Source organism: Arthrobacter sp. 8AJ (genome assembly GCF_902506025.1).
Taxonomy (GTDB): domain Bacteria; phylum Actinomycetota; class Actinomycetes; order Actinomycetales; family Micrococcaceae; genus Arthrobacter.
This window is the reverse complement of record NZ_LR733289.1, coordinates 397,048-454,412: the sequence shown is the minus strand read 5'-3', so window position 1 is coordinate 454,412 and position 57,365 is coordinate 397,048. Positions and strand designations below refer to the sequence as shown.

48 protein-coding genes and 4 pseudogenes (2 of these 52 only partly in view) are annotated in these 57,365 nt (G+C 59.6%); 21 read left to right on the top strand and 31 right to left on the bottom strand.

Annotated elements, in window-relative coordinates; genetic code table 11:
* The 3 genes from istB to BACI349Y_RS02095 all read left to right on the top strand — a co-directional run.
* Nucleotides 1-517: the 3' portion of an IS21-like element helper ATPase IstB gene (gene istB / locus BACI349Y_RS02105; protein WP_159630027.1), read on the top strand. 302 nt of this gene lie to the left of the window's left edge; only the last 517 of its 819 coding nucleotides appear in the window; its start codon lies beyond the left edge, outside the window; the stop codon is at nucleotides 515-517.
* Between the two features lie 251 nt (nucleotides 518-768).
* Nucleotides 769-1,338 (top strand): RNA polymerase sigma factor, encoded by a 570-nt coding sequence (locus BACI349Y_RS02100; RefSeq protein ID WP_159630025.1) that lies wholly within the window; start codon nucleotides 769-771, stop codon nucleotides 1,336-1,338.
* Complete coding sequence (locus BACI349Y_RS02095; RefSeq protein ID WP_159630023.1) at nucleotides 1,335-2,159, top strand: hypothetical protein; 825 nt, start codon at nucleotides 1,335-1,337, stop codon at nucleotides 2,157-2,159. Before BACI349Y_RS02100 ends, BACI349Y_RS02095 begins: the two co-directional genes overlap by 4 nt.
* Before the next feature lie 317 nt (nucleotides 2,160-2,476).
* Here the strand turns inward: BACI349Y_RS02095 and nboR are convergent, their stop codons facing one another.
* The 10 genes from nboR to kdhC all read right to left on the bottom strand — a co-directional run bounded on the left by nboR (nucleotide 2,477) and on the right by kdhC (nucleotide 13,309).
* Nucleotides 2,477-3,076, bottom strand: coding sequence for a nicotine blue oxidoreductase (gene nboR / locus BACI349Y_RS02090; protein ID WP_159630021.1), 600 nt, complete (start codon nucleotides 3,074-3,076; stop codon nucleotides 2,477-2,479).
* 387 nt (nucleotides 3,077-3,463) lie between these two features.
* A complete protein-coding gene (locus BACI349Y_RS02085) occupies nucleotides 3,464-4,597 on the bottom strand; it encodes an XdhC family protein (RefSeq protein ID WP_159630019.1) in 1,134 nt (377 codons plus the stop codon).
* Entirely contained in the window at nucleotides 4,590-5,618 is a 1,029-nt protein-coding gene (locus BACI349Y_RS02080; protein ID WP_159630017.1) for a vWA domain-containing protein, read from the bottom strand. Before BACI349Y_RS02080 ends, BACI349Y_RS02085 begins: the two co-directional genes overlap by 8 nt.
* Nucleotides 5,619-5,698: 80 nt before the next feature.
* Entirely contained in the window at nucleotides 5,699-6,592 is an 894-nt protein-coding gene (locus BACI349Y_RS02075; protein ID WP_159630015.1) for an AAA family ATPase, read from the bottom strand.
* A gap of 197 nt (nucleotides 6,593-6,789) precedes the next feature.
* Nucleotides 6,790-7,614, bottom strand: a complete 825-nt coding sequence (locus BACI349Y_RS02070) for a carbon-nitrogen family hydrolase (RefSeq protein ID WP_236560688.1) — start codon at nucleotides 7,612-7,614, stop codon at nucleotides 6,790-6,792.
* Nucleotides 7,615-7,675: 61 nt separating this feature from the next.
* Nucleotides 7,676-8,389, bottom strand: a complete 714-nt coding sequence (locus BACI349Y_RS02065) for an SRPBCC family protein (protein ID WP_159630013.1) — start codon at nucleotides 8,387-8,389, stop codon at nucleotides 7,676-7,678.
* A gap of 12 nt (nucleotides 8,390-8,401) precedes the next feature.
* Nucleotides 8,402-9,595: an FAD binding domain-containing protein gene (locus tag BACI349Y_RS02060; RefSeq protein WP_159630011.1), complete on the bottom strand. Its 1,194-nt coding sequence runs from the start codon at nucleotides 9,593-9,595 to the stop codon at nucleotides 8,402-8,404.
* On the bottom strand, nucleotides 9,592-10,524 hold the full coding sequence (locus BACI349Y_RS02055; protein ID WP_159630009.1) for a cyclase family protein: 933 nt from the start codon (nucleotides 10,522-10,524) through the stop codon (nucleotides 9,592-9,594). Before BACI349Y_RS02055 ends, BACI349Y_RS02060 begins: the two co-directional genes overlap by 4 nt.
* On the bottom strand, nucleotides 10,524-10,829 hold the full coding sequence (locus tag BACI349Y_RS02050) for a Dabb family protein (RefSeq protein WP_159630007.1): 306 nt from the start codon (nucleotides 10,827-10,829) through the stop codon (nucleotides 10,524-10,526). The genes BACI349Y_RS02055 and BACI349Y_RS02050 overlap by 1 nt, the downstream gene beginning before the upstream one ends.
* A 95-nt stretch (nucleotides 10,830-10,924) precedes the next feature.
* Nucleotides 10,925-13,309, bottom strand: a complete 2,385-nt coding sequence (gene kdhC / locus BACI349Y_RS02045) for a 6-hydroxypseudooxynicotine dehydrogenase complex subunit gamma (RefSeq protein WP_159630005.1) — start codon at nucleotides 13,307-13,309, stop codon at nucleotides 10,925-10,927.
* A 167-nt stretch (nucleotides 13,310-13,476) separates the two neighbouring features.
* Between kdhC and BACI349Y_RS02040 the strand changes: the two genes are divergently transcribed.
* Both BACI349Y_RS02040 and BACI349Y_RS02035 read left to right on the top strand, forming a co-directional pair.
* Nucleotides 13,477-14,580, top strand: coding sequence for a 2,6-dihydropseudooxynicotine hydrolase (locus tag BACI349Y_RS02040; RefSeq protein ID WP_159630003.1), 1,104 nt, complete (start codon nucleotides 13,477-13,479; stop codon nucleotides 14,578-14,580).
* Nucleotides 14,573-14,923: a cupin domain-containing protein gene (locus BACI349Y_RS02035; protein ID WP_159630001.1), complete on the top strand. Its 351-nt coding sequence runs from the start codon at nucleotides 14,573-14,575 to the stop codon at nucleotides 14,921-14,923. Before BACI349Y_RS02040 ends, BACI349Y_RS02035 begins: the two co-directional genes overlap by 8 nt.
* A 38-nt stretch (nucleotides 14,924-14,961) precedes the next feature.
* Here BACI349Y_RS02035 and BACI349Y_RS02030 read toward each other — a convergent pair whose 3' ends face one another.
* Nucleotides 14,962-16,188, bottom strand: a complete 1,227-nt coding sequence (locus BACI349Y_RS02030; protein WP_159629999.1) for a PucR family transcriptional regulator — start codon at nucleotides 16,186-16,188, stop codon at nucleotides 14,962-14,964.
* A gap of 59 nt (nucleotides 16,189-16,247) precedes the next feature.
* On the opposite strand from BACI349Y_RS02030, the gene BACI349Y_RS02025 reads away from it, so the two are divergent.
* The 3 genes from BACI349Y_RS02025 to kdhB all read left to right on the top strand — a co-directional run bounded on the left by BACI349Y_RS02025 (nucleotide 16,248) and on the right by kdhB (nucleotide 18,951).
* A complete protein-coding gene (locus BACI349Y_RS02025; protein WP_159629997.1) occupies nucleotides 16,248-17,432 on the top strand; it encodes a PucR family transcriptional regulator in 1,185 nt (394 codons plus the stop codon).
* Nucleotides 17,433-17,578: 146 nt separating this feature from the next.
* Entirely contained in the window at nucleotides 17,579-18,469 is an 891-nt protein-coding gene (kdhA, locus tag BACI349Y_RS02020) for a 6-hydroxypseudooxynicotine dehydrogenase complex subunit alpha (protein ID WP_159629995.1), read from the top strand.
* Complete coding sequence (kdhB, locus tag BACI349Y_RS02015; protein ID WP_159629993.1) at nucleotides 18,469-18,951, top strand: 6-hydroxypseudooxynicotine dehydrogenase complex subunit beta; 483 nt, start codon at nucleotides 18,469-18,471, stop codon at nucleotides 18,949-18,951. The genes kdhA and kdhB overlap by 1 nt, the downstream gene beginning before the upstream one ends.
* Nucleotides 18,952-19,616: 665 nt before the next feature.
* Here the strand turns inward: kdhB and BACI349Y_RS02010 are convergent.
* Together BACI349Y_RS02010 and istA are read right to left on the bottom strand one after the other, a co-directional pair.
* Nucleotides 19,617-20,326, bottom strand: a pseudogene (locus BACI349Y_RS02010) (ATP-binding protein).
* A gap of 74 nt (nucleotides 20,327-20,400) precedes the next feature.
* Entirely contained in the window at nucleotides 20,401-21,933 is a 1,533-nt protein-coding gene (gene istA / locus BACI349Y_RS02005) for an IS21 family transposase (protein WP_223993174.1), read from the bottom strand.
* A gap of 549 nt (nucleotides 21,934-22,482) precedes the next feature.
* On the opposite strand from istA, the gene BACI349Y_RS20485 reads away from it, so the two are divergent.
* Nucleotides 22,483-22,677, top strand: coding sequence for a helix-turn-helix domain-containing protein (locus tag BACI349Y_RS20485; RefSeq protein WP_159629991.1), 195 nt, complete (start codon nucleotides 22,483-22,485; stop codon nucleotides 22,675-22,677).
* Nucleotides 22,678-23,053: 376 nt separating this feature from the next.
* On the opposite strand, the gene BACI349Y_RS01995 is transcribed toward BACI349Y_RS20485, so the two are convergent.
* From BACI349Y_RS01995 to ndhA, 5 genes are all read right to left on the bottom strand, one after another.
* Entirely contained in the window at nucleotides 23,054-23,428 is a 375-nt protein-coding gene (locus BACI349Y_RS01995) for a DUF948 domain-containing protein (protein WP_159629989.1), read from the bottom strand.
* Between the two features lie 452 nt (nucleotides 23,429-23,880).
* Complete coding sequence (locus tag BACI349Y_RS01990) at nucleotides 23,881-25,158, bottom strand: (S)-6-hydroxynicotine oxidase (RefSeq protein WP_159629987.1); 1,278 nt, start codon at nucleotides 25,156-25,158, stop codon at nucleotides 23,881-23,883.
* A gap of 71 nt (nucleotides 25,159-25,229) precedes the next feature.
* Nucleotides 25,230-27,680: a 2,6-dihydroxypyridine 3-hydroxylase subunit NdhC gene (ndhC, locus tag BACI349Y_RS01985; protein WP_159629985.1), complete on the bottom strand. Its 2,451-nt coding sequence runs from the start codon at nucleotides 27,678-27,680 to the stop codon at nucleotides 25,230-25,232.
* Nucleotide 27,681: 1 nt separating this feature from the next.
* On the bottom strand, nucleotides 27,682-28,173 hold the full coding sequence (ndhB, locus tag BACI349Y_RS01980; RefSeq protein ID WP_328699835.1) for a 2,6-dihydroxypyridine 3-hydroxylase subunit NdhB: 492 nt from the start codon (nucleotides 28,171-28,173) through the stop codon (nucleotides 27,682-27,684).
* Nucleotides 28,170-29,021 carry a 2,6-dihydroxypyridine 3-hydroxylase subunit NdhA gene (gene ndhA, locus BACI349Y_RS01975; RefSeq protein ID WP_159629983.1) on the bottom strand — a complete coding sequence of 284 codons (852 nt, stop codon included), beginning with the start codon at nucleotides 29,019-29,021 and terminating at the stop codon, nucleotides 28,170-28,172. The genes ndhB and ndhA overlap by 4 nt, the downstream gene beginning before the upstream one ends.
* Nucleotides 29,022-29,812: 791 nt before the next feature.
* Here ndhA and BACI349Y_RS01970 point away from each other — a divergent pair.
* Nucleotides 29,813-30,916: an IS110 family transposase gene (locus tag BACI349Y_RS01970; protein WP_159629981.1), complete on the top strand. Its 1,104-nt coding sequence runs from the start codon at nucleotides 29,813-29,815 to the stop codon at nucleotides 30,914-30,916.
* Nucleotides 30,917-31,340: 424 nt separating this feature from the next.
* A pseudogene (locus BACI349Y_RS01965) lies at nucleotides 31,341-32,120 on the top strand (helix-turn-helix domain-containing protein); the annotation flags it as partial.
* 140 nt (nucleotides 32,121-32,260) lie between these two features.
* Here the strand turns inward: BACI349Y_RS01965 and BACI349Y_RS01960 are convergent.
* Complete coding sequence (locus tag BACI349Y_RS01960; protein ID WP_159629977.1) at nucleotides 32,261-32,527, bottom strand: MoaD/ThiS family protein; 267 nt, start codon at nucleotides 32,525-32,527, stop codon at nucleotides 32,261-32,263.
* Nucleotides 32,528-32,533: 6 nt separating this feature from the next.
* Nucleotides 32,534-33,679 (bottom strand): GTP 3',8-cyclase MoaA, encoded by a 1,146-nt coding sequence (moaA, locus tag BACI349Y_RS01955; protein ID WP_201302373.1) that lies wholly within the window; start codon nucleotides 33,677-33,679, stop codon nucleotides 32,534-32,536.
* A 272-nt stretch (nucleotides 33,680-33,951) separates the two neighbouring features.
* Between moaA and BACI349Y_RS01950 the strand changes: the two genes are divergently transcribed.
* The 6 genes from BACI349Y_RS01950 to BACI349Y_RS01925 are packed head-to-tail and all read left to right on the top strand — an operon-like array spanning nucleotide 33,952 to nucleotide 39,059.
* Nucleotides 33,952-35,241, top strand: a complete 1,290-nt coding sequence (locus BACI349Y_RS01950) for a molybdopterin molybdotransferase MoeA (protein ID WP_159629975.1) — start codon at nucleotides 33,952-33,954, stop codon at nucleotides 35,239-35,241.
* Nucleotides 35,229-35,738 carry a cyclic pyranopterin monophosphate synthase MoaC gene (moaC, locus tag BACI349Y_RS01945; RefSeq protein WP_159629973.1) on the top strand — a complete coding sequence of 170 codons (510 nt, stop codon included), beginning with the start codon at nucleotides 35,229-35,231 and terminating at the stop codon, nucleotides 35,736-35,738. The genes BACI349Y_RS01950 and moaC overlap by 13 nt, the downstream gene beginning before the upstream one ends.
* A 59-nt stretch (nucleotides 35,739-35,797) precedes the next feature.
* A complete protein-coding gene (locus BACI349Y_RS01940; protein WP_159629971.1) occupies nucleotides 35,798-36,319 on the top strand; it encodes a molybdenum cofactor biosynthesis protein MoaE in 522 nt (173 codons plus the stop codon).
* A gap of 52 nt (nucleotides 36,320-36,371) precedes the next feature.
* Nucleotides 36,372-37,175 (top strand): molybdate ABC transporter substrate-binding protein, encoded by an 804-nt coding sequence (modA, locus tag BACI349Y_RS01935; protein ID WP_159629969.1) that lies wholly within the window; start codon nucleotides 36,372-36,374, stop codon nucleotides 37,173-37,175.
* The gene (locus BACI349Y_RS01930; RefSeq protein WP_159629967.1) at nucleotides 37,150-38,013 is read left to right on the top strand and encodes an ABC transporter permease; all 864 of its coding nucleotides are present in this window, start codon (nucleotides 37,150-37,152) and stop codon (nucleotides 38,011-38,013) included. The genes modA and BACI349Y_RS01930 overlap by 26 nt, the downstream gene beginning before the upstream one ends.
* A complete protein-coding gene (locus tag BACI349Y_RS01925) occupies nucleotides 38,010-39,059 on the top strand; it encodes a sulfate/molybdate ABC transporter ATP-binding protein (RefSeq protein ID WP_159629965.1) in 1,050 nt (349 codons plus the stop codon). Before BACI349Y_RS01930 ends, BACI349Y_RS01925 begins: the two co-directional genes overlap by 4 nt.
* Nucleotides 39,060-40,471: 1,412 nt before the next feature.
* Here BACI349Y_RS01925 and BACI349Y_RS01920 read toward each other — a convergent pair.
* On the bottom strand, nucleotides 40,472-42,268 hold the full coding sequence (locus tag BACI349Y_RS01920; RefSeq protein ID WP_159629963.1) for a glycoside hydrolase family 3 protein: 1,797 nt from the start codon (nucleotides 42,266-42,268) through the stop codon (nucleotides 40,472-40,474).
* A gap of 12 nt (nucleotides 42,269-42,280) precedes the next feature.
* Entirely contained in the window at nucleotides 42,281-43,555 is a 1,275-nt protein-coding gene (locus BACI349Y_RS01915) for an MFS transporter (RefSeq protein WP_159629961.1), read from the bottom strand.
* A 141-nt stretch (nucleotides 43,556-43,696) separates the two neighbouring features.
* Here BACI349Y_RS01915 and BACI349Y_RS20480 point away from each other — a divergent pair.
* Nucleotides 43,697-43,789, top strand: a pseudogene (locus BACI349Y_RS20480) (LacI family DNA-binding transcriptional regulator); the annotation flags it as partial.
* 30 nt (nucleotides 43,790-43,819) lie between these two features.
* Nucleotides 43,820-44,755 (top strand): LacI family DNA-binding transcriptional regulator, encoded by a 936-nt coding sequence (locus tag BACI349Y_RS01910; RefSeq protein WP_440746200.1) that lies wholly within the window; start codon nucleotides 43,820-43,822, stop codon nucleotides 44,753-44,755.
* A gap of 311 nt (nucleotides 44,756-45,066) precedes the next feature.
* Here BACI349Y_RS01910 and BACI349Y_RS01905 read toward each other — a convergent pair whose 3' ends face one another.
* The 4 genes from BACI349Y_RS01905 to BACI349Y_RS01890 form a co-directional block, all read right to left on the bottom strand.
* The gene (locus BACI349Y_RS01905) at nucleotides 45,067-45,372 is read right to left on the bottom strand and encodes an antibiotic biosynthesis monooxygenase family protein (protein WP_159629957.1); all 306 of its coding nucleotides are present in this window, start codon (nucleotides 45,370-45,372) and stop codon (nucleotides 45,067-45,069) included.
* Nucleotides 45,373-45,792: 420 nt separating this feature from the next.
* Entirely contained in the window at nucleotides 45,793-47,190 is a 1,398-nt protein-coding gene (locus BACI349Y_RS01900; RefSeq protein WP_159629955.1) for an FAD-binding oxidoreductase, read from the bottom strand.
* Between the two features lie 203 nt (nucleotides 47,191-47,393).
* Nucleotides 47,394-48,224, bottom strand: a complete 831-nt coding sequence (locus tag BACI349Y_RS01895) for a hypothetical protein (protein ID WP_159629953.1) — start codon at nucleotides 48,222-48,224, stop codon at nucleotides 47,394-47,396.
* A gap of 183 nt (nucleotides 48,225-48,407) precedes the next feature.
* A complete protein-coding gene (locus BACI349Y_RS01890) occupies nucleotides 48,408-49,898 on the bottom strand; it encodes an APC family permease (RefSeq protein WP_159629951.1) in 1,491 nt (496 codons plus the stop codon).
* 562 nt (nucleotides 49,899-50,460) lie between these two features.
* On the opposite strand from BACI349Y_RS01890, the pseudogene BACI349Y_RS01885 reads away from it, so the two are divergent.
* A pseudogene (locus tag BACI349Y_RS01885) lies at nucleotides 50,461-51,651 on the top strand (IS110 family transposase); the annotation flags it as partial.
* Nucleotides 51,652-51,935: 284 nt separating this feature from the next.
* On the opposite strand, the gene BACI349Y_RS01880 reads toward BACI349Y_RS01885, so the two are convergent.
* A complete protein-coding gene (locus BACI349Y_RS01880; protein WP_159629949.1) occupies nucleotides 51,936-53,021 on the bottom strand; it encodes an LLM class flavin-dependent oxidoreductase in 1,086 nt (361 codons plus the stop codon).
* 173 nt (nucleotides 53,022-53,194) lie between these two features.
* Here BACI349Y_RS01880 and BACI349Y_RS01875 point away from each other — a divergent pair, with 173 nt between their 5' ends.
* Nucleotides 53,195-54,169: an alpha/beta fold hydrolase gene (locus tag BACI349Y_RS01875; RefSeq protein WP_159629947.1), complete on the top strand. Its 975-nt coding sequence runs from the start codon at nucleotides 53,195-53,197 to the stop codon at nucleotides 54,167-54,169.
* A 1-nt stretch (nucleotide 54,170) separates the two neighbouring features.
* Here BACI349Y_RS01875 and BACI349Y_RS01870 read toward each other — a convergent pair whose 3' ends face one another.
* From BACI349Y_RS01870 to tcuA, 4 genes are all read right to left on the bottom strand, one after another.
* Nucleotides 54,171-54,605 carry a hypothetical protein gene (locus BACI349Y_RS01870; protein WP_328699834.1) on the bottom strand — a complete coding sequence of 145 codons (435 nt, stop codon included), beginning with the start codon at nucleotides 54,603-54,605 and terminating at the stop codon, nucleotides 54,171-54,173.
* Nucleotides 54,606-54,696: 91 nt separating this feature from the next.
* Entirely contained in the window at nucleotides 54,697-55,611 is a 915-nt protein-coding gene (locus BACI349Y_RS01865) for an intradiol ring-cleavage dioxygenase (protein WP_159629945.1), read from the bottom strand.
* Nucleotides 55,612-55,942: 331 nt separating this feature from the next.
* A complete protein-coding gene (locus BACI349Y_RS01860; protein WP_159629943.1) occupies nucleotides 55,943-56,578 on the bottom strand; it encodes a GntR family transcriptional regulator in 636 nt (211 codons plus the stop codon).
* Between the two features lie 41 nt (nucleotides 56,579-56,619).
* Nucleotides 56,620-57,365, bottom strand: partial view of an FAD-dependent tricarballylate dehydrogenase TcuA gene (gene tcuA / locus BACI349Y_RS01855; RefSeq protein WP_159629941.1) — the 3' portion only. The gene runs 718 nt beyond the window's last position; the window shows 746 of its 1,464 coding nt (coding positions 719-1,464); its start codon lies off the right edge, out of view; the stop codon is at nucleotides 56,620-56,622.

The following is a 57,365-nucleotide window of genomic DNA, read 5'->3' as shown; positions in this document are numbered from 1 at the left end:
AAACCCGAACATCAACCCTGCCACCATCCATACTCTGGCCACCGGGGAATGGATCCGCAAAGGACAACCCCTCTGCCTGATCGGGGACTCTGGGACCGGCAAATCCCACCTGCTCATCGGACTCGGCACCGCCGCCGCTGAGAACGGCTACCGAGTCAAATACACCCTCGCCACCCGGCTCGTGAACGAACTCGTCGAAGCCGCCGACGAGAAGGTCCTGGCCAAGACCATCGCCCGGTACGGCCGGGTGGACCTGCTCTGCATCGACGAGCTGGGTTACATGGAACTGGACCGCCGAGGCGCCGAACTCCTCTTCCAGGTCCTCACCGAGCGAGAGGAGAAAAATTCCATTGCGATCGCCTCCAACGAATCATTTTCCGGCTGGACCAAAACCTTCACCGATCCACGTCTCTGCGCCGCCATCGTGGACCGGCTGACCTTCAACGGAACCATCATCGAAACCGGAACCGACTCCTACCGCCTCGCCCACACCCTCAACCAACAAACAGCGAGCTAAATCGCTGGACCCATGCCGGCTGCCCGGTTGCCGGTGCCTCCGCTCTCTTGGTGGCCAGCCTAGAGTACAAGTGCCCCCCGAGGGATCCTCTACTGCGGCGCCCGCGCCGATCTAGCTGTGTCTAAAGCAGTCCTGTTATTTGTTGCCGGAGCTGTAACGGCAGCCAGCCTGCGATCTCGACTGATGAGGGCTGCCAAAATTGATTCATCATCGGGCGACACACTTAAGTAGGTGGCGGACAGGTACAGGGTATGAGCTATTTTTCGAGGGCCCCTGATAGGGCGGACGCTTTCCGGTCGCTATACGAATCCTCATACACCGACCTTTTGCGGTTCGTTCAGCGGCGTGCGGAACCGGCAAGTGCGGAAGACGTGGTCGCGGAGGCGTTTCTCGTCGTCTGGAAACGCTTCTCTGATGCACCAGCGGATGAAAGTGATGCCCGAGCGTGGCTTTTCGGAATCACGCGGAATCTCCTCCTGAATGCTCACCGTGGAGAACAAAGACGTCAAGCGCTAGGTGTTCGGCTGGCTGAAACAACAACTGACTTCTTCAGCGGTTCTCATGCCGATTTAGTTGGCGATCGTATCGATCTGAGCCGCGCGTGGCAGCTTCTTTCGGAAGTTCATCAGGAAGCCCTGGGACTCGCCGTGTTTGAGAACCTTGCCGCCCCACAGGCAGCCAAAGTCCTGGGAATCTCACCAGTGGCTTTCCGTCTGCGATTGACCCGCGCCAGACGAGCCTTGCGGCTCCTCCTTGACCACCTCCCTCATCATGCTTCCGAGACTCCGGCGGCATCACCTGAAAAGGCAGCAACGCTATGAAAAATAATGACCAGCGAATCGACACGCTCCTGCGTTCCATGGACGTAGCAGAACAAAGCTCACCGCCGGATCCTACTCGGGCGGAAGCGGACCTGAACCGCATACTCAGCTCTCAACCAGTCGTTTCCTCCAACAGCACCATGCAATTTAGTCAAGAGCTGAATAAACCCAAGACCCACCGCCGCCGACGCGCGCTTACTCTTGCAGGCCTGGCTGCTGCAGTCACAGCCGGATTTGTCATCATGCCGGCGCTCTCAGGCGGTGACCCGGCCTTCGCGACGTGGACGGCAGCACCCGGGACACTTATTGGCTCAGAACGTGACAACGCTGTCTCAGACTGCCGTCACTCGAAACAAGATGTAGGTGGAGGCATGTACTCAGCCGAACTTTCCGCAGCGGAGGTAGCCATCGCCGAGCGGCGTGGCGCCTGGGTCACGGTCGTCCTCAGCGGAACTGATGGCTTTGAAGCAACATGCACCACCGACGCCACAGCAGCCTGGTTCCGCAAAGGGATGATCGGTTCCATCGGCAAACCAACTAATGTCACCGACCTCCCAGCCCGAGGCATCGCTGCTACTCAACTCGGAACCGGAACAATCGCGGACAACCCCATCTCGATCGCGTCAGGTCGCGTCGGAACTGATGTCAGAGGCCTCTCATACACCAAAGCCGACAAGGAAGAAGTGATCGCAACCGTAGCCAAAGGCCAATTCGCTTTTTGGCTACCTGGAAACGAGCTGCAGAACGCCACTGATCAAGGCGTACCCGTTCACGTGACCTATAGCGATGGCTCCAGCGCCATCCAGGTCCTCAACTTTTGAACGCCTGGTGAAATAGGCGTCCGTCCGGCATACCCCACACCCAAACGGGCCTTCCTGCGTCCGATTGTCGATCGGTCAGCGGATTGATTCCGAAGCGGACCTTTGGTACATGAAGGACCCCTGACCGTAGGGCACCCGCGGGACCAGGCAACTACAGTTTCCTCAGTGGGGCCAGGAATAACCGTCACGCTGGGGCCAAAAAAGGTTGACATAGTCAAGCGGTAGTAATGCCACGCAAGAACTTCCTTACTTCACCGACTCAGGCGTGCTCTCCCAACGCCAAAGTACCTACCGAACATGGGTTGCAGCACCTTGACCTACAACAGGCGATTCATCTGCTCTATGGTGTCGATGTCCTCGCCAGTGGATTCATCACTGCAATCGACAAGGTCTACGAGCCACGGTTTCCGCTGCAAGAAAACCCGAGCCCCCGCATCCCCGCTAACAGTGCTAGCCACCGCTGACCTGAGTTGCGCATCGATCACCATGGGGTGACCCCTACGGAGCACTCCATCGTTTTCCATGGCGCGATACGCAGCCGAAGTAATGCGCCTCGGCCGATGGGAGAGGAGTAACCGATGAACAATGGCGACGGTAAGCCCTGGCTGATCTACCAGAGCTACGAGGAGGTGGTTATTTGGATGTGCTTCGGCATCACCGGCAAGGTAGGAACTTCCCATACCTGAGGACCAGTGGGAGTTCACCACCACCCGATACGGTTCAAGGTCTGCTTCGGCGCTAACCGCTTGTGCATCCGCTCCAAGAACAACCACAACCTCCTGACATCCGCCGGCACGCAGCGTGTGAGCGGCTGCCTCAACCAGAGTGCGGCCGCGGTACGGCAGGAGTGCCTTAGGACCACGCCCAAGACGTGTTCCGGCGCCGGCTGCCAGCAATAAGCCCGTTACCCGCGCCAAATCCCTGTCCTCCTGCGGGGGGTTCCTATGCGCCGCATGAAAAAACTGTCAGGTCCCATTGCCTGGTGCGATTCTGACGCAGCCTATAGTCAGTGCAAAGGATTAGCTTTCTCTCCCCCAGCCCTTCTAAGCGGATCCAGATAATCCCAAGGGAAGGAGCACTCGTTTCCACGACGCCGGAGTAGCGTGACGTGTAATCTTCAATTACCTGGATCCGGTCGCCCTCCCCTAGCATTTCCAAATCAAGTAGCTGGCCTTCGTCAAGTCTGCTGGGTGTGCGGTCTTCCGCTGACTTTGAAACCACCACGGCCTTGGTTGCCACCAACGCCTGCCACTGTCGGGTGTCTTCAAAAGGTTGCGTAGCCGACTCTTTTAGGTGCGGCATGGCTAGGCCGGGTCCGAGTGCACAGCGCCAGCCGAATCGCGCAGAGGGCGGCCAGTCCCTTGCCACCGTTTCGCAATTATTTCTGCCACAACTGACACTGCTGTTTCCTCCGGTGTCCGACCGCCGAGATCAAGTCCGATCGGACTATGAAGCTCGGCAATCTGCTTCTCCATTACTCCAGCCTCCAAGAGGCGGTTGAGTCGGTCCTCATGTGTCTTTCGAGAACCCATGGCACCTATGTAGGAGGGCCTGTATTCTTCTTCCAGCCGCAAAGCGATATCCAGGACAGGGACGTCGAACTTGTGATCATGGGTGAGAACACAAATGACCGTTCGGTTGTCCACCTTTCCCGCCGAAACTTGTTCCTGAAGGTAAACGTGAGGCCACGCTACGATCACCTCGTCAGCTCCAGGAAAACGGGCGGCGGTCGCAAATACTGGGCGGGCATCGCAGACGGTCACATGAAATCCGACCATTGACCCGGCCCGCGCGACTGCGGCGGCAAAATCGATGGCTCCAAAAATGATCATTCTGGGCTTCGGCTGATAGGAAGAAACAAAGACCTTCGCGCCCGTTTCCATGCGTTCTCCTCGGGGACCGTAGGTGAGCACCTTGGATTCGCCGGAAGCCAGCAGGCCCCTTGCATCGTCAGCCACTGCATGGTCCAGCATATTGCTGCCAAGGCTGCCTACAGCGTGGGTCGGCCAAACCGCCAGCCGCTTTCCCAGTATTTCAGGCTGGTCATGTTCGACGACGGTCGCTGTGGCAACAGGGTTACCGTTCTGGACGTCCTGGACGATCGTCCTGATTTCTGGGTAACTTTCCTTGGTGACTCGTTCAACGAAGACGTCGATTATTCCGCCGCAGGTTAGTCCAACCGCTACAGCGTCATCGTCGCTATAACCAAAGCGTTGCAGAACAGGGGTACCGTCTTCGATGACATCCTGCGCGATTTGGTAAACAGCTCCTTCAACGCAGCCCCCGGAAACTGAGCCGACGGCTTCCCCAGCGGTGCTTACAGCCATCGCAGCGCCCGCCGGCCGCGGGGCAGATTTAGACGTGCTGACGACGGTGGCGAGGGCGAAGGTTTCTCCGCGCCTCGTCCACTCTGCCACTGCTTCAATAACGTCACGCATTTGCTATCCGATCTGCTAGGTCCCTGAAAGCAGCCATGGTGTGGCCCGCGACCAGGGCATCGATGTGCGGGAGAACGGCCTTAATGCCGCTTTGTATAGGTTCATATCCAGATTTTCCCCGGTGGGGGTTGGACCAGATAACACGATGGGCCAGGCGATGGAGACGGGATACCTGATGCGCAAGATCTCTGGTATCCCCACGTTCCCAGCCATCACTTGCGATCACAACTACAGACCCTCTGAGCATTGCGTGTTGTCCCCAGAGGGCGATGAAGGCCTCTAGGGCTTCGCCCAGCCGGGTGCCTCCAGACCAATCCGGCACAGCGAATCCTGCGTCCAACAGCGCCACTTCCGGATCCGGGTGCTGCAACGCCGCCGTCACCCTGGTCAGGCGTGTGCCAATGGAAAATACTTCTGTGGTGTCGGCGTTGGTGGCTAAAAGCCGATTACCGAAGCGAAGAAAACTATCAGCGTAGGCTTCCATGGATCCCGAAACATCCACAATCAAGACAACTCGGCGGGGCTTTTTCGTTCGGAAGCGATACTGCAGTTGGCCTGGTTCGCCGCCTCTTTTTAGGTGGTCTCGGACAGTGTGTGCCGGATCAATGCGCTTGTGGCGATGGGTCCGCTTGTAACGAGCCCTTCTTAGCGGTGCTTTAATAGGCAGAGCAGCAAAGGCCTCTACAAGGTACCTCTTTTCCTCCGCCGACATGAGGGCCACATCTCTGTGTTGCAGGGATTCATCCCTGCTAGCCAGTGCAATCTGTTGCTCAAGTTCCGGCTGAGGGCTGTCGCCGCCTGCTGCGTCGGGCAGGCTTGCTTCCTGTCTCTCCGAAAGGGGCACAGGTACCGGAGGCTCGGATGAAAACCACAAGCGGAACGCCCGGTCGTAAGTCTCAAAGTCCGACCTGCTCTTACACAACGTAGCGCGTCCGGCCCAAAAAACCTCGTTGCGACGCTGGAGATCCAGAACGTTTAGGGCCTCAAGGTAAAGGCCGACCTGTTCTGCCCCTACGGTCATCCCCTCATGTCTAAGCGCTCCTACGAAGCCATAGAAAATTTTCAACCCTACTTGTGAGTGCATCGCCAACACCATTCACGTTAGGTAGGAAAGATGGTTCTCAAGGTGCTCAGGATCAGCTCCCTGTCGTCTTGGTCTTTGCAGAGGGCGCCAATAGTTAAGCCTGCACTGTCGGCGTCGATGTCCTGCCCGCCAAGGCGGTTCAAAGCCTGGGCCCAGTCGAGCGCCTCGGCTACCCCAGGGGAACGCCTCAAGCGTCCCTCGTTGCGCAAGGACTGAACCACGTCGACCACCTGCTGCGCCAGCTTCTCGTCCATGCCGGGCAGCCGGGTCCTGATAATTTCCAGTTCGCGGGCCGGCTCTGGATGGTCGATCCAATGGAAGTAGCATCGCCGTTTCAGAGCCTCGTGTAACTCGCGAGTCCGGTTGGAGGTCAGGATTACGATGGGTGGAACAGTAGCGGTGATAGTGCCCAACTCGGGTATGGATATTTGGTTTGACGCGAGCACTTCCAGGAGGAAGGCTTCAAATTCGTCGTCCGCCCGGTCAACTTCGTCGATGAGAAGAACGGCCGGCCCCCCCTGCAGGGCCCGAAGAATTGGTCGTGGCAGCAGGAACCGTTCGGTGTATAGGGACTGCTCTAGTTCCTCCGCACTCGTTGCCGAATTTGCTGCTTCCAGTGATCGCAAGTACAGAATCTGACGTGAAAAATCCCAGTCGTAGAGCGCCTGGGTCGATTCGATGCCCTCGTAACACTGCAGTCGGATCAACGGGATCCCCAGCATCTTAGCTAAAGCTTCAGCCAAGGAGGTTTTGCCCGTGCCGGGAGCACCTTCAACAAGCAACGGCTTATTCATGGCAACAGATAGAAAGACGGTGGTGGAGAGACCCTCGTCAGCCAAGTAGTTGACTGCCTTAAGCCGCGCCGCCATCTCACCGGGGCTTTCCGGTTTGGTCACATTGTCGTTACTCATTGTTTCGCCTTGCTAGTCGGTTTTAGAGGTCGTGGAGTGCGGCTTATGGCGATGTGAATTTATGCAGACACTGCATACAAGCAGTCGACGAGGGTCCACCGTCGTACTCAAACGTAAGAACAGCCGGTTCCGGGATGCCCCGCCCTATCGACAAGGCAGAACACCCCGAAGCCGGACCGCTCGAAGTGGCCCCCTTGCTATTCCTGCAGGTTGCTCACGACCATAGTCTTACCCTTAGCAACCCAGATATCTGCCCGCCGGTCGTTAAGCACCGGGAAAGAAGTGCGCAGATCGTTCAACGAATCGAAATCGAGACGCGCCTTGAGAACGGTTTCCTCTTTCTCTGCCTGCGCCAAGATATTTCCGTTGCCGTCCACGATCTGACTGTGACCACCCAACTCCACCTTCTGGTCAGATCCTGTCATGTTGCACTGGACGACAAAGGTCTGATTCTCGATTGCCCGCGCGCGCCCCAGGGTCTGCCAGTGCTGAACTCGCGAAAGTGGCCAGCAGGCCGGTACCACATTTAGCGCCGCACCCTCCGCTGCGATATGCCGATACAGCTCAGGAAAACGAAGATCGTAGCATGTGCTAAGCCCAGTGATGGCCGTCGCGCGTTCCGTCTGCAGCTCCACGATCACGGGCTCGTCTCCCGCTGCTATCAGCTTTGGCTCTCCGTCGGAAAATCCAAATCGATGGATCTTTTTATAGGTGGCACGGATGGATCCTGCAGGGTCAAAAAGAACCGATGTATTCCACATGTCAGAAGCGGCACTGCTTTGCTCCGTCACCATGAAAGAGCCGGCATGCAGCCAGGCCTTTTTTTCCCTGGCCATTTTGGACAAGAAGGTGAACACCTCACTGTGCAGCGAGATCGCGTTCGTTCGCCAGCTGTCGTAGGAGAACCCGCCATGAAGCCAGAGTTCAGGCAGAACGATCAGGTCCGCTTTGTCGATGCCAGAAATCAAGTCCTGCGTACGCGAAATCCTGTCCTCGAGGAGCTCTGTCGAATCAAAGCTCACCTGAACAGCTGAGACGTCAAGCTGCCCGCTATTTGGGACCAATCCACGAACATTCATCGATTCAGGACTTTCGGTTGCTTCCGGCCGCAACACCTGCCGAGAAGACTGCAATCAGTGCAGCAACGACAGAAATAATTGCAGGGAGCCATTTTCCTACTTCGGGAACCTCGACCTGAGTGCCAGTGCCCTTTTTAGCGGCGCGGGTTTCCTTCGCCAGCTTAATGAGGTCCAGAGCTTCTTCGGGTTCCGCCTGACCAGGCTGCTTTAGTTCCCTTCCTGCGGCTCCGTCAGCTTTTGAGAGCTCTGTCGATGCTTCGCTCCGGGACTCGCTTCCTGAAGTCATCTCCACAGCCAACCTTTGAGCGAAGACTCCAAGGATGGCCGTAGCCGCCTCGTTGATCACACCTCGCCCGAACTGAGCGATTTTTCCAGTCATGTCCAGCTCCGTCTGAACAATGACGGTTGCGCCATTGGCCTCAGGCTCAAGCCGTGCGGTGATGGTCGCGGACATGTTCCCTTGCCCACGAGCATCCTTGGCACGAGCTTGGATTACTGCGCGCCGTCCCTTTTCATCGACCTCAATGAAACGGGCAACGCCAACATACTCGGCCGTAATCGGGCCGACCTTGATCTTCGCCTTGCCCTCGTACTCATCACCGTCAACGCTGGTGATGGAAGCGCCGGGAAGCATAGGCGCGATTCGCTGCAGGTCCAGCAGGACGGGCCACGCCTCGTCCGGCGGGACAGGCACGGTGAAAGTGTTAGTCATCTCCATGATCGGTTTTCCTTAAAAGTTCTTGACTACGGATGGTTCATCCACTGCGGGGAGCCCAAATGCGAAGTCGGGGTTTCCAGGCTCAAAGCTACCCCCGTGCTGTAGACGGGACGCCATTCTTTTCACTTTCTGGAGATAGGCGTTCCCCTGCTGCAGTTGCCTGGTTTCCCACCTCTGCAGGGATTCCTGCAGATTGTCGTTCTCCGTAAAGACTTCTGCAAGAGTACGTGCGTCGTCACAGGCTTTAGCTCCACCCGCAGCAGCGTGAGGCCTTGGGGTCACCGCCGCGTCTCCAATCAACAGAACACGGCCATGAACCATGCGCTCGACAGTGGCATCTGCAACAACAGTCACAAATGGGGATGAAGCTTTGAGTACGAGGTCCCTGAAAGGCGCGAAGAGACGCTCACCCTTGCTATGGAACTGACGCAGATTGTGCGGATTCAGTGAGTTGTTGTGGACAGACGTTGGGAGCCTGATGCCGCGAACGTCCGTCATGAGTTCGTCGAGGTCAGCTCCTTCAGGGACGTTCCAATACCACTGAAAATTCAAACGCGGCGACTCTGAGTTTTCCCGGCCCGGAATGGGGTAAGCGATGAGGTGACCATCATTCAGAAGCCCATACGTGAACTTGTCGTTAAAGTAGTTCCACACATCGTCGGAAACTTCGCCCGGCTGGAGCACCCCTCGCCAGGTGACGTATCCTGCGTACTTCGGTTCAATGCCCAGCAGGCGTTTGCGAACTACTGATGCTCCGCCGTCAGCGGCGATCAACCAGTTCGCCTCGGCCTGGGTACCGTCTGAAAAGCGCAACTGTACGGCGTCGGAATCCTGGTTGAGACCGACGAGGCACTTACTGGTGTGGTAACGCTCCGGCCCAAACAGTTCGTAAAGCGCTCCGTATATCGAGTCGTAGCTAGTGAAGCGCCAGTCTGCAGGAACGGACCCGAAGCTTTCTCCAGTCAGTGCGTCGACATATTCCATGGATGACGACGGAACACTGATCGAGTCCAGCTCGACACCCTGCTCCAGCAAGTAACGAACAAGCTCCGGCTGGACGACAATGCCAGTGCCGAAGCCCGAGAGGGGCTGGGGCGACCGTTCATAGACATCGACCTCAACGCCCGCATCTCGAAGCATCAGCGCTGCCGTTAGCCCAGATATCGAACCTCCAACTACCGCAATACGTTCGGTTGTCGGGCTCATGCGTCCTTCCTTAATGCCATGGCGAGCGGACGCATTGGGGCGCCGCTCGCTCCCCGAAGACGGATAGGAGCAGCGATCAGGCAAAATTCCTTTACTCCATCCGCTGCCAGTTCCTCCAGGTTCAACAGTTCCACCATGGGCACACCTGCTTCCGCAAGGAAGTGGGTATGCCCGGGAAGCCAGTTGTCTTCATGCTCCGACGGGCCTACCTCCACGCATTCCTGGTCAGCACCAATTGCAGAAATGTTTTGGCTTGTAAGCCAGCGGGCAGCATCCAAGCTCAGTCCCGGAGGGTTTCCAAGAGTCTTAGTTCCATCCGGCCAATGACGCATACGTCCGGTACGAACCAAGGGAACATCCCCTCTCTGCAATACGAGGCCCGCTTTTTCCAGTGCCTCTTCAATATCTGCAGTGGTGATGGCGTAGGAATCAGGCAGGCACTCTACGTTCTTTAGGCCAGCAATATCCAGCAACACGCCGCGGGTGATGATTGGGGGAATCGTCTCCGCTCCACCCTTGGTCCAGGTCCGACTGCCCAAATTCTCTTCCGGTTTGTACCCGTTATAGATCTGTCCGTCGACGCCGAAGTGGTTCAGCGAATCGATGTGAGTCCCGGTGTGGGTATACATGAATACAACATCTCCGGAGTAGCACACGTGCCTGTTGACAGCCTCGCCGACACCGTTGAGGTTATCCACCACCGTGCCCTGAGGGGTGTGGCTCATGAAGATTTGGTAGCTGGGATCGCCAGCTCCCTGAAAGCTGGGCATCCCTACGAAATAGTCAACGCTGAGGTCATAAACCCGCGAGGGGTCCGCCCGCTGAAGAACGTCTGCCCGAACAGACTCGTCGAGGAGGTTTAATGCTCCCCTCTCGTCGTCGGGGCCCCAAGGGCTAATCCCTACCTTCACGTCAGCAGTCTGGCTCATCAGAACGCCTCAACTTCGTAGTCCACTACAGCCCTGTCCGCGAACATCGGCATAAGTGTCGCAACTACCTCAAGGTGAAAGGGATCGGTGGAGTACTTGTCCAGATCAGCCCAGCTTGCAAAATCAGAAATCAGGACACCATCCCACGGCGCACCGTTATCGCCAGGGTCGCCCGAATGAGTGCCGATCTCCCAGCCTTGAATGAAACCCAGACGCGGCGGAAGGGTGTTGAGAATTTCAACAATCTCCTCCTGGTTGCTTCCTTCGGCTACGCGCCATGCAAATACGTGTCGAACTTTAGTCATCAGTTGACCTCTCATGTGTGTCTTGGATTACCCGCCGGGTTGTATGTTCAGTTTCGTAAGAGCAGCGAAGTTGTCCCACTGGCGGATGCCACAAGTTACAGTTGTGCTTTGTTCAAACCTTGACAGCGGGTGAAGATCTGCTCGGGAGTGACTGGCAGCCGGTCCGTGTGGATGCCATCGGCAATGGCATCATCTACCGCGGAAGCGATTGCCGCGCCGGCGGCAATGATGCCAATTTCGCCAAGGCCCTTGGCGCCAAAGGGATTGTCTGGCGACTTGGCATCTTCAGTTACGAAACAGTCGACGTTCGGCATCTCCTGCGCGCCCGGCAACAGGTAGTCCATAAACGAAGTCGTAATTGGCTGTCCGTCCTCTTCGTAGAGGAACTCCTCGTAAAGGGCGCCTCCAATGCCTTGCACAGCGGCACCAATGATCTGACCCCTTGTGGTCAGCGGGTTAATTACACGCCCTGCTTCCGTGGAGGTCGAGAAGCGAAGTATCTTATGGCCGCCCGTGCCAGGATCTAGTTCGATTTGCACCAGCGTCACCCCGTACGGGTAGTTCATGGCGTTGTTCACGTAGACCGCGTCCGCCGCGAGGCCCGGCTCATCATTGTCCGCCCTAGCCGTGAAAGGGTCCCTCGCCGCCGCAATCTCGTACAGCGTAATTTGCTGATCAGTGCCCTTGACCTTGAAACTGCCTGCCGCCAATTCGAGGTCTTCCGGATCAACCTCGAGCATCTCAGCTGCCAGACGCCTGGCTTTATCCACCACTGCAAGCGCCGCCTTGCGGGCAGCACCCCCAGCGAGAACAGTTGAACGGCTGGACCAGGAGCCGACGCCGTCCGGAATGAGCTCTGTGTCGCTATGGACGATGTCAATGTTTTCGGGAGCGATCTGTAGTTCTTCGGCGACAATCTGGGCCAGAACTGTCTCGATTCCCTGTCCGACCGAAGAACCTCCGGTCTTGACCGTAACGCGGCCTGCGCGGCTGACTTCGACACCACCTGTTTCGAAAAGCCCCAGCCCTGCCTTGTCCATAAGCACGCCGAGGCCTACGCCAACTTTCCGGCCCTGCGCCCGCAGTCGTTTGGATTCTTCAATCCACTCCGAAAAGTTTGCCGCCTCCAGCGCTTCGCCGAAGTGCTTTACTACATCTCCCGAGTCGAAGTGGTAAGGCTCGTGGACGATATCGAGACCAGGCGTCCACGGGAGGTCTTCCGTGGTAAGAAGGTTTCGCCGCCGGAACTCCGCCTTACTGAGACCGATTTCTTCACATGCCAGATCGAAGATCCGCTCACGAGCAAAAGTGGATTCATATCGTCCAGGTGCGCGATAAGCGCCGACAGGTGTTTTGTTGGTGAAGACGGCGTGCAGGGTAGCATCGTAGGCCGGAACCCGGTAGGGGCCGAACACAATGCCGGCGGTAATGTCGCTGACTAGTGGCTCGGCTTGCCTGAAATAGGCTCCATGGTTGTGGAAAATTTCGTCCTTCATGCCCAGAATTTTGCCCTCAGCATCGAGCGCGAGTTCCAGCTTATGCACCATTTCCCGAGCATGGGACGTGGATGTCATGTGCTCGGCGCGGTCCTCAGTCCATTTGATCGGGACTCCCAATGTGCGGGCTGCCCATGCTGCAACGACGTTTTCCGGGAAGACTCCGCCCTTCACCCCGAAACTGCCGCCGATTTCTACGTGTTTCATCCGGACATTGACCTCGGGAAGATTCAACATCTTGGCGATGATCCTGCGGTTGTCATGCACATGCACTGTGCCCCAGATGAATAACGTGTCCCTTGCCGGGTCGGGCTGCACCACTACGGCCCGCGGCTCCATAGGTACACCGGAATGGCGGTTCGTAACGTACTTGTGGCGGATGATGTGCTCGGCCTCGGCAAAGGCCCGGTCAATGTCGCCGTAGGCCTTTTTAATGCGTGCACCTTCATTGCCACGCCCCGGAAAAAGCTCAATCTCACCGGTCAACGCTTCTTCCGGATCCAGGAGGACCGGGAGCGGCTCGTACTCGATAGAGACCAGTTCGGCCGCGTCTTCGGCAAGATAGGGATCAACGGCAAGTACGGCAACCACCGGCTGCCCCACATACTGCACCTTGTCTACTGCCAGAACGGGGTGGCTAAAGTCCTCAATATTTTCGTAAATCTCGTGGTATCCCAGCTCTTCCAAGAGGATGGAACCCAAATGCCGCGTGTGCTCAGACGTGACAACCATTCGTACGCCCGGAGTCTTTGCGGCTTCAGTGACGTCTATGGACACGATCCGCGCATGGGCCTGTGTCGAACGGACAATGCGCATATGCAATTGCCCGGGCACTCCCAGATCGCCAGCAAATGTTGCTGATCCAGTGAGGAGCCGGCGGTCCTCCCGCCGCAGAACCTCCTGGCCTATCCATGCCTGTCTGTTGCCCTTGTCCGCGTCGGCCGTGCCGGTATCAGGGATGAGCGTTTTAGCCTTTGCCATCATGGGCTCAGTATGTCACCGGGCCGGGAAGCCCGGATGTTCAGGCATTGACAAAAACACCGCCTAAGTATCCGCAGTTAGTAGGCGCCCTCGCGCCGCTTCCATAGCAAGATCATTCCGCAGACCCCTTGTGCGGGGTCACGGAAGTCTGAATTTAGGGAGACGGCAGTATGACTGTAACTTCGCAAGTGAAACCTGAAGATGAAATGCTGAACTGGGGACGCCTTATCCTCGACGGCGTTTCCTACTCGGACATGGTGGGTGCCCGCGATAGGCCTAAGGAGATTACCTGGTTTGACTACTGGATGAATCTCGCAAATGAGTACGAGCAGGAAGCGGAAAGTAAAGTGGCCCTGGGCCACGACCTGTCCGCCGGTGAGCTCCTGATGTCAGCGGCGCTGTGCGCCCAGTACGCCCAGTTCCTTTGGTTCGATGAGCGCCGACAGAAGGGCCAATCTCGAAAAGTTGAACTATACCAGAAAGCAGCCCCACTCTTGTCCCCGCCCGCACAGCGACACGAACTGGTGGTTGACGGCATTCCGATGCCTGTTTACGTGCGAATTCCGGAAGGCCAGGGACCACACCCCGCGGTCATCATGCTCGGTGGCCTGGAGAGCACCAAAGAGGAAAGTTTCCAGATGGAAAACCTGGTGCTCGATCGGGGCATGGCTACTGCCACGTTTGACGGGCCTGGGCAGGGCGAAATGTTTGAACACAAGCGGATTGCCGGTGACTACGAAAAGTACACGTCAGCGGTAGTGGATCTACTCATCGGACTTGAAGCAATCCGGAACGAAGCTATCGGAGTTTTGGGCCGAAGCCTGGGCGGTAACTATGCGCTCAAGTCGGCCGCATGTGAACCGCGTCTGGCGGCGTGCATTTCCTGGGGCGGATTCTCCGACCTGGACTACTGGGACCTTGAGACTCCCTTGACAAAGGAAAGCTGGAAGTACGTCTCCAAAGTTGACACTCTGGAGGAAGCAAGGCAGCACGTCCATGCTGCTCTGGAGACCCGGGACGTCCTACCAAACATCGCATGCCCTACATACATTCTGCACGGCGTGCACGACGAAGTTCCACTGTCCTTCGTGGACACTGTCCTCGAACTGGTCCCGGCAGAACACCTGACCCTGGTAGTTGAAAAGGACGGCGATCACTGCTGCCACAATCTGGGAATCAGGCCCAGGCTTGACATGGCAGACTGGCTCCAAGATGTTCTAGTGACGGGAAAGACACCTCCCCCGGCTATGAAGGGATGGCCGCACAATGGATAAGATCAGGAAAGTCAGCACGGGCACCGCCCCGCTTGAATCCTGGCAGCCGGACGGTGTAGTCGTCCATGAGGGAAGCCCGAACGGGCACGGGTTCACGCTCTTTGAACGCACTTCCTCTCCACAATTCGGCACGGGTATCTTCACTTCGCAGCCGTGCACAACAACTTATGAACTCACCGATAACGAGATCATTTACGTTGTCGAAGGCTCCGCAACGCTAACTCTTGCATCCCAGGAGCCGGTCCCTGTAACCGCCGGCGACCTGGTATTCCTTCCGAAGGGACACACGTCTACTTGGGAGTTTCACGAGCCATTCAAGGAAATCTGGTTCTTGGTGGAGTAGAAGCCGCTGGCTGGCAGCGACTCCTCAAAGGGGTTCACTCAGAGGGCGGGTTGCGGGAGACCGGGAGAATCCTCCAACCCGCCGAGCTCCAGCTTCATAGCCTCGACCATCCGCGAGAGCCTGATGGCGACGGGCAGTTCATCTCGGAGCAAGCCACGTGAACCTATTTTGCCTTCGATGAGTTTTAGACGGTAAGCGATAGTACGGCTGTGAACTCCCAGACGCTGTGCTGCCGCTGCCGCGTTCTGGCCCGAAGCAAAATATGCTTCGAGAGTTTCGACTAACCTACTTGGGGGGTCTTGGTGCAACCCGAGGCCCCCCAATTCGTCGGAAATAAATGAAGTAACGGCAGCGAGATCGCGCGTAGCCAACGCTTCAAGCATGACATCTTCATACCAGGTGACCTGGGTGCCCAGTTTTTGGGCGACCGAGTCGGCCTCCAGCGCTCGTCTGTGCGTAACTACGAACCCATCCAAGCCTTCGCTCAAAGTCCCAAACGAAATCCGCGTGTCCTTCGGTAGGTCACTTGACAGGACAACCTGCCGTGGTGACGGCAATCGACTCGACCACTCGGCCCAAATATAGCCGGTCTCATCCTCGGCTGTGATAACAAGGGGACGGATCCTAGATGCGCTGCCGAGGGTCCGAGCCACAGCCTCCACACCGTCACCGGACACAACCGCAGCAAGATGCCGGCCTGAAAGGTTATAGGAAAAAACTGTCGAATCTATTGGCAGTCCAGCGAGGAGAGCCCTCAGCGTCGAAAGCTTCCTCCGGTTTTGACTCTGCCTGGAGAATGCAGTGCTCTCCATTTGGTATGTCTCGATGATGGACGCAGAAACTCTATCGTTCCAGGCAAAATGGCTTGCACTGGCATGCCTCAGGACCTTGGACCTTCGAACGGGATCGGTGATGATTCGGTGCGCCTCCTCAAGTAGAAACTCCCACAAAGTGGCCTGAGCCGCCCTGGATCCCCGGAGCAGGTGATGCAAGTCCACGCCGGCCCGTGCCGCCAACCTCACCTCCCGGAGAGTCTCATTGGAAGCCCTGGTTGCCCCGACCCGCCCTTGACCGATGTATTCGAGGACATCACGCAGGGAAGCTGTGATGGTTTCCGATTCTGCCTCCGTGAGGGACGAGTTACGTGTCGCGGCGGAATAGTCTTCGTACGTATACTGCAGTCTCGCCCGGATGCAGTCGTAGATTTCAGGAATCCTTGCCTTCACTGCAACGGAAAGTTCGTCCAGTCCTTCCTCAATGGTCATACACTGAGACTATCAAGGGGCCTGGTCTGTGCCGAGACCACAGCGCATGAAATAGGAACATGATCCAGACACAACATCTATCGGCAATATCGGCCGCCGTCACATCAGATATCGAACACTTGTCCGACTCGATGGTCCGCCGACTCCATGATGACGTTCAGGCCGGTGTGGGCTTAGATCCGGCACTTTCGCTGCGGCGGTCTGAGCGGCTGTCCGCCGCCCTGCTATCTATCAGCAGGGCCTTGTCCGGGTCAGACGAACCAGACGAAAATTTCCTGCGGGAGGCCACCCTTGAGGCGCGCGAAACAGCCCAAGCCGGTGTGGATCTACTCGAACTCATCCACACCTACAGAGTGCTGCAATCTGCGACCTGGGATGTGCTCCTAGACCTCACAACAACTCTTGTCCCAGATGCATCACAGCAATTAGAGATCCAGAAGTGGGTCTCCCAGTTACAGCACCGATGGCATGACGTGGTCGTTGCCAACGTCATCGACGCGTATCGTTCCGAACAGCATCGATTCTTCTACAAGTCTGAGGATCACCGGCTGAGGAATGAGTTGCGGGACTTCATTTCAGGAAGGCGCACGGCCCGACCTAACGCTGCCTACCCCTTCGAAGGAAACCACCTATCAGTGGTGGCCTGGGGAAATGATCCGAAGGGGATGATCACCCTTGCCGCCACCATCCTTAACAGCAATGCGCCACTGATACTGGAAAGCACCGGCGGAGCTTTTCTGGGCTGGTTGCCTGTATCAGATGGACTGAGCTCTGCAACGCAATTGACAGAAGGCGACCTGCCCGATGGAGCACATCTTGCCCTGGGATCCCTTGACAAGGGTTTCTCCGGCTTTCGGCACAGTCACCAGCGCGCATGGAGAGCTTACAAAGTCGGCCGTCTCACGGGGGCGCGAATAACGCACTATAGCGACGTAGCTCTGGAAGCTGTCTTCGCCACAAATATGCAAGCGGTGCGTGATTTGGTCGCGCAGCAGCTGGGTCCTTTGCTCACCGATCCCCGCAAAGACATACTCTGTGACACCCTCCGGGCGTACTTCTCAGCCGGCTGCAATGCGGTAGCGGCCGCGACAGCACTCCAGGTTCATGAGCGCACCGTGGCCTACCGTCTCAGATCCATTGAAGAACGGCTTGGCATCAGCGTTGCCGAACGCCACGTGGAACTACTTGTCGCACTACGACTTTATGGTTTGCTGAAGTCAATCGCCCAAACAGACATCCTCTGAGTTAGGGCGCTCAGCATCAGCGCTGCTTGGAATTGTCTGTTCTAGGCAGGTCCGGGCACTGTTTTGTCCCATGACGCAGAGCGCAAAGCCATACCAAGGGGGCAAAGTAGTGGCATGAACAATGAGCGCGGCCGGCGGTATTGCCCGTGAAGCCACCTTCCTTCGAATACGTTGTTGCCGACTCGGTTGAGGATGCGCTCCGCCTACTCGCGGAGGGAGGCGATGACGCGAAAGTCATCGCCGGAGGTCAAAGTTTGGTCCCGCTCCTGAATTTCCGGATGGCCCGTCCCTCACTTCTGGTCGACATCAACCAGGTGCCCGGTTTGGCAAACATAAAGAAGACCGACCATGCTATGGCGATTGGCGCCTTGACCCGTCATGCGAAGCTAACGACCTCCAAGACCATTTCGCAAAACCTTCCAATCTTGTCGGAAGCGGCAGCGTGGATCGCGCACCCTCAAATTCGTACCCGAGGAACGATTGGCGGCTCTCTTGCACATGCTGATGCTGCGGCAGAGCTGCCCGTAGTCCTGCTAGCCCTTGACGCCTCCGTCACCGCACGGTCTCTACAAGGCGAGCGAAAGATTCCTATCAAGGAACTGCTAGTCTCACATTTCGTCTCGAGCATCCTTCCCGGCGAGCTCATTGTGGAGGTTAACATACCTCTGCTACCTCCCGGCACTGGTGCTGCATTTGATGAGTTCTCTCGGAGGCATGGCGACTACGCCATAGGAGGAGCGGCATCCATCGTCACCCTGGACGAACACGGCAAATGTTCGCGGGCGAGAATTACTGTCCTGGGTGGAGGATCAACCGCCATCCGCTGCCAAGAGGCGGAAAAAGTCCTAATAGACAGCACCCTGTCCAGCGCCGACGTTGCCACAGCTGCCCGGGTGGCGGTACAGGGGCTTGATCCCGTGCCCACAGTGCACGGGAGCGCTCCCTATCGCACCCAAGTTATTCGGACAATCGTCGAACGAACCCTCGCCCAAGCACGGCACCGCGCGAGACCGACAAAGGAAAGCATGGAATACTGATGAACGCCTTTCGCCTCACGGTTGAAGTAAACGGAGTCAACCACGAAACGGACGTCGAGCCTCGTCGGCTCCTCGCAGATTTCCTACGCGAAGACCTGCACCTCAGAGGGACACGGGTAGGCTGCGAGCACGGCGTTTGCGGTTCCTGCACTGTGCTGATGGATGGTCAGCCCATTCGATCCTGCACCGTGCTGGCAGTGCAGGCGAACAACGCCAGGATTGAAACAGTCGAAAGCCTACAGCAGGAAGGCGACCTTCACCCGCTACAAAGTTCCTTCTCAAAGTGCCACGCCCTGCAGTGCGGTTTTTGCACATCAGGTTTCTTGATGTCTCTTAAGCCTCTCTACGACGACGAAGACGTTACCCTCGATGAGACAACCGCTCGCGAAGCTATTTCCGGAAATATATGCCGGTGTACGGGATACCAACAAATCGTGGAAGCCACAGTAGAAGCCTTCCAATGTAGGAATCACAGCAGCTGACACGCGTCGGCCACGTCACGTCAGCGCTAACGGTCTCATGGCCGTTCGGCCATGGCTGTCACCTCCGCGCCGGTTGCGGGCTTTGGGGAATCAGGCAGTTGGTCTGCGAAGTAATGCGGCATCTCGTGAGGTGATGAATGCAACAGAATGCGCTCCCGGGCGGAGACGAAACTATCCGGACGCACGAACCCTGTGGGCGGCTCTGGCAAGCAGTTTCGTTGCAGAAGATACTGCTCCGCGCAGCCTCCGCGTACCAAGATTCTGAGCAGGTCTCGATGTGGGAATCCTGGCCAAACAGCTGAGTGACCGGAAATCAAGGCGGCAACTGCCGATAGGAAGCCACTAACCGCAAGATTACTGCAAGACCCCTTGGGACAGTCCCCCCACATTTTCCGGGCCAGACACGACTCCTCCTGGCTCGGGATCCACCCTCGGTCATGGACTGCGGGGAATGCAACGGCCTGCATTTCCCGCAGTCTTCGTGGGCTATGTCGCTCTGCACAGGCGGGGCGACGTCTGCCGCTGGCCGTTGTCAATGGCCTTTGGTTTCTGCCCACGGGCGGCCAGTTAATCGGCCCGCTGGTGGCCAGTAAATCTGCCCGGTGATGGCCAACAGATCTGCCCACTGAGGGTTTTCGGTGGGATTGGCCATCGTCGAGGGTTTGTTAGTTCAGTTCGGTGACTCCTTTCCCGGCGAGGGCTTGAGTGAGTCGGATGGAGTCGCCGCTGGTTTGGCAGACGTGGGCGTGGTGCAGGAGCCGGTCCACGGTTGCCGTGGCGAGGGTTTTGGGCATCAGTTCATCGAAGCCGGCGGGGTGCAGGTTCGAGCTGATCGCGACGGAGCGTTTCTCGTAGGCGGCGTCCACGACCGGTAGAGTCCTTCGGCGGCGTCGGTGGCCACCGGGAGAAGGCCGATGTCATCGATCACGACGAGTTCCGCGCGGAGGATTCTAGCCACGGCCCTGGTGACGCTGTCGTCGGTGCGGTGTGCGCGGATGAGGGCGCCGAGGTCTTCGAGTCTGAACCAGGCAACGCGCATCCCGGCTTCGACGGCTTGCTGGCCGAGGGCTTCGAGGAAGAACGTTTTCCCGGTGCCGGAGGGCCCGCAGACGACCAGGTTCTCGCGTCGGGTGATCCATTCCAGGGTGCGCAGGGCTTGCTGGGTGGGCGCCGGGATGGAGGAGACGGCGGGGTCCCAGACGTCGAAGGTCTTCCCGGTCGGGAAGCCTGCTGCTTTGCGCCGGGTGGCGAGCATGGACCGGGCCCGGCCTGCGGCTTCTTCGGTGAACAGTGCCTTGATGATCTCGGTTGGTTCCCAGCGCTGGGCGCGGGCGGTCGCGATCAGCTCCGGTGCCAGTGCCCGGGCGTGGGGCATCTTCAGTTGCCGCATCAGCGCTTCCAGTTCGGCCGGCAGGGCCGGGGCGGTGGTGTTCGTGGTGGTGACCGGGCTCATCGGCTCTGCTCCTTTGCGGGGGCGCTGGACGGCTCGGCGCCGAGGCCTGCCCAGGCGCTGGTGCCTTGGGTGAGGGACCTGGTTTCGTTAGCGGCGTGGGTGGTGGTGCGGCGGATGTTCGCGTTCAGGATGGAGGGCAGGTCGCCGTGGGCGAACCGGCCGTGCAGCGCGGCGTCTCCCAGGGCACGGTCCACGGACTCGGTCCCGGCGATCTTGGCCAGGGTCACGGCCTCGGCCATTTTCATGTTCATCCGGCCTGTTCCTGCAGCCGCGGCTTCCACGAGCCAGGTCTTGGCGCCGGCGCCGATGGCCAGGAACTCGGCTTCACCGGCGGTGCGTGCCTTCACGGCGTAGTCGCCCGGGGTTCTGGTACTGGTCCCTGGGAAGTGCTCCTCGATGACCGCGGGACTGCCGGGCCTTGCCCGGCCGTGGCGGGCGACTTCGACCGGGCCGGTCGGGCCGTGGTGGACGATGATGACCTGTTCGTCAGGGCCGGTGCCGTGGGAGCGGACGAACACCTTCGCGCCGAGCAAATGCGACGGCACCGAGTACTGGGCGTTCTCGAAGGAGACCATCGGGGTGTTCTCCGGGACTATACGGGCCAGCCCGAACGCGACCGTGTGCGCGGTCTCCGGGATCCGGTGCAGCCGGGCCGCTTCCTCCGCCAAAACCATTGCGGGTTTACGTCGGGTGGCCCGGTGTTCGCGGTTGTTGACCTCGTCCATGAACGCCTCGCAGGCGGCCTCCAGCTCGGCAAAGGAAGCGTAACCGGGCCTCAGGTTCGTGTCGGTGGGCACGAGGTCGGCTTTGGCCAGTTTCACCGACGCTTCGACTCCGCCTTTCGTTGCAGGGTCCGCGGGCTGGCAGGTCAGCACGGTGACCCCGTAGTGCCGGGCGAAGTCCAGGGTCTGCTGGTTCCGCACCGGAACCCCTGCGACATGGGCCGTTGTCACGGTTTTCTCGTTATCGGTCAGGACATACGTTGGTGCCCCGCCCAGGATCCGGAAGCACCGGTCGAGGGCTGCGAACACGCTCGGCGCGGTCCGGTCCCGCAACGGGATCACGATCCGGAACCTTGAGAACGCCAGCCAGGCAACGAACAGAATGGTTTTTACGCCGCCGATCCGTGGCCCGTCGCCGAAGTCGTACTGCAGCCACATCCCAGGCTCGGTGATCCACGGCCGGTGCACACGGGTGTGTCCGAGCCGCCACGCGGCCTTGACCTGCGCGATCGCCCGGCGCGTAGACCGCTCGGACCCCTCATAGCCTAGGGCGAGCAGCTTTTCGTGGGCCTTGTCGGCGCGGATCCGGCCCTTGGACGCCTCTACCCATTCCTCGATCTTAGGCAGGTAAGCGTCCGTGACCCTGGGCCGGGGCGCCGGTTCTGCAATTGGCCGGCCGGCGTCCCGCGCGGCGACGTGCCTGGCTACAGTGTGGTGCGAGCAGCCCGTGAGCTCCGCGGTGGCGCGCAACGATCCGGTCAGATCATAGGCAGCAAGAATTTCCATGATTTCTCCGTCATGCTTCATACAGGGCCTCTTCCTGGGACGACATTTGGTGCGACTAGACACCGTCATCAAATCCCGGGGAGAGGCCCCCGCCGCTGAAGACGCGGCAGGAACAGTTGAGGAAGTGGGCAGATCTCATGGCCACCAGTGGGCAGTTCTACTGGCCGTCAGTGGGCAATTTCGTGGCCGCCTATGGGCAGTTTTTCATGGCCGCTTACAGGCCGTCTCCTGCAACTCGAGGAACTTGTCCCCTCCCCTGTGTTAAGCGCTACCGTAACGTTCCTTAGTGCTGCTGATGGCGTATCCAAGCCTGCATCCGAATCCAAAACGAACCCTGGTGTCAGCGATGCTCGAAAACTGAGCCATGTTGCGTGGGCTTGCCGTCTAGCGGTGGTTGCAACACCTGAGCGATTATGAGTTGCAATTGGGCCAGATGAAAGGACCGCCGAGGGGTCGATGCGCTCCACCGAAGATGGCTGCCCGGGCTCACTATGATCAGCTGATAAAACAGGAAATGGGCAATCCTGAAGCCTGCCGCATCGTGGGAACCAGCCGTAGTCCCGGCACTCGGTGGCGGCACGGCCAAACGGTCGTCTAAAAGTCCGGAGACATCAAGACGTACGCACCGATTTCACAGCAGCGGCCTGCAGGGATCTCCGCCGTCATCTCTCCGAGCCGGAACGGATTACGATTGCGGACCTACTGCATGCCCGGCGTAGCATCCGTGCCATTGCCCGGCAGCTCGGGTGCAGTCCGCTACCGTGAGCACGGAGATCAGCCGCAACCTTCACGAACCCTCTGGCAACTACCGTCCGCAGACAGCCCTGCGCAGTGCCGAGCGCAGAAGGAGTCGTCAGCGAACCGGGAAGATCGCAAGCAAAGTCCCGCCGTCGTCCGATCCAGGAGCTGTGGGCCTTCGTCTGGGAGCACCTCGAACAGCGATGAAGCCCCCGCCAGATCGGCAACCGGCTGTGTAGTGTCTTCCTGGACAGCCGGAATTGCACGTCGCGCCTGAGACCGTCTATAAGGCCCTGCACGGGCCGGGTCCGGTCTTTGTTGCATTCACTTGCCGAAGGGCAATGACTGCAATAAGCATGCCGGTTCCCAGCCAGATAAATCGGTTCATACTGGCCTCCGAACTTTAGCGGCTTCGTCGGCCTGTAGCCGGCCTAGGGTGTTTCGCTAAAGCGGTTCTGACACCATGGCTGAAAGCCGCCATTCTGATCAGGGGTGCCCCGACACTGGCCGTGATCAGGGAGGTCAAGGCGGAGAAGTTGGCACTAACATCAGAGACATTCGACGCAATGCCGTCCACTTTCCTAAGTTGTTGATTGGCGGTGGCCACAATAGCTGTGGCCCCATCCATTATCGGAATCGCACCGTCGCTCAACGACCTAATCGCAATTCGTACCTCGTCTAGTACCTGGCCGAGTTTCATGATCGGCACTGCAAGCAGTAGAACAAGGAGTGCAAAGACCCCAGCGGAAATCAGACCGGCGATAGCACCGATAGACATCAAATTCATCTCCTCGAAGTGAACGGGGTGAGCACAAACTGCCTGTGTATAGGAAAGGGATGTGAGGCATCGAATTTGTGAACCGGCGAGGTCCGAGGACGACCAGGCGAAGCAGCAACTCTCACGGGCGGAGGCAGTGGTCCAGTTCCTGCGGGGGCGCGGCAAGGCCCTGAGCAGGAAACTTGGCTACCAAACGGATAGCAGTGACCCTCCCTGGAGCAGGAGGATCATGAGGCGGGATCGGGGGCACCGTTGGGTTAGAGGATCACGCTACACCCAAACACCTAAACCTAATTTTTGATCCCGACAGAACGCCATCGGCCATCATTCCTGATGGCCGATGGCGTTCATGGGACCGTGCAACTGCATTCTTGTCAGCGTTTTTGGCCGGATGACTGCGCCGGCTGCGAGCGAACCATAAGCTCCGGGGAGAGCATCAGGAAGCCCTCGTTCTACGAACGCAGAATCGCGTTGACCGCCGAGTCAGCGGTTTCCAGCGCGCCCTCAATATATCCCGGGAACCCCAACGACACATCGGATCCTACAAAATAAACACGGCCTGCCGGTTCACCAAGTTCCTTGTGTACTCGACTGAACTGTCGTACTCGGGGTGAGACCCAGGGCCCTTCGAAAAGTGGGTCTTTGATCCAGTCGTGATAATCGATGCCGAGGACTTCAACCTCCGGTAGATAGTAGTGCACAGCGTCCTTGACAGCACTGAGATCGGTAGGATCGAAGGATCCCGAGTCGGTGAACGCCACCAACAGTCGTTCGCTTTCCGACACCTCGCAATAGTCGTAAAGCGTGGGAAAAATTCCGTCTCCGACGCATTCGATTCCCGCTTCCGCTCCCCGCACGTGAATCAGAATTTTAAGTCCGCGGCCACCGTGCCCTTCCTCAATTACTGACCGCCGGTTTTCAGGTAGGGCCGGGGTGAAAAGAATCCTCCGCCAAGTGTTCATTGGGGTAGCAATTACCACGGAACGTGCTTGGAAGGCGTCCCCGCTTTTGAGGGTCACATGCACTGCATCGCCTGACTGATCTATGCCGGTAACGACGCTCTGCATCCTGATTTCAGGAATGTCGTGGCTCATGGCGTCGACCAGGTCAGCTGAACCATTGGCAAATACTTCATCCAGCGAGAAAAGCACGCCGAGGATGCTGTAGTGATGTGCTGCAACAAGTTGCAACGCCCACAACGCGGATGACTGGTCAGCAGGCTGGCCCAGCATGTTCCACGCCCAGGCGAGCAAAAACTGCCTGGAAACAGGGGGCAGGTCGAGCCCGTCGACGTACTCGATGAGTGGGATGTCCAGGTCCTCAAGGTCCTGGTTCTCCAACCCCTTTTCCAGGTCAATTCTGTGCGCATCCCGCAGCAAAGTGTAGGTGGCTGCTTCCACTGCAACTGCTTCCGAACCGGGAATAGGAAATGCCTGATTCAGTGCGGTCGGGCCCAAACGATGCCTAAACGAGGTGAACTCGGTAGCAGCCGCCGTGGCAATTCCGTACCGGTCCAATTCGGCTGCCAGCCGCGGGTGATGCTTTCGGTGTAGGTACGCTCCACCTATCTCGACCTGCAGGTTGGGTACATTCCGGGACTCCCGGGAATACGCTCGCCCTCCAAGGCGGTCGCCCCCTTCAAGGAGAAGTACTTTTTTGCCTGCATTGGTAAGGTCGCGTGCTGCTTTCAGACCGCTAAAACCGCCGCCAACCACAATTGCGTCATACAAATTTTGCCTTCTTTCACATGTCCTGGACTTTGGAATTTGGGTCTGCAATCAGGGACGCACGCATGCTGTCCCTACTCCGTATCCATTGGGCCTCGATCGAGCGCGGGCACCCCTGCCCGATCCCACAGGTCTGACCAATCCTCCGGGCCTTCCAGGTCGACAATTCCCTTGGTGGCGCGGATAATTTTCTCGGGGGTTGCTGGAAGTTCATAGAGAACGGAACCAAAGGGAGAGAGTGCATCATTCACGGCGTTGAGTACGGCAGCCGGTGCCGAGATCAGACCAGACTCTCCCATCCCCTTCACGCCTGACGCTGTCATCACCGACGGGGTTTCAATGTGCCTGATTTCAAATGGGGGAGAAACATCCATCGTTGGCGTCTGGTAATCCAGGAAAGACGTTGTAGACAAGTTTCCTGAATTATCGTAGACAAGCTGCTCGAAAAGGCCCATGCCAATTCCTTGTATGACCCCACCGCGAATTTGGCCCTCTACAATTGTGGGATTGATGATAACGCCGCAGTCCTCGACGGAATAGACCTTTTCGACTGTTACAAACCCGGTGATGGGATCCAGTTCAACGATAAGGGCATGACCGCCGTTCGAAAACATGGGCCGGGATGTGTCCCATGCCTTAGTGAACTCCAATCCGGGTTCAAAACCGGCGGGCCACTTGGATGAGTCCCAGTAGACTGCCATGGCCACGTCGGCGACGCTCACTCGCGATTCCGGAGCCCCTACGATGGATGCGAAGCCTTCTTCCAAAACGATGTCTTCCTCAGAAGACTCGAGCATATTGGCAGCAACGGCAACCAGTTTTTCGCGAATGGCATGGGCTGCACGATTAACACATCCGCCGGCGATGACGGCTGCGCGGCTTCCAATGGTGCCGCTGCCATAGGCGCCCTTGGTGGAAGTTCCCGCATCGACGCTGATCGATTCGAAGGGGATGCCTAAGACATCCGCGGCTACCTGGGCTAGGGTCGTTTGGTGGCCCTGCCCCTGTGAATTCAAACCCGAGGTTATTGTCACCGAGCCGGTCGAATCCATTTTGACGGTTGCTGTGTCATGGAACACATCGGTTGCGCCATGGGCCTGCATCATGCCCGTGCTCTCGCCACTACTTTCGACGAAGACGCTGATTCCCAACCCCAGGTATTTGCCGTTTTTGCGGGCTTCTTCCTGTCGTTTGAGAAAGGCCGGGTAGTCGACCATTTCTTCCAAGGTGTTGATTACCTCAAGAAATGACCCCTCCTCGTACACGACCCCCTGGGGATTTGTCCACGGAAATTCTTTAACAACATTCTGTCTCCGGATTTCAAAAGGAGACACCTTCATCTGTCGCGCCAGATCATCCATAAGGGATTCCCGGGCGAGGGTTCCCGCCGTGTATCCAACCCCGCGGAAAGCGCCCATGGGGCACTTGTTGGTGACGGCCCCCTCGTAAACGTACTCCGCCGCTGGGATATCGTATATACCGGTGGGCGTGACGGCCGCGGTAGCCCAGCATTCCACAGCCATAGTCTGCGGGGGCATATGGTAGGCGCCTCCGTCAACTAAAGAATGGGTCCGAACCCCAGTTATTCGTCCCTCAGCGTTGGCGGCATATTGGATTGTGACGAACTGCTCGTGGGCGTGTGAACCGGCCAAAAGATTTTCGCGCCGATCCTCTACCCATTTTACTGGCGTCTTCAGGTGCTTCGAAGCGAGCGGCATGAGCATTTCTTCAGGGAATACGTGCGCTTTCTGCCCAAAACCGCCGCCGGTATCAGGAGAAATGACCTCGCTTCGTGACTCATCGAAACCAAGAAAGAGGCTCAGGCACATCTTCACGTAATGGGGCATCTGCGTTGACGCCCATAGCCTAAGCCGGTCCTCAGTCCATTCGTAGTCCGCTAGACAACCCCTCGTCTCCATAGGGGCGGCTGCCACCCGACCAGGGTGGTACAGGGCGGAAACGACATGCTCGGCATTGGCGAACGCCTCATCCACGTCCCCAAAGGTTGCTCTCCCGCGAATGCCCACATTGTCAGGGCGTTCGCCGTTTGCTACTGGGCCCCCTTGGATGGATTTGCGGGGGTCAAGCACGACTTCGAGGGGCTCGAGCTCGAGACCTACGAGATCACACGCATCTTCTGCTACCGCTCGCGAGTCTGCGACTATCAATACAACCGGTTCACCCACGTAACGTACGACGTCCTTAGCCAAGAGCGGCATGGTCATCGCTTCGCATCCCTCAGCCGTATATTGTGCCTCGATGCCGGCGCAGTACTTTTCGATGTCAGAAGCCGTCCAGACAAGGTGAACGCCAGGCATCTCTGAGGCGACCGACGTATCAATGCCCGTGATTTGAGCATGAGCAGCAGGGCTGCGCACGAAACAAGCATGCAACTGGCCCTCAACGTTGATGTCGTTCAGGTACTTTCCCCGCCCGGTAAGAAGTCTTGCGTCCTCAGTTCGTGGGACCCGCTTGCCTATAACGTTTCTTGTTATAGGAGGAGAGTAATAATGTGGGTTGTCCATTTTAGTTTCCAATCTGACCCGCTGCATCCAGGACAGCCTCAACAATCGTCTGGTAGCCCGTGCATCGGCATAAGTTACCGGAGAGGGCCTCGACAACTTCGTCTTTTGTCGGACTAGGGTTTGCGTCTAGCAACTCTGTAGCTGATATGAGGAACCCTGCCGTGCAAAAACCGCACTGGAGGGCATGGTGCTTTTTAAATGCTTCCTGAAGTGGGCTAAGGGCAGCGCCATCCGACAGGTCCTCGACGGTCCGTATGCTGCGTCCGTTTCCCTGGGCGGCAAGGGTCAGGCAGGACCGCACGGCAGCCCCATCCATGAGGATCGTGCACGCACCGCAAACCCCATGCTCACATCCGAGCTTGATGCCGGTGAGCTTTTGGTCATTCCTCAGGTGGTCGGCCAAAGTATCGCGCGCGTCTACTGCAACAGTGCGCCGACGTCCGTTTACTTCCACGTCTATTTCGACGCGTTCTGATGGGGATGATGATGTCACGTACGTGCTCCTGCTTCAACTATGGTGCGCCGAATCAGCTCCTGCACCAGGCCTTGGCGATATTCGGCCGAGCCGTGGATGTCTGAGATATACGAGAGCGATTTCGCTCCAGCTTTTGCGGCTACTTCTGCCCTTTCCGGTGACAGCTCTGATCCGTTGAGGACGTCTTCCGCCTCGGGCACTCGTTGGATTTTGCCAACAGCGGCTCCAACGGCCACCCGCGCATTTGAAATTTGTGAACCCTCAATCGACATTACGACTGCGACATTGGCGAGCCCATAGTCTCCAGATCGTCTAGCAAACTCCCCATAGCCCCATCCGTCGGGACGTGAAGGTAGCCAAACGTCAGTGATGATCTCGTCAGCGGCAATGCTCGTCATGTACGGACCGACGAACAAGTCATCGGCATCAATGGTGCGCCGTCCTCTTACACTTTGAACCTCCACCATTCCATTGAGGGCAAGCAATACGAGCGGCCATTCGCCCGCTGCATCGCCATGGGCCAAGGCTCCGCCCAAGGTCCCTCGATTCCTAATCTGGGGATGGGCTATGTGGTGGCCAGCTGCCACCATCATTGGCAGGTTCTTGGCAACGGCAGGGGAACTGACGATCGTTGCATGGGTGACCATAGGTCCGAAGCGGATGTAGTCTCCGACTTCCTCCAGGTCAGTCAGGCCAGGAACGTATCCCAGGTCTACAATGACGGACGGTTGGGCTAGGCGCATGGCCATGACAGGCAGCAGACTCTGGCCTCCAGCAATGATCTTGGAGTCCTCGTCAGCTGACAGTAGATCGCAGGCATCTTCAATTGATGCTGGTGATGCGTATCTGATATTAGGTAGTTTCATCCTTCACTCCCTCGAATGACCTTCATCTTCCCCTACCCGCCGTGACTTTTTGCATGGCATTGAAGGACAACTACATCCGACCTTTTGTCGAAGTGTGCACAAGGAACAACGCGCCCACCATTCCGGTCCTGGGCAGGGAAAAGGGTACGCAGGACAAAGGGTCCGTTTAGACGTCACGGACTGTTCCTTTAAACGACCGGGTGGGCACGCCCCTGCGTCCCCTGATTTTTGCAGGCAGCCTGTTATGTGCGCTGGCTATCGCGCATGAGCCAGAAACGCAAGCCCACGTGTGCTTCTTCGCATGCGTTCGCCGTCCAGGGGGCCGTAACTGTCTACCCCTGCACCAAATGCGAAGGTATGGCTACTGGTACTCCTGCGGCGGCACCTAACGAACTTCAGGTGTTCGCCATCCATTCGAAAGTCACCAGAATCCACGGGAGCAACTACCAATGTTCAGATCCCGACTCTTCATCACGGTTGGTACGCATCCACTAGACGATATGAGCAGGAGGTTGCCGGCTTAGGCGAAGCAGCTGTGGAGCTTCTGGACCCTTCTGGAGGTCCATTTTCGCCGGACCGTTTCCGGAGCGTCCAGCTTGGATCCTCTGTCCCTAATGACGGGTGGGGGGGTGGACGCTCCGGATCTTGTTCCGGCGCTGATGGCCCTCTGTCAGAAGGGCCCGGGAAATGTGGTCCAGGGGGCTGGAACCTCCTTTTCAAAGCAAGTCGTGGGTTGCCTGCCACACTTGGCGAACAGGTAGAGCCACATTTGAAATTTGGAGGTTCCAGCTATGTTCGAGCGTACAAGCGTTGGCCTGGATGTCCATGCCCGTAGTGTTGTGGCCTGTGCGTTGGACGGTCGGACCGGGGAAGTTTTCCGGCGCCGTTTGACGCCGGACCGGGATGAGATTCTTGCCTGGATCATCTCGCTGCCTCCGCCGGCAAAGGTCGTTTACGAGGCAGGTCCAACAGGTTTTGGCTTGGCCAGGTTCCTGCTTTCTGCCGGCATCGATACGGTGATTGCAGCCCCGTCGAAGCTTCAGCGCCCGTCCGGTGACCGGGTAAAGACCGATGCGAGGGATGCTCTGCATCTGGCCCGGTTGCTCAAACTCGGTGAGATCACGGCGGTCCAGGTTCCTTCGGTGGATCAGGAAGCGGCCCGGGATCTGGTGCGTTTCCGTGAAGATGTCCGCGGGGACCTGATGCGTTCCCGGCACCGCATTTCCAAGCTCTTGTTGCGACAGGGCATCGTGTATTCCGGCGGGCAGGCCTGGACCGGAACCCACGAACTCTGGCTCGCACGCCAGCGATTCGATTCTCCGGCCCGACAACTGACCTATGCGTCCTCGCTGGAAGCGATGCATGAGATCTCGGACCGCCGTGACCGCCTCGATCAGGCGATCGCCTCCATGGCCTATGCAAGCGAATACACGCCCATTGTCCGGTCGCTGCAGTGCCTGCGCGGGATATCTACGCTGACGGCTTTTGGTCTTGCCGTGGAGATCGGTGACTGGGACCGGTTTACCGGTTCAACGATCGGCGCATATCTGGGCCTGGTCCCGACCGAGCGTTCATCGGGGGCGTCCCGGTCCCAGGGATCCATCACGAAAACCGGAAACGGACATGCCCGCCGGCTACTCGTCGAAGCAGCCTGGCACCACCGTAGACCATACAACGTCTCGTCCCGGCTCATGCGCTCACGGTGGGAAGAAGCCAGTTCCCAGGCCCGAGCACGTGGCCATGCAGGGAACCGGCGCCTGCACGAACGCTGGATGATTTACCTCGAACGCCGCAAGCGGCCCGTCATCGCAAACGTCGCCATCGCCCGCGAGCTCTCCGGCTGGTGTTGGTCCCTCGCTACCGGAAGCCTGGAGACCACCCAAACAACTACCTGACTTCCGTCCCTTCACGGAACGGAACAGCCGGGACGCCAGCGATGGTGGGGTAATCGCAGCGCGTGGAGTAAACCCGCGATACAGCTATGGGCGCCCCCAACAGGGTATGCCCGATCTTCCTAGACCAGCGGTAGCCTCCAGCCGAACACATCGTCCTGCGGTAACCAACCCGCGCATATCAGTCTGACCGCGCCGTCGCCAACGACACGCTAACCCACACCAACGATCACCCCGGCAAAACAAAGGATGCAGTCCCACGGCCCAAAACCTTGGGACTGCATCCCCACGCTCTTGACACAAGAATTACATATCAGCTGTGTTACCCACGGACGTTGGTGACAGTCGGCATGGCATGGCGATATGAAGAAAACCTCCGAGTGGAGCGGGGCTTGTCTAGAGTCAAGTTCCACAATCGGAGGTCTTCGTGTCCCACCCTAACGCTTTCCTCGCGTCCTTGGGGCGGCTTGAGTTGGCGAAATGTATCGTCGATGATGGCTGGCCGTTGCGGCGCGCTGCCGAACGTTTGCAGGTTTCTGTGCCGACCGCCGCCCGTTGGGCCAAACGTTATCTTGAGCTTGGTCCCCAGGCGCGCGAGCTCGGCGCCAAGGGTATGGATGACCGCTCGAGCCGTCCTGCATCATCCCCGCAGCGGACACAACAGCGGGTCGAGCGGCGGATCATTGCCCTACGGGTGAACCGGCCCTGGGGGCCGGCCCGCATCGCTTGTTTGCTCGGGTTGCACCCGTCCACGGTCCACAAGGTCCTGTCCCGTTATCGTCTGGCGAGGCTGTCCTGTCTGGATCGGGCGACAGGACGAGTCATTCGCCGCTACGAACAAACAGCCCTGGAGCTCTCGTTCACGTCGACGTCAAGAAGCTCGGCCGGGTCCCCGACGGAGGAGGCAACAGGGCCGTGGGCCGGGCCAAGGGCTGGTCCAACCGCGGACACTGCTAAGGCCGCCCTAAACCCGGCTAGCCACATTCACACCGCCATTGATGACTACTCACGGCTCGCGTATTCAGAGATCCTCTTAGACGAGCGGCAGGACAACAACGCTGCCCGATTCTGGCAAGGGGGCAGCGCCTACTTTCAGGGCTACGGGGTCTCACCCCGCAGGGTGCTGACCGACAACGGTTCCTGCTACCGCTCACGGGTTTTCAACGAAGCTCTTGGTCCCGGCATCAAACACAAATACACCAGGCCAGTACAACTAGCTGAAGAACGATCGCCGCTACGACGACGTTGTACGTGTCGCACGCTGTCGAGAAGCCCGTGAAGCGCGCTAAGACCTTCAAGATTGGCAACACTGGGTTGCAGACCGGATGCACAAAAAGCTGAAGCGGCTCATCCGCCGGCAAACGGGGGAAGCACGTCAACCACATCGTTCGGACCTACAACCGTTGAGTGATCACGCACTGCAACTTCATTCAACAGGAGGCTGCTTCTTGCCAAAATATTGGTCAGAGGGGGAGTCCCTGCGGGAGGTTCCGGACGTTTTACGGACCGTATGGCCTTCAGGAGCCCTGCCACAGTCGTGCCGTCTGCAAGGTCGAACATTTCTTCCTCAAATCCGGCAGCAGCACGTGCGGCAGCAAAATAGCGTACGTTCATAAAGAGCTATCCTCCAATGGCGCTCATGCTGCGGTCCGGCTGGACGAAGTCCGGGGCGTCTAGTCCTACATGATCCATGCCATGAGCTTTTGGCTTGAGCCACATTGCATCCTGCCACCGCCGTGCGAGAGCCTCGTCTGAGGCGCCTGATCGCAGAAGACCCAGCAGGTCGAATTCCTCGCGGGAGAACAGGCAGCCCATGATCTTACCTTCGGCCGTGATCCGTGTCCGTCGGCAATCCGAGCAGAAGGGTTCAGTGACTGAAGCGATAATCCCCACTGTCCCAAGCGCCGGACGCACGTTCTGGCCCCCTGCCGACGAAGTGTCAGTCACCTCCGACCCAACTGCCCGACGCCGTACTTCGAAACGTTCCGCCGGCGCGCCCTCACGTGCCCGAGGATCCGGGGTGAGGACAAAGTCAGTGGACAGCAGCGTACGGATTTCGGCTGCTGTGATCATGTTGCGCCGGGTCCACCCGTGATCAGCGTCCAGCGGCATCTGCTCAATAAACCTTAGTTCGTAACCACGGTCAAGCGCCCACGCGAGCAACGAAGGAGCTTCGGCATCGTTGATGCCCCGCATCAATACGGCATTGAGCTTGACCGGCCCCAGTCCGGCGGACCACGCGGCATCCACCCCGGCCAGGACTTGGTCCAGGAAGGGCCGACGCGTCAGCTGGTTGAAGGTCTCCTCATGCAGCGAATCCAACGAGACGTTAATCCGGGTCAGCCCGGCAGCCTTGAGCGGGGCCGCTTTTTTGGCGAGCCCCACACCGTTCGTGGTCATTGAAATCGGCAGCTGAGGGTGGTTTCGCCGCAACTCGGCGATGATCCCCAGTAGATCGTGGCGGACCAGGGGTTCGCCTCCGGTCAGCCGCAGTTCGCGGATACCCAGGTTCTCCACACCGATCCGGACGATCCGTATAATTTCCGAGGCTGACATGACCGCCTGCTTGGATAGCCATTGGAGCCCCTCGGCAGGCATGCAATAGGTGCAGCGGAGGTTGCATTTATCCGTCAACGATAACCTCAGGTCAGTGGCGCGGCGCCCATACCGGTCCACCAGCGCGGCGCCTATGCCGGCAGGCCTTGACGCGGATACGGACAGCCCGGCATCCTCCCGGGGTTGCGGCATGCCTAGCTGGATACTCATGTCTTCAGGCTACGCGAAGCAGGGCAGGGGCCTTTGTGCTGGAACTGACAATTGCGGAAGCCAGTTGTGGCAAGTAGTTATAGCTGAAGCGTCGCTTTCCTGTTGGAATCACTTTGCACCCAGGAGGACCAGTTTGCGCAACACGATCGAACCTGGGGCGCACACGAGAACCAGAGAGATGCTTCCGCCAAAAGCTTCGTTGGAAAGAATAAGCAGGTTGGCGTGGCCGAGCAGGATTCACCAGACCGAAAAAGATCTCCCGGAGGCAGGACATGCAAAGGCAAGAAGAGCAGCTGACCGGACTGGGGGGCAAGCGTCCCGGCCCCCGGATCCTCGGAAGGTCTCTGCCGGAACATGAACATCGAAGTGTATCGACACACCTGCAGGCAATCCGGGACGTGCTCTTTCCGCTGTTGACCCCACCCCAGGTAGAGCGAATCCCCTTAATGCAAGCGTTGGGCCGTGGCCTGGCCGAAACCGTTAAGGCACCGGCAAATTTGCCACCCTTCACCAACTCCCAAATGGATGGCTATGCGGTTAAATCCCGCGACATCACTGACGGCCAAGGGAAATTGCGTGTGGTATCACCCGTCCCGGCAGGCACAGTACCGGCACCTCTGGCTGGAGGGACAGCTGCTCCCATCATGACGGGGGCCCTGCTACCCGATGGAGCTGATTCTGTCGTCCCCATTGAACGGGCAGCGCCAAACCACTTCCCTCCCCCTGGGTTGGATACGACAGTGTGGCTTCCTGAGACAGCTGCCGGTACGTTTGTCCGCGGCGCAGGGAGTGATATAGCTAAAGGCGAATGCGCACTGCCCGCCGGAACCGTGCTCGGTCCGCGCCAGCTTGGTCTGCTCGCCGCATTGGGTGTCACTGAAGTTGTTGTTACTCAAAAGCTGACTGTCCTGCTGGCCACCACCGGGGACGAGGTCCTTGAGCCCGGTGAGAAGCCCGAACCGGGCAAGATTTACGATGCAAATAACACGCTCCTGGAGTCCTCTATGCTTCAGGCAGGGCTCAACGTCGTCAGGGCAGGCATAGTCAAGGATGAGCCGGGCGCCCTATCGAAACTCTTGAAAATCCATGCCGCGCACGTCGACCTGATTGTTACCAGTGGCGGCGTGAGCGCGGGCGCCTACGAGCCTGTTAGGCAGACCATGACCGATCATGACGTCGAATTTTCCCACGTTGCCATTCAGCCCGGCGGTCCCCAGGGAGTCGGCACCTTCGAGGGCACTCCGATCCTCGCATTCCCTGGAAACCCGGTGAGCTGCTTTGTCTCGTTTGAGATGTTCCTGCGTCCGCTCCTGGGCGAAATGTTTGCTGCGCCGGCTCCCCGGCTCTCGTTCCGCGCACCCCTTTCGCATCCCTTAACGTCGCCCCCGAAAAAGCACCAGGTCCGGCGGGGTGTCCTCTTAGCGAACGGCACTGTTCGACTGGAAGGCGGCGAAGGTTCCCACTTGCTCGGAGCACTTGCTCGATCAAATGTCTTGGTGCACATCCCAGAGGGAATTTCGGAACTGGCGGAGGGATCAGAGGTGGAGGTATGGGCGGTTTGACGCTTGAAGGTTGGTCCGCGGGCCTCACCCACCTGCGCACGGACGGCACTGCCCACATGGTTGATGTTTCACAAAAAGTTGAGTCCAACCGGGAGGCAACAGCTACGGCAACAGTTCGTACGACTCGCGAAGTCCTGCTGCTGCTCTCATCGGAGGGATTGCCCAAGGGCGATGCCATGGCCGTCGCCCGGATCGCAGGCATCCTGGCGACCAAGAAAACGTCCGAATTGATTGTGCTGTGCCACCCCTTACCTGTTTCCAGGGCGACGGTCGACTTCGTACTGGGACCTGACAGCGTGCGGCTCGTTGCAACCGTTAAGACTAGGGGTGTGACAGGAGTAGAGATGGAAGCTTTGACTGCAGTAAGCGTCGCCGCCCTGAACGTTTACGACATGATCAAAGCCGTTGACAAGCACGCTGTTCTTACGGATATCCGGGTACTTGCCAAGACTGGCGGCAAGAGTGGGGACTGGTCTCTGAAAACCTCGGAGGAATAGGCGTGACTGGAGACACGAGTGGGCTTGACAGGCGACTACCGTTGAATGAGAGGACAGGAATGAGCACCGACCAACATACGGACGCAGGAGAAGCTGCCACCGCAGCGCAGACAACGAGGCAAGCCTTTGCCGTAGTCAATTGCGAGCTCAGCGATCAGCCCATCTCCGTCGAGGTGGCCACAGCGGCTGTGGATTCGAGCACGTCCGGAGCAGTAGTCAGTTTTTGTGGAGTGGTACGCAATCACGACGGCGGTAAGGCAGTCGACCGACTGACCTACACTGCTCACCCCACCGCACACCAGGCGTTGAAAAATGTTCTGGAAGCGGTCGCTGCCAAGTACTCGTCCGCTGATGAGGCGGAGGAAGTCGTTCCCGTGCGGATCTGGGCATCGCACCGGGTGGGAGCACTCGGAATTGGGGACGCGGCTCTCGTTTGTGCTGTAGCCGCGGGACACCGGGGACAGGCATTCGCTGTGTGCTCGGACCTGGTTGACCGCATCAAGAAAGAGGTGCCCATTTGGAAGCAACAGTTCTTCGCCGATGGGACCTTGGAATGGGTCGGTTCCGGCATAACAGGTTGATCCCATGCGAGCGTTTGGGTCAATCAAGCCGAGCCCTGAGAAGGACCATCACATGAACATTTTTCGCGTGCGCATCAGCCTGCTGCTGACCCCATGGGTCGTTGCAGCAGGACTGGCTGGCTGCGCTAACTCCGCCGATGACAAAGCCCCGGGCCCAGGTACCGGCACTCCCCCAACGATCACAGGCTCGGTGACCGTTTACGCCGCCGCGTCCTTAAAGTCTCCCTTCACCGAGATCGCCTCCAAGTTCGAGGCAGCAAACCCGGGCACTAAGGTTACGCTGAACTTCGCCGGATCCTCGGCCCTGGTCTCGCAGATTACCCAAGGCGCTCCGGCCGATGTTTTCGCCTCCGCCGATGTCAAGAACATGGCTGAACTTTCCGCTGCCGGGCTTATCAACGGAACGCCGACCAACTTCGCCACGAACGTCCTGACGATCGCGGTTCCATCAGTAAACCCGGCGTCGATTTCTTCCTTCGCAGATCTAGCGAAGCCGGGCACCAAAGTAGTTGTCTGCGCGCCGCAGGTTCCTTGCGGCTCCGCCACGGGGAAGGTGGAAAAGGCTACGGGAACAACCCTGAAGCCTGTCAGCGAGGAATCCTCCGTCACAGACGTCCTGGGCAAGATCACCTCCGGGGAAGCCGACGCTGGCCTTGTCTACGTCACCGATGTCAAGACCGCCGGTGGCAGGGTCAAGGGCATCGCTTTCAGCGGGTCCGACCAGGCTGTGAACACTTATCCGATCGCTGCGGTAGGAACAAGCGCGAACAAGGATCTGGCCAACGCGTTCATCGGCATGGTTACGGGAAGCGAAGGCAGGAAGGTCCTCGGTGACGCCGGTTTTGGTGCCCCGTAAGAAGGCCTGGTCGGGCAGCAGGACAAATCGACAAAACACCGGTTACACAGGGCTCCCTCCGTGGGTTTTCGCCCTTGCAGCAGCAGGAGGCCTGTTTGTCCTGCTGCCGCTTGCCGCAATGGTGTTCAGGGTCAACTGGGCGCACTTCATCCCGCTCATCACATCGGAATCCTCGCTCACGGCGCTTGGCCTCAGCCTGCGGACGGCTGCGGCCAGCACGGTGTTGTGTGTCGTCTTCGGGGTGCCGTTGGCCCTCCTTCTGGCCCGCTCCAGCTTCCCGGGCCAGCACCTGCTGCGGGCGTTTGTGTTGCTACCCCTCGTCCTGCCGCCCGTGGTCGGCGGCATCGCGTTGCTCTATACGTTTGGCCGTCAGGGACTCCTCGGGAAGAGCATGCAACTGGCTGGGATCCAAATCACGTTCTCCACCACCGCCGTCGTCCTCGCCCAGACATTCGTGGCGTTGCCGTTTCTGGTGGTCAGTCTCGACGGAGCTCTCCGTACCGCCGGCACCAAGTATGAAGCCGTCGCAGCGACGCTTGGTGCCCGCCCGAGCACGGTGCTGCGCCGGGTCACTCTCCCGCTGGTCCTGCCCGGTCTTGCCTCCGGCGCCGTGCTGTCCTTCGCGCGATGCCTGGGCGAATTTGGCGCCACTCTGACCTTCGCCGGGAGCCTCCAAGGTGTCACCCGCACCCTGCCACTGGAGATCTACCTTCAGCGTGAAAGCGACGCCGACGCTGCCGTCGCCCTTTCCCTGGTACTTGTGGCGGTGGCGGTCGCGGTCGTCTCACTTTCCTTCCGGAATTCGGCGGCGCTGGCAGCGGATGCGGAATCAAGATGACCTTCAAACTCGATGCCGCCCTGCACGCGCGCAACTTCGACGTCTCCTTCACTTTCGGAGGCACAGAAACAGTAGCCGTGCTGGGTCCAAACGGTGCCGGCAAGTCGACGATGCTGGCAATCATCGCAGGGCTCATCCGCCCGGATAGCGGGAACGCGGCGCTAAAACAGAAGATGCTGTTCGAAATTGGCGACGGCAGGAACAACTTCCTGCCGCCGCACATGCGGGGAACCGCGCTGCTCGCACAGGAACCGCTGCTGTTTCCGCACATGAGCGTGTTGGAGAACGTAGCCTTCGGTCCGCGGGCTGCCGGCGCGGATCGGGCCAGTGCGCTTCAGACGGCTCGACTCTGGCTCGCGGAAGTAGAAGCGGTGGAGTTCGCCAACCGGCGGCCAGGCCAGCTTTCCGGCGGTCAGGCTCAACGCGTTGCCTTAGCGCGCGCGCTTGCAACGGAGCCCGAACTACTGCTCCTCGACGAACCCATGGCGGCCCTCGACATTCATGCCGCCCCCATGCTGCGCCGCCTTCTCAAGCGGATCCTCGCTACGCGCCGCACCATCATCATCACGCACGATGTCCTGGACGCGCTGATGCTCGCCGACCGCGCCATCGTCATCGAAGACGGGCGGATCACCGAGGAAGGCTCACCCCGGGAGATCCTGAAGAAACCCCGCGGCAAATTTGCTGCCGGACTGGCGGGCTTGAACCTGCTCTCCGGAACTATCACAGGCCAAGGGCTCACGTCCAATTGCGGGCTTGACATCAACGCACATCCCCAAGACGGAGCAGTCGTCGGCCAGGACGGCGTTGCACTCTTTTCACCGATCGCGGTTGCGGTCTTCCCGACTGCTGATCACGGTAGCCCACGGAACTCGTTCGCCGTCCGAATCACGGATCTGGAACCCCACGGCGATCATATCCGTGTCCACGCCGGAGGCCTGATGGCAGACATCACCCCGGCCGCTTCGGCAGACCTCGGGCTCATGCCCGGGATAACCGTCTACTTCGTCATCAAGGCTACGGCCATCACCGTTTACCCGGCATAGCACACAACGTTCGGGCCCATCTTCTCTGCGGTCGAGGTCTCGTCATGCCGGAATCGCGTGCGGTAGTTCATCACAAGGTGTACAGCAGTGGGTGTCCTGCCCTGATCCTTACCGGCCGACAAGCGCCGCCGGAGTTGGTCACGAAGACGTCCGGAGCAGGCAGTGTCCTGCAACGGTGGCCCTATTCCGGGGCAACCAGTCGAACAAGGAAAGACCAGACCGGACCGTTGCGGTTCTGCCCAGCATGCTAGAGCAGACAGGACCAGAGCGGCAGTGGTGTCGAATGGCGATCCGCCACGTTCGGCCAGAAGTTGTAAGGCCAGGTCAATGCCTCGGCGGTTCCGGGTGAATCGGTGGTTCCGTCTGACAGAGCCCTATTCACAGGACCGGCAGATTTTGCTGAAGATTTATCGGCTCCATGACACGTGCGTCAGTATCATCCAGTGGTCATAGGGTCCGGTACGGCACACCCCATTTTGATGGCCCCGCAGGGATGACCTGGAGAAGGTGAGGCGGATCGGGGCCTTGATTAAGCCCGGCGGCTACGTGGACAAGCCGATGAGGAGCCTCAATCGTTTATGTATCCGTTTCATCCAACTCCGTTCTCCCCGGCCCCACTCAGCGGGCATGTAAAAATCCGGGTCTGTGCCCCCGCGAGGAAGAAAGACCTCCTGAGCCTGGGGTGGGAACGGGGCAGCTGTCTTCGTATCGTTCGAACTCATGTAATCCTCCTTCGGCCCTCCTGCAGGGCGTTCTTGATGAACCTGTAGTCACAAGAAGGTTCTTGATCCGCATCGCTTCAACTCAGGAAGGCGTCCTTCCAACCAGCGACGGGTCCACGTTAGTCCAGCGCGGTCAGGGCGTCTTTAGACGCGCGAATCATATTTTTCGTTCTGGGGGTCCAGGAACCCCTTCACACCCCGCCGCTGACATGTTATGGGTGCTGATGCCGGGACACCGGGCGAACAAGGCCTGTGTGTTCCGGCATCAGGCACACAATACTCATCTTCCCTTCGTTCTGACCAGTGGGCAGGCAGCTATTGGGGTGGCTATCCCTCCGTAAATCTGGTCTCCTGTCGGCGCACGAAGTCGACAGGCACTGCTGGATGTGCCCGTACAACGTACTGACCCATCCCGATATCAGTGACCATGATCCCCATGTCGTTGCGCCGTGCGGCCTGAGTTACCAGTTCGATGGCGGCGTCTACCGTTCGTTCCCTTTCCGCGGCGCCTCCGGCGACTGTCACCTCGAGCATCCCAGGAGACCTTGAATCTTCGTTTTGGCCTGTGGATGGGTTGGTCAGCGCATTCGGCACCGCAGTTCCTAATCGTCCTTGTGAGGCCGGCGGGCAGGGCAACCCACCGACCTCACTTGCGTGATGCCCTTCGCGGGGCTGTGCTGTGGTAAACGTTTAGCGCGTGTTGAAGGTGTCAGGAGAAGCGTCGGCGGCTGACGGGATTTTTGGGCCCGCCTCGAGCTTTAGTCCGGAGCCGGCGCGGAAGAGCGGAACGGCCATGTCGAAGGGGACGTCTTCCCGTGAGGCCTCGACATCGGTCATGGAGGAGGGCAGGTCGAAGGGGAGGGTTCCCTTGAATGGGGCCCGTCCGGTGAGAGCATCGAGCAAGACCTTGTCACTGCAGCCGAAATCACCGACTATTGCTGCCGTGGCTCCGATGAATTGTGTGAGCACTGCCGGGCGTTCGAGGTATACCGAGAGGTACACCGGGGCGTGCGTGGCGTAGGCGCGGATGCGGTCGACGGTTTCCTGGGGGAACTCGAGGGTCCCGCCGTGGAAGAAGTCGCCGAGGGAGCCGCGGCCGGGTTCGAAGGGTGCATCAAGCCTGACCACAATCGCGTCGGAGGCCGTGATGTCGTCGGTGATAACCAGCTCGTCAGCAAGATCTTGGGCTGTCAGGCCGTCGAGATACACGCGGGTTCCTCCCGCAAGAGGTAGGGCCCCCTCCTCTGCGGAGATCAGCACAAGGGAGTCTCGTTGAGCAGCTACTCCCCGTTCGAGGAAGACCGGGGAGCCGCACACTCTGCGAGTGGTCTCCACGTCAACCCGGCGGTGTTCGAAAGTGCCGAGCCGGAATTTCTCGCGCAGGAGCCGACGCGCGGACTGGTCGATGCGTTCTTCTGTGATGCGCCCTGAGTCCACGAGTTCCTCGATCAGAAGGGGATTGCGGTCGCCTCCGAACTGGTCGATCCCGACGTCTATTGCGATGGCGGCGCGTTCCTTGGGTTCGAGGTGTTCCAGTCCCCAGCCGTTTGGACCGAACGTCACGTCGCCGATCTGCTCTGCCTCAAGCAGGTTCCAGTCGGTTACGACGATACCGTCGAAGCGGAGTTCCCGTCGCAGGATGTCGCGTACGACCGGAGCGTTGAACGCGAACCCGACTTCATCCCAGGATGTTCCGACAGGTTTGCCGTAGTAGGTCATGACCTGTGTCGTTCCTGCTGCGAAGGCGCGGCGGAACGGATCCATGTGCAGTTCCTGCATACCGCCCGGGTACACCTGTTCTGGATAGCGGGGATCGTGCGCGTCGTCGCCTCTTAACTGAGGCCCGGCGCCGGGAAAGTGTTTGACGACTGCAGCCACCGATTCGGGGCCAAGGTGGGGGCCTCCTCTGAGAGCCTCGATGAACGCTACGGTGAGTTCGGCCACGCGTTCAGGATTTTCGCCGAAGGTACCTGAGCCGCGGGACCAGCGCGGATCGCTGAAGATGTCGGCCATCGGTCCTAGGAGAACTCGGACTCCCATGGCCAGCAGTTCCTGGCGCATGGTGTCGGCGTAGCTTCGGACCGAATCGATATCGCCAATTGCAGCGATTCCGGTCGTCTCTGGCCAGCGCGACAGACTGCCGAGCGCCTGACCGGTGAACGGATTGCTGCGGAAGCCATGGCGGGGGTCAGTTGACAGGGTCACAGGGACACCAAGGCGTGTACTTTCCGCGATCTCCTGCAGCGTGTTGTGCCACGCAGCAACAGAGATGCTGTCTTCCCCGCCGAGGACGTTGAAGTGGGTGATGCCCGAACGGCCGACGTTCAGTTCGGCAGCGGCGAGGGCCTCGCTGTCCGTAAGGCCACCGCTGCCGGGGCTCGTAGAAGGGTGAAACATCAGCGCCGCCTTCTCAGCGACTGTCATGCGCGCCAGCAGATCTTCTGCCCGGCGTTCGGCGGGCAGGGCAGGGTCCAGATAATCGTTCACAACGGTTTCCGTTCAGCGAGTCGATCGAATGAAGAAAAGAGGAACGATGCCGAGCAAAGTGAGCACGGCCCCCACGGCCAGCAACAGCGGGTAGTTTGGGGTTCCCCCGCCGACGCCGAGCAGCAGCGGCGCGATGAATGGCATTACCGAGAATGGCAGGGTGAATGCGATGTTGGTGACCCCGAGGTCGCGTGCCGCTGTGTTGGGGTCGTTCATGGTCGCCACAGCGAAGCCGATGTATCCGCCGTAGAGCATTCCGCCGGCGATGCCGCTGACAATGCTTACGCCGATAAGGAACGGCAGGACACCGTCTGCGAATGCGATCTGGATGGTTCCGGCGGCCATGATTACAGCCGTGGCCCCCAGGACCAGCTTGCGGCGGCCGGTGCGGTCGTTGAGCCACCCGGCGATCGGAGCGAAGATCACGGCAAGGATGCCGGGAATGACGTAGGCCAAGGTGATGACCCCTGGCAGTTCATCTTCCGGTACTGCAATGCGGTCTTGGAGGAGATAGACAGTATAGGTCGACACAACCCCCCAAGCGCACGTGACAAGGAACATCGCCACGAGAAAGGCACTGAAGTCAGGGGACTTGCGCGGATTGACGTAGAAGCTGCCCAAAAACTCACGGAAGCCGAAAGGAGCGATGTCATCGCCTGCCGGCCTGTCGTCGCGCAACAGCACGAGCAGCAGCCCACAGAACACCACTGCGACCGCGACGGGCAGACCGAACTGGGCCAGCACGTTTGACGGGAACCACTGTACAAAGAACACGCCCACGAGTAATGCCGCAGAAGCGGCCATACCAGACAGTGCCCCAACGAAACCCTGCTGCTTCTCGGGGATGCGGTCAGCGACAATGGCCAAAGATGCTGCAATCGACGCGTTCACGAAGGCCTGCATGATGATCCAGCCGAGCAGCAGCAGTGGCATTGAGTTGCTGAACCCGATGACGGCAGCCCCGGCGATCGTGCCGGCCAGACCCACCACTATCCACGGCCGTCTACGGCCAAACCTGCTCCGCGTCCGGTCGCTGAGCCGACCGAAAAGGGGATTCGCGATCAACGCGGTCAGCGTGCCGATCCCCGCAGCCATCGAGTAGCTGGTGGCCTTGCCATCCGGGTCTAGTTCGTCGATACGCAACGCGAGCGTGACGGAAGCGGGCAAGTTGATCGACATCCAGATGCCGAACAACGCGAGCACGTAGATTCCGATGAAGAGGGGACCGACACGCTCCGGGACGTTGTTGGTAGCCCCCGTCTCGGTTGCGCTAGTGGGTACTGACATAAATGATCCTCACCATTGAGAGTAGTGGACGAAGTTGGAAACGCTACCGGAAACGTTACCGGAAACGCTGCCGATATACTAGGGACCGGATTGTTGCAGTGCGAGCGAAAGCACAACTTAAGCTCTAGGGATAGGAACTTAATGCTTCGTAAGGTGACATTGGCGGACGTCTCGCGCGCGGCCGAGGTTGGGGTAGCTACGGTATCCAGGGCTCTCGGGGACCATCCGGATGTCAGCGAAACCACGCGCCAGCGCGTTCGCGCTGTGGCGCGCAATCTTGGGTATCGTCCCTCTGCCACAGCGCGGGCGCTGCGCAGCGGTGAGTACCGCGCTATCAGTGTCATCGTGCCCGATGCAGGGTGGGGATGGTGGGAGCCGGTCGTTCGCGCTGCATTTCGAGCAGCCGCCGAAGAGGGCTACTACCTTATGGCGCATCCAGTCGCCGGCACTAAAGGCGGCGCCGCCGCGATTGTGGGGGCACTTGCCAACGTACCGACGGACGGTGTGATCATTATTGGAGTGCCGGATCAAGATGGCGTGCGCGAAGCATGTGACCGCATAGCACTGCCTGCTATTGCGATCGACGATACTAGTCGCACTGTTCGGTTTCCGACCATTTCCGCGCAGAATCGGGAAGGCGCCCGAATTGCCGTTGAGTATTTGATTTCGCTCGGCAGACGATCGATCGCGCTCCTGCGTCCAAACATGGAAATGGAGACAGATACTTGGGGTGACGGGCTGTTCATTGACCACCGCACTCTGGGGTACCGGGATGCACTGGATTCGGCCGGAATTACCTTCGACGAGTCGCTGATAATTGACTGCATGGATCCCTTTAATGAAACACGCATGCACTGGAGGGAGCTGGAATCAGAACTGTCGAAAGGTATCAGAATTGACGCTATGTTCTGTGCTGCGGATACTATGGCAGCTGCCGCCCTGCGGACCCTTCGTGCCCGCGGGTTGAAGGTACCCGAAGACATCTCCATTGTGGGGTTTGACGATGAGCGCGCTGCCATGCTGGTCGATCCACAACTAACCACAATCCGGCAGCCCTACGCCGAGATGGGCCGGCATGCGGTTCAGTTACTGTTGCGCAAAATTCAAGGTGAGGACGTTGAGATTCGCCGCTACGAATTCGTCACGGAACTCGTACGACGTTCATCAACTCCCTCGCCCCAAGAGTGTCAGCAAAACTGACGGCACAACCGGATGACACGACCACACAAGCGTACCCGCATGCATGACCCGCCGGTCGCACAGTCGCCCTCGGTAGGACAGTCCGCCAGGAACGGCGGCAAACGATGTACGCCTTCAGGGCAGCGCGAATTTGTCGGCAACCAGTTGCAGCCACCGTACCGGCACGTTGGTTAGGTACGTCGGCTGCCGATTTCACCAAAACCAAACGAGGACAGACCCCTCAAACTCTCCACTGGCCCAAGCCCTAGCCCTAAGAGGACAACCCTGGGCCCAGTGGAGAGAAACGTCCGACGGAGGCCATTGGGCCAAAATTAGTTGGTACCCTGGGCATCCTCTATTACGTCGTACAGTGCGGTCCCGTGGTCTGCATGCTGTAGTTCGTCGAGCCTGGTACGCGAGGCGAGAAAGGCGGGATCCGCATGCCAAGCCTCCCAGTCCGCTTGACTTCTCCAGGTGCCAATGATGACGCGAGTACCGGGGGCGTCAGCGGGAGTGAGCAACTGACCGTGTATCCAGCCTTCCTTGTTGTGGGCTGATTTAAAGCGCTCTCGGATTAGCCGATCCCATTCTTGCTCTGCGTTCGACTCGAGCTGCATAGTGCTGACAACGGTTATCACGTCGCCTCCTCATGAGGATTGAATTTCTACCACAAACGTCTAGTCCGGGGAACAAGAACAGGATAGATGACCCCGCGCACGGCTGCGAAGTCTTCAGCACGTGCAGTTGTGCGCCGAGGAATGACCCTGGTGGCACTCATTCTTGCCCCTGTCTGGTGGCTCCAATAGCTGCCATTACAGATACCTAACGCAACTTACAACAAATGAAAAGTTCCACTCCCCCGGCAGCATTGGCGAAATGGACAAGCCCGCGGAATGTTCCATTACAACATCAAGCGAATTCGCTTGAGAATCGTCCCGTCAGCGGCCTCCGGTCCGCTTCGACCTGTCGTTGATCCTCCGCTTGAACGGGCTAATTGGTGGTTCAAGATGAGTGTCTGGCAGTCCACCCGGGCTTGTTAGCGCGGCGTCTTGGGAGGGTCAGAATCGCTGGGGGTCTACGTTGTAGTTGCGGTGGAAGCAGTTTTCCGGGTCGTATTCGCGTTTTACTGCAGCGAGGCGGCGGTAGACTTCTGGGGTATAGACCTCGATGACCATCTCTGGTGTGACCTCTGAATTGTTATTTAGGAGACCGAATTTAGAAGTCGTGGCACCGGCGTGAAGTAGGGCCGCGTCCAGCTCTCGTGCCCTCTCGGGGTACTTTGCAGCTCCGTGGCTCGTCCCGTCCCATTCCGCGACGGCCAGCACGCCCATCGCATCGCGGTGCCGGGCCGGCGTTCCCTTCGGGTTTCCGAAGGGCCTTCCTTCGATCTCCAGTTTCACAGAATTCCCGGTCGAGGGCTCGCTGATGAACTTATCGAGATTCGCCGCAACGGCTTCAGCGAAACGACCGTTTGACACGGCGATCTCCCGGTCGATCCAAAGGTTGAACATTCCGTCTTCGAAACTACCCACCTCGGCGTTAAGGGCGACTACCTCGTCGTACGAGCGGATGGCAATGGAGTCGGACACGGGTCGACCCAGGCCACGAAGCCGTTCGATGTCCCGTTCGGCGATATCGAGCTTTCCGAGGTGACCCACGCAGACTGTAATAGCAGGGGCCCCGCTTTCGTCCATGCTTATGAAAACGCTGGGGTAAAGATGATCTGCCATTGCGTTGAGCGCATCGAGGATGGACGTCAGAAGGCTGGGCAGCTTATCGACCGCTGGCTGCCAGGTCATGAATCCGGCAAGCATCTGCCTGGGCAGCTCGTGGAGAGCGACCTCGACCTCTGTGACGACACCAAAGTTAGGGCCTGCACCTCTGATTGCCCAGAACAATTCGGGCCGTTCATCCGCCGAGCAGTGAACCAGCTCGCCTGTTGCCGTCACCAAAGTCGCTCCCACGATGTTGTCGCTGGCGAGACCATAGAACGGAGTGAGGAAGCCGACGCCTCCATTGAGCGCGAGGCCGCAGAACCCGACTTTGGGGTGCATGCCCGTTACAGCCGCTAGACCGTGTCTGGCTGCCTCTTGGACGAGATCGCCAGCGATCACCCCACCACCGACGCGCGCTCTACCCGTGACCGTGTCAATGTCGATGCTATCCATCAGCCTGAGGTCCAAAACGATGCCGCCGTCGTTGGTCGCATACCCATTTGGATTGTGGCCACCGGCACGGACCGATATCTCAAGGTCATTTTCGCGTGCATAGCGAATGGCTTTCTGAACGTCTCCCGCGCTCGTGCAGCGCGCGATCACCGACGGCCGCTGCTGCAAGTGGCGGCCGTCCCAAATCCCCGCGACCGCATCAAAATCATTATTGCCGGGGAAAAGAACATCACCATCAATATTGAGTGGCGTGGTTATCCTTGGTAACGCCAATTTCTGCTCCTCCATCTCTTGACACACGACAGTCGCGGTTAATTTAGTTTCTCTGGTTCAGTCCGCAAGAGGGACTGCGTGCCTCGGTTCGAGCCCCTTGCTCCCGGATAGGGGCAGTATTTTTGTCAAAATTTCCTGTTCATACCAGATCCGCTGCTCCTGGCAGTCGCCCAATTCAGTGTGGAGGACGCGTCTGCAGCGGAACGGATGTAAGCAGGCTATGGAACTAGCCGGGCGAGGCCGCCGTCAACACTCAGTTCCCGATAAGCCTGCGTGATGTTCCCCTGAGAATTTCGACGCGCTGCTCGAGAAGCGAGTAACCGCGCCCTTTCTTCTGTTCCGACCTCATTCATTCGCTTGGCCACGATAGGCGTAAGCGTTTCGAGATCTTCCAGGCTCGTCTCACCGATCATTTTCGTAGCCAGCGATTCCTCAGTCGCATCAGTGAACACCTTTATGCTTTCCTCGGGCCTGAGAACCTGGGTCACGGAGTCCTCCAGACGCGGATCAATCGAGGTGATCTCAATGGTCGAGGAATGAGCGAGGCCGTTCTCCTGACCATACGCATAGACCGAGCGCAAGTTTTCCCTCAGGTAACGGAGATCTGTCCAGCCCAGTGGAGCTCGCTCGACATAGGAAAGATCACGTTCCGCGTGTTCGTCGGGGACCATCAACCGCGTGATCCCATAGTCCTTTACGGCGGCGAGCACGGAGTAGGAGTCGTTCTCTACAAGCACCTCGTAGCGATGGGGAACCACGTCAAGCATGATGTGGCTGCCGTGCATCTGCCCGACATGAAAGAGAATGATCGGTGGATACTGGGGCTTTGTCGTCGCACGCTCTGGAACCAGTCCGTAGAACAACGGCGTCATGGCAAGCAACGCGAGACTCGTCTCAATTGCCCCATACGGTTTGCTCAATACGATGCCAAGCCGCTCTGTCATGCCCCAGTTGGGGAACAGGTCGTCCAGCGTTCCGGAGGTGCGATTGCCGTCCGATCCAATACGAACGCCGAAACTTTCCCTGGCGACGAACTTGGAGAGGTGCATGTGAGCTCCTTATTGCATGCATCCCGTAACTCTGTCGGGATGGGATTCTTTTCAAAGACGCTTAACCGCGGTTGAGACTCTTAGTTCACGCGCAGATAGTGCGCGTGAACTAAGAGAAGGGCGATTGACGAGCTGCCACTGCCACTTTTGCCCGGTCATCACACCGGGTTTAGAAAGAGCGTATTAACTTTCCGTACCGGGAACCAGGTCGCCAGCGTCGTCTCGGCCGATTCTGGCGTATACCTCGGGTCGACGGCTGCGGTAGACCGCGGCCAGGATCATTCCCGTAGCGATGATGGCAAGGATCAAGCCCAAGAGCGCCCAGGTGAACCATCCTTCGGTACTGGTGAGCAATCCGAAATTGAGTCCGGAGAGCACTAGCGCTGTGGTGAAAAATACGAATGCGACACCGCTTCCAATGGCCGGCCACACCGCTTTTCGCCCACCTTTCTTATCCCGGGAAAGGAAGACAGTGATGGCAAGGGCAGCGAATGCAATAAGTATTGCGAATGCGAACGAGTAGATGCCTGCCAGGCGTGCGTACGCCGTCTCTCCGTCGGTTCCACTGAAAAGGACGATGCCGACGAGTACCATTACGCTGAGCACGACGGAAGACCGATGCGGGGAACCATGCCGGGCGTGCACACGGGCCAATGACTTGAACAGCGCTCCATCAGCCCCCAGGTTGAACAGGTAGCGGGAGACGATGTTGTGGCTCGCCAGAGAAAGGGCGAAGCAGCTTGTAATCAGAAGGGAAGTAACCGCGTAGTAGGCCGCGGTGCCGGTAAACTGCTGAACGCTTGCCCCGGAGGCCTCCACGACATTGTCGGTGAGTACGCCCATGATGGCGTTCGGCCCATAGGCGTTGATAAATACCCAAGCCGTGAGTGAGTAGAGGATGGCCAGGATTGCGACAACCGCGAAGGTTGCGCGCGGAATAGTTTTTTCAGGGCGCTTAACTTCGTCCCGGAAGATGATGGTGGCCTCGAATCCGCCATAGACGCCGATTCCGAACATGAAGGCGATGCCGATGTCACCACTGAAAATGTTCTCTGGTTTGAAGCTGTCGAGACCCATACCCTCCGCGCCTCCCTGCGTTATGACGGAGACGTTGTACATGACCATAAGGAGCAACTCCAGCGCCAGGAAGACTGTAAGGATCTTCGCAGAGAAGTCGATGTTCAGATAGCCAAGGATCGAGACGATGATAAACATAACGCTGCCGTACAGCCACCATGGGAGGTCTGGGCCATTGAGGGCGCTGTGTACAAGGTTCTCCGCGGCGATCCCACCAAGGACATACCCGGCAATGTTGGCTGCAAAATAGCAGACTATGGCCGTGAATCCTGTACCGAGACCAGCGATCTTTCCCAACCCGGCGGAAACATACGAGTAGTAGCCACCTGGTCTCGGTAGGCGAAGCCCCATGGCGACCAGACCGGAGGCGAAGAGCGCAGCGACAACGCCACACACGAGCAACATCACCGGTGTGCCGATGCCGTTGCCCAGGAGGATCGCAACGGGCAGGAACCCGAGGAAGTTCACCATCGGGCCGTTGTAGGCCAAGACAGTGAAGATGAGGTTTACAAAGCCGATGCTTCCCTTTAGTTGGGAATCTTTACTCGGCGGAAGGTCCACGCCGATCTCAGCCTTATGCATTTTTATCTCAGACATGGGGAATGCTCCTGGATTTGGTTGGGGGGCGAGCCGGTAGAGCTGCTGTGCGGCCACCATTCCTGCGGGTGCCTCGACGCTGAGGCCAGTTTTAGTCTGTTGTGCACGTCACTTTGCAGGTTCCATCTAAGTGGGCGAATCCCACGACGACAATCTGACTTGCATACGTTTTGAATCCGGAATTTGTACGGAAGTTTGAATCCGAAAGTACGGTCGCCGTGCTATTATCCGCTCGGATGTTCGCCTCCGAGTCTGAGTTCAGCAGTCGGCCGCATCCTTACTCAAGTCGTTGACAGCACCCGGGGTTCGACTCACGCAATAACTTCACCCCCCATTACATTTATTGCGTCCCCGAGGGCCGGGGATTTGGGCGCTGGACCTGGTATGACTTTCTTGCCCTGTCACTGATGATCCGGGGGTGTTGTCGCCAGGTTCGGAGACACGCGTTGACTGCTGATAGGGACACGGCTGGCTCCTTCCGAAGGATCCAGGTCTCTTTGTAACGTGGGTGCCAGCATCGGGTGTCGTGACTGTGGCCAGAAGTGGTGCAAGGGAGCGCCGGATGAACGAAGGATACGAGGTCTACTGCGGCTTGATGTTGGCAAATGCGAGCATCACGCGGCCGCGTTGAGCGCGGTCGTAAACGGGTAGTCGGTAAGGCGTTGCCGCAAGACGAGGCCCGGCTGCGCGAGCTTTTCACTTGCTTGCAGCAGCACGGCCGGGTCCTGGTGATCGTGGACGAACCCAACACCATCGGCGCACTGCCGATAGCCGTGGCCGGGGACTGCGGCTGCACCGTTGCCTACCTGCCCGGCCTGGCGACGCGCAAAGCGGCTGACCTGTACCGCGGAAGTCCAAAACGGACGCCCGGGATGCGTTCATCATCGCTGAGACCTCACGTGCCATGCCACGCACGCTGCGGGCAGTAGACCGAGACAGCGAAGTGCTCGCAGCGCTGAAGGTCCTCTTCGGATTCGACACTGACTTGACTCACGAATGCACCAGAGCGATCAACCGTCTGCGGTCTCAGATTCTGCAAATCTTCCCCGCCCTGGAGCGTGTCTTCCCAGGAACAGTGCTTACCCGGTCCCTGGTCCTGGAGCTGTTCATCAAGTACTCCGGCCCCATCGGGCTGCGAGCTGCCGGCGGTCCAATGTGCTGCGCTGGGCCCGAAACTACAGCCGGAAGTATCCGCTGAACCTGGTCGAGGCGATCTTTGCGGCATTGGACGAGCAAAGCGTCTCCGTCATCGGCGCCGAAGCCGTCGAGCTGGTCATCCCCCGCGTCGCAGCACAAACTAAAGAACACAAACACCAACGAGCGATCGTCGCCGAAGAAGTCGAATAGCTCCTCGATGACTTCCCTCTTTCCCAGATCTTGATGTCCATGCCGGGAGTAGGCATCAAGACCGCAGCGACGATACTCCTGACCATCGCCGATGCCGGCACCTTCACCTTCGCCGGACACCTCGCCGCCTATGCGGGAATAGCCCCGGTGACACGACGTCCGGCACCTCAATTCGCGGTAAATTTCCCGCCGGCTCCGGCAACAAGCAGCTCAAGAACGCACTGTTCAGATCCACATGGATTGCCAGCCGCCACCATCCGGCCTCAAAGGCCTACTACCAAAGAAACGGGACCAGGGAAAGAAGCCCAACGCCGCAGTAATCTGTCTCGCTCCGCGCTGCTGCGACGTCATCTACTCAATGCTCAGAAACGGCGCCCTCTACGAGGAGAAACCGCCCCAAGCCGCTGACGAAAAGCATAGGGACACGCCCCGCATGCTGAGACAGAACGCAGCCATTGAATGGAAGGTGCCGCCGAAAGGAACAAGCGCTATCTAGTCCGGTCTCAAGAACGCGACCCCAGTGGCAGATGTCTTTGGGAGGAGTACACGCCAACCTGACGTCAGATTCCGGATGAGATGTGCGTCAGAATAGGGTCCATACGGGGCCAATAGCACAGGTACGACGAACTGTCTTAGACCTAAATCTGACAGTTCTCCTTCGACGGACTTATGGCATCGGTCCGCTGCCGTTCACTGGCACCCGCGGTCATGCGGTCCTTTGATAGGGCTCTTGCTAATCGGCTTTTCCCCCGGCGCCCAACCCAAGGCCGGCCCCAACTTGCCAGCGATGTCAGTCAGGATCTGGACGTAGTCCTCGTGGTCGAAGCTGAAGGGCAGCGCGAACGCCACCTCATCCACTTCCTGGAAGCCGGCGTGCGCGTACAACTGCTCCGCGATCTCGTCGCTGGTTCCAATGAGGTCAGCCGCGAACATCATGCCCCGCGGCCCCTGCGGAGCGGCAGTGCGCGGGGTGCGTTCATCCACGTACCGCTGGTACTTTTCCCGCTGGGCCGGAGTGGCCGAGTCAGTCGGGATCACCACCAGCCCCTGCGACACCCGGGCCCCAGCATGCCCCGCCAACGCAGCAGCTTCACGGAATGCCCGGATCTGCGCCTGCTGGACCAGGGCGAAGTCCGGTTCCTGGCCCTTGTCCGGAAAGATCACGCTGCTGGAGAGCAGGTTGAAGCCGTTCGCACCAGCCCACACCGCTGACTTCGTGCTGCCGGCCCCGTACCACAGTCGCTGCCGCAGGCCCGCGGAAAGAGGCTCCACCCGGTTGGAGAACTCCTCCACCACGCCCTGCTTGCCGGAGAACTCCCGTACCGGCTCCCCCGCCACAAGGCGCGCAAACCGCTCCACCCGGGCGTAGCTGAAGTCCTCCACGTCCGCGGTATCGGGATACAGCTCGTGCTTCACGGTGTCGTACTGCATCGGCTCCCCCACGCTCACGCCGGGATTGATCCGCCCTCCAGCGAGCAGGTCAACGGTCGCCAGGTCCTCCGCCAGGCGCAGCGGGTTCTCCCACCCCAGCGGTGTCACGGCCGTGCCGAGCTCAATCCGCGAAGTCCGCTGGCTGGCCGCCGCCATCACCGCTACAGGGGAAGAGATGCCGAACTGCAGGTGCCGGTGCCGCAGCCAGGCGCTGTCGAACCCCAGCCGCTCCCCCAGCTCGATGATCTGCAGCGTCGACTCATGCCCGGCAGCTGGATCAAGCGGATCAAACAGTCCAATGGTGAGGAAACCAAGCTTGCGCAAAGGACGGTCGGGCTGCGGCATGGCTTCCTCCAGGATCCGGGGACGTGGCTGGTGTTCAGACTAGGCGCTCAGCCACAGCATGAACCAACATGTCCCACGGCCCGGCGCCGCATGCAAGACAACCTTGACGGCGCCGTCCACCAAGGCGTTAGGCTCACCACGAGCCAGCGACGGCGCAGGCACGGGAGGAACACATGTCACTGCAGGAAATCGAGTTCACGTCCGCCAACGGCCGCGACACCATCCAGGCCTGGGTTTACGAACCCATCGGGCAGCCCAAGGCGATCGTGCAGCTGATCCACGGGCTCGGCGAGCACTCCCGCCGCTACCTCCACCTCATTTCCACCCTGGTGGACGCCGGGTTCATCGTGGTGGCGGGCGACCACTCCGGCCACGGGCGCACGGCCATGCAGCAGGGCACCTGGGGCGACGCCGGCGAGGACGCCGCCAGCGTGGTGGTCGCCGACGAGGTCACCCTCCAAGCCAAGGCCAAAGAGGCGCTCCCCCAGCTTCCCTACGTGGTGTTCGGCCACAGCTGGGGCTCCATGATCGCCCGCGGCATGGCCGTGGACCCGCGGACCCAGCTCTCCGGCCTGATCCTCTGCCGCATCGCCGCCCAAATGCGCGGCATCGAGAAAATGGTCAACCGGCCCGAACTGGCACGGCTTGCCTCCGGCGAGCGGGCCGCGGAACCCGCACCCCAGGAGCTGGTGGCCCAGCTGTTCGACGGCTTCCTGGGCCGCTTCGGCGAAGGCGCGGGCCCCACGGCCTGGGTCGCGCTGGATGCGGACGTCGTCGCCGACCACGGCAGGGACCCCTTCAACAACTTCGGCGCACCGCTCAGCGCCCGCTTCCTGCAGGGCTTCGTTGACCTCTACGACCAGGTCACCTCCGACGACTGGTACAAACGACTCCCCGCCGAACTCCCCGTCTTAATTCTCGCCGGCGACCAGGACCCCGTGACCAACTACGGCGAAGGCGCCTACCACGTGGCCAACCGCCTGGCTGATTCGGGCCACGCGGACGTCCGCACCCGCGTCTTCCCCGGCATCCGGCACGAGGTGCACAACGAACCCACCACCCGCGCCGAGACAGAACGCGAGACGGTCGAGTTCATCCAGCGCGTCACCCAGCGGCAGGAGTTCCCAGCACCCTCATCTGCACAATGAATCAGGCCGCCCGACTCGTGGAGGAGCCCTTGGTACGGTTCCGGTCCAGGATCAGCGCGAGGGCGATCCCGAACATCCAAACGTCCTTCGCCAGTACTGTGCCTTGCTGGCTGGGCCGGATCCCGTCCTCCAGGGTCATCTCCGGAATTCTTCGGTACATGGTCAGAAGCGATCCGGAGAAGAGGCCAAGGCCCAGCCCCGCCAGCCGGCTCGGCACGAACGGCGACAGGAGTGCCGCGCCCAGGGTCATCTCGGCGTAGCTGAGCAGCTTTCCAAACGTTTCCGGCTCCATCCGGGCCACCTGCGGATACACCTTGGCTCCCATGCCCTGCATACGGGCTGCGCTGTCCTTGTCCAGGTTCCGCTTGCTGTAGCCGGCGTTCAATATGAAGGCTCCGGTGGCCAGGCGGAGGGGAATGTGGCTCAGTTTCATCATTGTTCCCTTCACGATGTGTGGGGTGATGCGTGAGAGCATAGTTCGCCCGGCTATGCACCGCCAGAGCCGGGAGGGTGTTGATCGTTTCGCGCTAGATGGTCACGTTGAGCCCCGCTGTGTAGCCGGCAGCCGCTGAACCGGTCATCGTTGCCAACTGGTAGATGCCGCCGTCGTTCCCGAACACGTTGTCCGATTTGAGCGTGGTGCGGGTCATGTTCGTGACGCTGCGCTCGTACCCGGGGGTGGCGTACACGTCGTCGCAGGCCGCCTGCGGCAGCGCGATCTGGGAGACGGCCAATACCTGCCCGGCGGCGGTGGCATTGTTCATGGACTCGAACACCTCGAAGTGGATGTGCGGCCAGCGCCCGGAGTAGGCGGCCGGGAAGATCGACGTGAAGGTGACCTGCCCGTTGGCATCGGCTTCCTGCACGCCGCGCAGGTAGTTCTCGTTCTTCAGGCTCGAGTCGTACATCGAGTATTTTCCGTCCCGGTCGCAGTGCCAGGCGTACACCGCGGCGCCGGCCATCGGGGTGCAGCCGTTGGCGTTGTCCAGGAGGGTCAGGGTGAAGGTCAGCGGTACGCCCTCCGCCTTTGCGGAGGCAGTCCCGAAGCTTGAGGTGATGTCCTTCCGCACCACCCCGGAGGCTTCCAGGACGTTCGGCCCGTTGGAGCCGTCACCCGGATAGGGGCCCGCGGTTTCCTGCGGGATTTCCACGCCGCATTCAGCGATGGCCCGGGTCAGCGTGGGGGTGGGGGTGGCGGTGACGGCGTCCGTGGCCGTGGCGGAGGACGTGGCGGCCGTCGCCGTGGTTGGTGCCGGGGAGGCAGAGCCTGTGTTTCCGGCCGGCGTGCAGGCGGCGAGCGCGGCCACCGCACCGCCCGCGCCGAGGAACAGTCCCAGGGACCTGCGGCTCACCAGGGTGTTCAGGTCGAACTCCAGCCCCCGGTCGTGGTCGGGGTGCGGCTGGTCAAGGTCGGGCTGGCGGGGTGTGCGTGAAGTGGTCATGATGCAAGGAAACCGCACGCGGCTATGCCCTGGGCCGGTTGCTGCTGTGCCGTTGCTGTGCGTCCGGACGGGCGCTTCCCCATAGGAAGCCAGCCCCCGCAGAACGTACGACGGCGGCACCCGCCCCGCCGCCGTCGTCGTCCGTTCCAGCGAAGCCGGCCGGGCGCATAAGGCGACGGAAAAGCGAGGCGGGGCAGGCCCATTGGAGCCTGCCCCGCCTCTTTGCACCGGCTGATGCCCTGCGCCCGACTTTCGGGTTTCCTGTTGCGATGGAGTATGCAGGGACATCTGCCGGCGGGCTTGTAAAGGAGCGCCCGCGGCCGTCTGCGGCCTAGAGCGTCCTGGGATCTTCGGCGTACATCTTCAGCCTGATGCCCAAGGCGTCCGACATGTGGCGGGCGGCGATCTCCCCTGCCCGCCCGGAGTCGCCGTCCCCGATGGCGGCCAGCAGGCTGGCGTAGTCCGCCAGCACCACCGGCCACCGTCCCGGGTAGGTCAGGGTGGTGAGGGTGTACCGGCGCACCTGCTGGTCCAGGCGTTCCAGCAGCCCGATCAGTGACGGGCTGTGCGTGGCGTGCCACAGCTGGGCGTGGAAGGCGCGGTTGGTTTCGGCGAGCGCCCGGCCGTCGCTGGGATCCAGCTGCTGCATCTGCGTCAGCAGCCCCGCGAGCAGCTGACGGTCCAGGGCGGTTGCCTTGACGGCGGCCTTGGCAGCCGCGGCCTGCTCCAAGATGATCCTCGACTCGTAGATGTCGATGATCTCCTCGGCCGAATGCGTGCGGACCACCACCGCCTTGCCGCGCCGTTCCACCAGCCCGTCCTGCTCCAGCCGCTGCAGCGCCTCCCGCACCGGGGTCCGGGATGCCCCGTACCGCTCGGTGAGCTTGGCCTCCGTGAGCGGCTCGTCAGGGGCAAAGACGCTCGCGAGAACGTCCTCGCGGAGCCGCTGATGGATGGGACTGGCCACTTTTTCCTCTTTTCGGTTGCTGGTGGGGGCTGCTGGGTTAATTACGCGATGGAGCCGGCGCGGCGGCCGAAGACGGCGCCTGCCGCAAGCCCTGAGCCGCCGGGGTAGTTTCCACTGAACAGACCGCCCAGCGCTTCCCCGCAGGCATACAGCCCTTCGAGCGGTTCCGCGTCTTCGGTGAGCACGCGGCCCCAGATGTCCGTCTTGAGGCCACCGAAGGTGAAGGTGATGCCGCAAGTCACCGGAAAAGCGTAGAACGGGCCGGTGGAAATGCTGCGCGCCCAGTTGCTCTTGGGCGGGTGGGTATCGGCGCGGCGTCCGTCCTTGACGTTGGGGTCAAAAGGCGCACCCTCAGTGATGGAGGCATTGAAGGCCTGCACCGTTTCCTCCAGCCCCTCGGGACTGATGCCGGCTTTCTGGGCCAGCTCGGCGAGGGTCGGCGCGGTGACCACCGAGACGCCCGGCATGTCGTACTCCTCGGCCCGCAGCATGGGGCGGGAGGAGCCGTCAAAGATCTGGAAAGCAGCCGATCCCGGCTGGGCAAGGATGTCCCGGCCGTACTTCGCGTAGGTGTAGTTGCGGTAGTCGGCGCCCTCGTCCACGAACCGCTTGCCCTCGCTGTTCACCACGATGCCCAGCGGGTACCCGCCGCGGGTGAGCTGGTTGGTGAGCTCCAGGTTGCTCTCGTTCTCCGGATGCCAGGCGTCCCAGGCCACGCTGTGGCAGGTGGACCAGTCGCCTCCCCTGGCCGCCCCGGCGTCGAGGGCAGCGAGGATCATCTCCCCCG

What these genes read in the sequence shown, in the direction of transcription:
- BACI349Y_RS02100 (WP_159630025.1), top strand. Translation starts at nt 769, where the DNA reads ATGAGCTATTTTTCGAGGGCCCCTGATAGGGCGGACGCTTTCCGGTCG.
- BACI349Y_RS02095 (WP_159630023.1), top strand. Translation starts at nt 1,335, where the DNA reads ATGAAAAATAATGACCAGCGAATCGACACGCTCCTGCGTTCCATGGAC.
- BACI349Y_RS02085 (WP_159630019.1), bottom strand. Translation starts at nt 4,597, where the DNA reads ATGCGTGACGTTATTGAAGCAGTGGCAGAGTGGACGAGGCGCGGAGAA.
- BACI349Y_RS02080 (WP_159630017.1), bottom strand. Translation starts at nt 5,618, where the DNA reads ATGACCGTAGGGGCAGAACAGGTCGGCCTTTACCTTGAGGCCCTAAAC.
- BACI349Y_RS02075 (WP_159630015.1), bottom strand. Translation starts at nt 6,592, where the DNA reads ATGAGTAACGACAATGTGACCAAACCGGAAAGCCCCGGTGAGATGGCG.
- BACI349Y_RS02065 (WP_159630013.1), bottom strand. Translation starts at nt 8,389, where the DNA reads ATGGAGATGACTAACACTTTCACCGTGCCTGTCCCGCCGGACGAGGCG.
- BACI349Y_RS02060 (WP_159630011.1), bottom strand. Translation starts at nt 9,595, where the DNA reads ATGAGCCCGACAACCGAACGTATTGCGGTAGTTGGAGGTTCGATATCT.
- BACI349Y_RS02055 (WP_159630009.1), bottom strand. Translation starts at nt 10,524, where the DNA reads ATGAGCCAGACTGCTGACGTGAAGGTAGGGATTAGCCCTTGGGGCCCC.
- BACI349Y_RS02050 (WP_159630007.1), bottom strand. Translation starts at nt 10,829, where the DNA reads ATGACTAAAGTTCGACACGTATTTGCATGGCGCGTAGCCGAAGGAAGC.
- kdhC (WP_159630005.1), bottom strand. Translation starts at nt 13,309, where the DNA reads ATGATGGCAAAGGCTAAAACGCTCATCCCTGATACCGGCACGGCCGAC.
- BACI349Y_RS02040 (WP_159630003.1), top strand. Translation starts at nt 13,477, where the DNA reads ATGACTGTAACTTCGCAAGTGAAACCTGAAGATGAAATGCTGAACTGG.
- BACI349Y_RS02035 (WP_159630001.1), top strand. Translation starts at nt 14,573, where the DNA reads ATGGATAAGATCAGGAAAGTCAGCACGGGCACCGCCCCGCTTGAATCC.
- BACI349Y_RS02030 (WP_159629999.1), bottom strand. Translation starts at nt 16,188, where the DNA reads ATGACCATTGAGGAAGGACTGGACGAACTTTCCGTTGCAGTGAAGGCA.
- BACI349Y_RS02025 (WP_159629997.1), top strand. Translation starts at nt 16,248, where the DNA reads ATGATCCAGACACAACATCTATCGGCAATATCGGCCGCCGTCACATCA.
- kdhB (WP_159629993.1), top strand. Translation starts at nt 18,469, where the DNA reads ATGAACGCCTTTCGCCTCACGGTTGAAGTAAACGGAGTCAACCACGAA.
- istA (WP_223993174.1), bottom strand. Translation starts at nt 21,933, where the DNA reads ATGAAGCATGACGGAGAAATCATGGAAATTCTTGCTGCCTATGATCTG.
- BACI349Y_RS01995 (WP_159629989.1), bottom strand. Translation starts at nt 23,428, where the DNA reads ATGTCTATCGGTGCTATCGCCGGTCTGATTTCCGCTGGGGTCTTTGCA.
- ndhC (WP_159629985.1), bottom strand. Translation starts at nt 27,680, where the DNA reads ATGGACAACCCACATTATTACTCTCCTCCTATAACAAGAAACGTTATA.
- ndhA (WP_159629983.1), bottom strand. Translation starts at nt 29,021, where the DNA reads ATGAAACTACCTAATATCAGATACGCATCACCAGCATCAATTGAAGAT.
- BACI349Y_RS01970 (WP_159629981.1), top strand. Translation starts at nt 29,813, where the DNA reads ATGTTCGAGCGTACAAGCGTTGGCCTGGATGTCCATGCCCGTAGTGTT.
- BACI349Y_RS01960 (WP_159629977.1), bottom strand. Translation starts at nt 32,527, where the DNA reads ATGAACGTACGCTATTTTGCTGCCGCACGTGCTGCTGCCGGATTTGAG.
- moaA (WP_201302373.1), bottom strand. Translation starts at nt 33,679, where the DNA reads ATGAGTATCCAGCTAGGCATGCCGCAACCCCGGGAGGATGCCGGGCTG.
- BACI349Y_RS01950 (WP_159629975.1), top strand. Translation starts at nt 33,952, where the DNA reads ATGCAAAGGCAAGAAGAGCAGCTGACCGGACTGGGGGGCAAGCGTCCC.
- moaC (WP_159629973.1), top strand. Translation starts at nt 35,229, where the DNA reads ATGGGCGGTTTGACGCTTGAAGGTTGGTCCGCGGGCCTCACCCACCTG.
- BACI349Y_RS01940 (WP_159629971.1), top strand. Translation starts at nt 35,798, where the DNA reads ATGAGCACCGACCAACATACGGACGCAGGAGAAGCTGCCACCGCAGCG.
- modA (WP_159629969.1), top strand. Translation starts at nt 36,372, where the DNA reads ATGAACATTTTTCGCGTGCGCATCAGCCTGCTGCTGACCCCATGGGTC.
- BACI349Y_RS01925 (WP_159629965.1), top strand. Translation starts at nt 38,010, where the DNA reads ATGACCTTCAAACTCGATGCCGCCCTGCACGCGCGCAACTTCGACGTC.
- BACI349Y_RS01915 (WP_159629961.1), bottom strand. Translation starts at nt 43,555, where the DNA reads ATGTCAGTACCCACTAGCGCAACCGAGACGGGGGCTACCAACAACGTC.
- BACI349Y_RS01900 (WP_159629955.1), bottom strand. Translation starts at nt 47,190, where the DNA reads ATGGAGGAGCAGAAATTGGCGTTACCAAGGATAACCACGCCACTCAAT.
- BACI349Y_RS01895 (WP_159629953.1), bottom strand. Translation starts at nt 48,224, where the DNA reads ATGCACCTCTCCAAGTTCGTCGCCAGGGAAAGTTTCGGCGTTCGTATT.
- BACI349Y_RS01890 (WP_159629951.1), bottom strand. Translation starts at nt 49,898, where the DNA reads ATGTCTGAGATAAAAATGCATAAGGCTGAGATCGGCGTGGACCTTCCG.
- BACI349Y_RS01880 (WP_159629949.1), bottom strand. Translation starts at nt 53,021, where the DNA reads ATGCCGCAGCCCGACCGTCCTTTGCGCAAGCTTGGTTTCCTCACCATT.
- BACI349Y_RS01875 (WP_159629947.1), top strand. Translation starts at nt 53,195, where the DNA reads ATGTCACTGCAGGAAATCGAGTTCACGTCCGCCAACGGCCGCGACACC.
- BACI349Y_RS01870 (WP_328699834.1), bottom strand. Translation starts at nt 54,605, where the DNA reads ATGATGAAACTGAGCCACATTCCCCTCCGCCTGGCCACCGGAGCCTTC.
- BACI349Y_RS01865 (WP_159629945.1), bottom strand. Translation starts at nt 55,611, where the DNA reads ATGACCACTTCACGCACACCCCGCCAGCCCGACCTTGACCAGCCGCAC.